This is a genomic window from Paenibacillus sp. J31P190 (assembly GCF_059692075.1).
Genome location: NZ_JCAUAS010000001.1, coordinates 749,728 through 807,398, shown reverse-complemented (window position 1 = coordinate 807,398; position 57,671 = coordinate 749,728). Strand labels below are relative to the sequence as shown.

Genomic DNA, 57,671 nt, shown 5'->3' with positions numbered 1-57,671 from the left:
ATAGTTTTACCGTCTCCAATCTTAGAGTCAACTATAGAAGAAATCCGCTTGGGATCGATGATTTATATCCCCGACTTAGCTGGCAAATCACTACGGAAGCCAGAGGTTTTATACAAACGGCTTATCAAATTCAAGTAGCATCCAAGCTTGACTTCACAGCAGGGATCGTATGGGATTCCGAAAAAGTTGAATCTGATCAAAATGTTCATATCGAATATCAAGGTGCTCCTTTATCTTCCCGTACACGTTATTATTTCAGGGTCCGGGTGTGGGACGGTCAGGGGGAAGGTTCGAAATGGAGCGAATCCGCCTACTGGGAAACCGCTTTGTTGTCAGCTGAGGAGTGGCAGGCAAGCTGGATTTCGGCGCAACCTCATAGCGTCGAGTCAGGCGACGAACCATGCGGTTATTTGCGTACAGAATTTATGCTTCCTGATAATGTAGTTTCAGCTCGCGTATATGCGACCTCTCTCGGCCTGTACCGGCTTTATATCAATGGCACCCAGGCCGATGACACGCTGTTTAACCCTGGCTGGACGAGCTATACCAAACGGCTTCAATACCAAACCTATGATGTGACCTCCTTACTCGCCAAGGGGGAGAATGCAATTGGCTGTATTCTAGGTAACGGCTGGTATAAAGGATATTTAGCCTGGGAAGGTAAGAAAGAGTTTTACGGTTCCAAACGGACCGTCCTTATTCAACTGCATGTGACGTTGTCCGATGGATCTGAAAGAATCATTGCTTCCGATGGCAGCTGGCGTTCTTCGTCAGGTCCAATCCTGATGTCGGAGCTGTACCACGGTGAAACCTACGATGCTCGTCTAGAAATGGATGGGTGGGCTTCACCCGGGCTTGCAGATGAGAATTGGGTAGAGGCATTGATTACGAATGCTCCGCCATCTACCTTGGTTGCCCAAGAAAATGAACCGACACGAATTATTGAAACGGTCAAACCTATAACAGTCATGACGACACCAAATGGCGAGACTGTTCTGGATATGGGACAGAATATGGTCGGTTGGGTTAAGTTCGAGGTCTGTGCTGAAGCAGGTAATGAAATTACTTTACAGCACGCAGAGGTGCTAGATCGGGACGGAAATTTCTATACCGGAAATCTTCGTTCTGCAAAGCAGACGAATACGTATATTTGTCGAGGCGGCGGGACGGAAACCTATGAACCGTACTTGACGTTTCAAGGATTTCGCTATGTCAAAGTGACAGGAGTTCCGCAGGATCAACTCATCGATCACTTCATTGGCTGTGTCATTCATTCGGATTTGGAGCAAACTGGCAGCTTCCGATGCTCGGATGAAATGGTGAATCAGCTTCAGCACAACATTTTATGGGGGCAAAAGGGTAATTTCTTGGATATTCCGACAGACTGCCCGCAGCGGGATGAAAGATTAGGATGGACGGGAGATGCTCAAGTATTTATTCGCACCGCCGCCTTTAATATGAACGTCGTTCCATTCTTTGAAAAATGGCTAAAGGACTTGGCAGCGGACCAAGAATCTGACGGAAGAGTTCCGCACGTTATTCCTGATATCCCTACTGCGGGATATGGTTCTTCGGCTTGGGGGGACGCTGCCGTCATCTGTCCTTGGACACTCTACCAATGCTATGGGGACATTCGTGTTCTGGATAGACAGTATTCCAGCATGAAGGCTTGGGTTGAGTATATGCGTTCGCAAGGCGATGACGAGTTCCTTTGGAATACAGGCTTTCACTTTGGGGATTGGCTTGGTCTGGATGCTAAAGAAAACAGCTATATCGGGGCAACGCCCGCAGATTTGATCGCCACCGCATTTTACGCTTATTCAACAGAATTGCTTTTCAAAACAGCAGTGGTACTTGGCAATGAGGAAGATGCAAAAAAATATGAAGTATTGCATAAACGCATTGTATTGGCATTCCGTTCGGAGTTCGTTACACCGAGAGGACGAGTGGCATCCCCTACACAAACGGCGTATGTGCTTGCTCTTATGTTTGATTTACTGGAGGAGAAGGATCGTCCTCGAACGGCCAAAATGCTTGCTGAACATATCGAACAGAATAAGATCCACTTAACGACGGGGTTTGTAGGCACGCCTTACCTATGTTTGGTACTTACACGATTCGGGTATACCAAGCTGGCTTATCAACTGCTTCTACAGAAGGAATACCCTTCATGGTTGTTTTCTGTGATTCAAGGGGCAACCACGATTTGGGAGCATTGGGACGGCATTAAACAAGACGGCTCATTTTGGAGTGATGATATGAACTCCTATAATCATTACGCTTACGGCGCCATCGGGGACTGGCTCTATCGGGTTGTCGGGGGAATCGATTTGATTGAGCCGGGGTACAAAAAAATCAGAATTCAGCCGCAGATCGGTGAACAGCTCTCTTGGGCGGAAGCTTCTATCAACTCAATGCACGGAAGCATTCGAGCAGCTTGGAGTAAACAGGATAATGGTAAAGTGGGACTGGACGTGGTCATTCCTCCGAATACGACAGCTGAAGTCATCCTGCCAACGAACCAAACCGGCGGTATTCAGGAGAACGGGAAGCCGTTGGAGCAAATGACAGGCTTACTGGGATTGGAACAAAGCCCCGTTAGTCAGAAGATTCTCATTGGTTCGGGTAAATATTCATTTACATTTGGTTGGGGGCTATGAATCATTCGCTTCGATTCTCCCTGCTATTAGCCTTATATTCTGCTTTAGGATCCTTTAGCTTCGACATGTATCTGCCATCATTTCCTCAAATGATGACTTTCTTTGGGACAGATGCATCTATGATCCAAGCCAGTTTAACCTCGTGCCTGTTAGGTTTAGGCGTAGGTCAGATCGTATTGGGTGCTCTAAGTGATGTATATGGCAGACGCAAGCCTTTATTGATTGCTATGATATTGTATGTCATTTCCTCCTTCGGCTGTGCTTTTGCGCCCAATATTATCATTTTTATTGCATTACGATTCATTCAAGGATTTGCTATAGCTGTTGGTACGATTTGCAGTGCAATCGTTCGTGACACCTATAGCGGGGTTGAATTAACGAAGTTTTATACGCTCATCGCCATGATTGGCAGCGTCGCTCCGCTACTTGCGCCGATTGCAGGGAGTATTGTTGTTTCTTTCACTTCATGGGTTGGAGTATTTCTATTTTTAGGGTTTTTAGGAATGTTTTTAACAGGTATAACCAAATGGCGTCTAAAGGAAACCTTGCCACCGGAGAAGCGCATCCCAGGTAACTTTAAGGAGATATTGCGAAATTTTAAAACCTTGCTGCAAAACCGCATATTTATGGGTTATGCCCTAATTCAGGGGAGTATAGTCGCAGGTGTCTTTGCCTACATCTCAGGAACGCCGTTTATTTATCAAAAGATCTATGGTGTGACACCCCAAGTTTTTTCGATGCTATTTGCGTTGAATGGTATCAGCTTGATCTTAGGTTCTCAGTTGGTTAAACAATTGGCAGGGCGAATGACAGGACGGCGTATTCTTCAGATAGGGATGTTTTTAGCTGTAATTAGCAGCATTTCGGTTCTGGTAGTAGTCCTTTCTCAAGGCCCATTAATTGCACTGGTTATTCCGCTCTTCTTTTTTATTGCCTCGACTGGAATCACAGGTTCGGCTATTTTTCCATTAGCGATGGAGTCACAAGGACACATAGCGGGTAGTGCTTCCGCCATGTTGGGAGTCATACCGTTTTTATTTGGCTCTATTACTGCTCCCCTAGTTGGGGTCGCGGGAGAGTACTCTGCTGCACCGCTAGCAATCATTTTAATTGTAGCTTGCTCGTTGTCTGTTATTACTTATGTAGGACTGGTTCGATTTCGTTCGGCCGACTTCGAATCGTCAGCATGTTCCACAGACATGAATCAATCGAAATGAAATAGTGGATATAAATTTTGACCAAGTCGATACAGACCGGTGCAGAAACCAAGAAGGTTTATGTAATACTTTAAATTCGTATTTGGAGGTTGTTATTAATGCTTCAACATCCATTTGCTGTACCGGAAAATAAAAAAATCCGTTTGATTATCAATACAGATGCCAAAAATGAGGCTGATGACCAATATGCCATCGTTCATGCATTGTTGACGCCTCTCTTTCAAGTCAAAGGGATTATTGGAGCCCATTTCGGAGAAAACAGGACGAAAACTTCGATGCTGGAAAGCTACGATGAGGTTGTGAAGGTGCTGGAGTTGATGCAGTTAAAGGACGAAATCCCAGCTTTTAAAGGAGCGGAAAGAGCGATACCGAATGAGCAAACTCCTGCCATGTCAGAAGGGGCGGAGTTCATCATCCGTGAAGCACTTTCGGATGATTCTACGCCGCTCTTTGTCATTTTCTTGGGTCCGATCACGGATTTAGCAACCGCTTATCTAAAAGAACCCTCGATCGCAGGGAAAATAACTGCAGTTTGGGTTGGCTGCGGTGTGTGGCCACACGGGAACATGGAATTTAATTTATCCAACGATATTCATGCGGCTAACGTGGTTTTACGCTCGGATATTCCCCTGTGGATTATTCCACAGAACGTATATGGAGCACCTCGGGTCAGCATATCGGAGCTGGCTGTCAAAGTGAAGCCTTATGGAGAAATAGGACACTATTTATACCAGCAACTGATAGATTTTAATCTTATGATGAACAAGAGGTCGGACTGGACAAACGGAGAGAGTTGGTCCATGGGCGATTCTACGGCGGTTAGTGTGCTAATGGATTCTCACATGTTCGGTTATGAATGGAAACCTGCACCACGTATAACTGAAGATATGCGGTTCGTGCATTATCAGCAGGAGCGATTGGTACGTTGGTATCACTATATCGACCCGCGTTTTACACTAGAGGACATGTTTGCCAAGCTCCAACTTTATTACGGGAAGAATAACAAATAGTTTAAAGGAGAATGAACATGACATATAACAGCATAAGACCTGGACAGACTTGGTTAGATACGGAAGGGAAACGTATTCAGGCACACGGAGGGTCCATTATTACCGTAGGGGACACCTTTTATTGGTACGGAGAAAATAAAGAAAAAACAAAACCTGGAAGCGGCATCTGGCATTGGGGAGTAAGATGCTATGCATCAAAAGACTTGTACAATTGGGAAGATAAAGGGATTATTATTCCCCCAAATGAGTTTGATGAATCTTCACCAATGCATCCTGCGCAGTATGTGGACAGACCACATATCATCTTCAATCAACAAACGGGGAAGTTTATATGCTGGATTAAAGTGATGCAAAAAGATAAGACTCAACAGTCAACCGTTTTGATTGCAGACCATATTCTGGGTCCATACACGATGGTCCAAAGTGATCTTAGACCCTTAAATATGAGTGCGGGAGATTTCGATTTGGTTGTGAGTCCGGATGGCAAAGCCTATTATTATTTCGAAAGAGTCCACAGTGAGCTAATATGTGCTGATTTGACGGAGGATTATACGGATGTAACCGGATATTACTCGACGCATTTTCCAAATGTTCAGCCGCCATACGTACGTGAGGCACCTGCGTATTTCTTTAGAAAAGGACTGCATTACTTGTTCACATCGGGCACAACGGGATATCATCCAAACCCGTCAGAAGTCGCTTGTGCGAAAGCCTACCATGGTCCATGGACAGTCTTGGGGAATCCCCACCCGGAGGATACCTCCTGTACATCGTATAATTCTCAGATTACGTCCGTATTTAAGCACCCGTTTAAGAAGGACTTGTATATTGCATTAGCCGACAGATGGATGCCGAATCTTCTGGATTTGGCGGGTGAAGATCACGCAATAGGAAAAGGATATCAGAAAACTGCGGACATTTATAAGGCTATTTTTGAACCGGATACGGACTATGTCATGGAAGAAGTCCATTATTCCTGTACTTTGGATATCGATACTTCAGTTGCAGATTATGTATGGCTTCCTATACGTTTCGATGGAGAAATGGCTTACCTGGATTGGAACGATGAATGGAAAGTGGAGGATTTCGTATGAAATATTTAGATCCAGAACTATCTTCAGAGGAAAGAGCGAATGATCTCCTCCAACGTATGAGTATAGAGGAAAAAATGGGGCAGATCGTTTGCTACTTCCCTAGAAAGTTATCGGAATATGAAGAATTAGAAAAAGATTATTCACATGGAGTTGGTCAGGTTAGTGCCCTTGAGATGAGGGCGCTAGGCACACTAGAAGATGCCGCAAGGTTTCAGCGTGAAATACAGGAAAAAGTCATGGCGCAAAGTGAGCATCACATTCCGGCAATTTTCCATATGGAAGGTCTTTGTGGTGCGTATGTACAAGGGGCAGCCAGCTTTCCTTCTGGGATTGGAAGAGGATCTTCGTGGAATCCTGATTTAGAGAAAGAAATCGGGAAAATTGTTGGCAGGCAGGAGAGGGCGATTGGTATCTCTCAGGTCTTTGCACCAGTATTAGATATTTCAAGGGACTCTCGTTTTGGCAGACAAGGGGAGACCTATGGTGAAGACCCTACATTAGCATCTGCAATGGGAGTTGCCTATACCAAAGGAATCCAATCAGAAAAAACAGGTAATCTGCAATCTGAATGTGTTGCTAAGCATTTTTTTGGCTTTCATGGTTCTGATGGCGGAATCCATGGAGCCCACTGTGATATTCCGCCCAGATCATTGCAGGAAATCTATGGGAAGCCATTTCAGGCTGCTATTTCGGAAGCTGGCTTAAGGGGTATAATGCCTTGTTATGCTTCCATCAATGGAGAACCGATTTCCGCATCAAAAGAAATATTGACAGGATTATTGCGAGACGAGATGGGCTTTGACGGAATCACTGTATCCGATTATTGTGCTGTTATGAATATTCATCAAGTTCAAAAGGTGTCTGAAAGTTATACGGAAGCAGGACTTCGTGCATTAAGTGCTGGCATGGATATGGAGCTTCACTTTAAGAAATGCTTTAATGACGAGTTAGCGGAATGGTTTGCTACTGGAAAAGCAGATATTGATATTTTGAACACGGCTGTAAGGCGAATCTTGGCTACTAAATTTAGAATGGGGCTTTTTGAGAATCCATATGCTTTATCTGGTGAAGAGTTGACAAAGTCTTTTCATGGCTCCAAGGATGAAGACGTCATGCTGCAGTCTGCTAGAGAATCGCTAGTGCTCTTAAAAAATGATGGTACTCTGCCTATTCAAAAGAGTGTGAAAAAAATTGCTGTAATAGGTTGCCATGCTTCAGACGCTCGAATTTTCTATGGAGGCTATACCCATTTTAGTATGGCTGAAGGACTGTTAGCTGCTATTTCTACTATGGCAGGTCTGGAAACAAAGGCAGACGAAAAGAAATCTGTGATGAGGACAATCCCTGGAACTCCTATACAGGTGGATGATGATCCAGCTTTTGAGGCACTATTACACAAACAAAAGCCAGGAATCAAGAATTTGCTGGAGCAATTAAAGGAAAGTCTCCCTCAGACTGAAATTGCATATTCCTATGGATATCCAGTTGCAGGAAATGATATGTCTGGCCATGAAGAGGCTTTAGCAATAACCCTGGAGGCCGATCTGGTTATCCTTACCTTAGGTGGCAAGCATGGCACAAGCTCCATTGCCTCCATGGGAGAAGGCATTGATAGTACGGATATTAATTTGCCGATCTGTCAGGAACTTTTTCTGGAAAAATTGTCCAAAATAAACAAATCGGTAGTAGCCGTACATTTTAATGGTCGTCCCATCTCCAGTGATGCAGCAGACCAGTATGCGAATGCGATTCTAGAGGCTTGGAATCCGGCGGAAAAAGGTGCTGAGGCTATTACGGATGTATTACTTGGTAACTATAATCCAAGCGGAAAACTTCCACTATCTGTAGTACGTTCCGCTGGGCAGACTCCAGTTTATTACAATCATCCGAATGGATCCAGTTACCATCAGGGTGAAAGCATAGGTTTTTCCAATTACGTGGATATGTCTCATGCACCAAGATATTACTTCGGATATGGACTTTCTTATACTAGTTTTGGGTATTCCAATCTGAAATTAAGTAGTACGGAAATAGAACCAAACAGCGTAATCACGATTAGTTTTGATATTGAAAATACTGGTGAAATGCAGGGTACAGAGGTAGTTCAGCTTTATTTAAAGGATCGTTATGCTAGTATGACTAGACCTGTTATGGAATTGGCGGGGTTCAAACGTATTGATTTAAAACCTGGAGAAAAGCAAACAGTCAATTTCCAGGTTGAGCCTAGCCAAACGGCATTCTTGGATCATGACATGAAGTGGCTAATTGAAGCTGGAGATATAGATGTTAAAATCGGCAGCTCCTCTCAGGATATCAGACTGGAGGGTAGTTTTAGAATTATATCTAATTTGTTTATTGAAGGTAAAAATAGGAGGTTTTATTCAATCTAAATAATTATTGGTACCTACTTGGAATCTGGAAGGGTAGCCTTAGGAGGATTAATCTATGATCTACGATAAGTATAGTTACACTGTACCCAGCCAAAAAATGATTCGAGTAATTATGGATACAGATGCAAAAAACGAAGCGGACGATCAATATGCGATAGTTCATGCTCTGCTAAGTCCAAAATTCGATAACAAAGGGATTATCGCGGCTCATTTTGGGCAATGGAGATCCCAAACCAGCATGAATGACAGTTATGATGAAATCATTAAGATTCTGGAACTCATGAAAATAAAAAATGATAATTTGGTATTCAAAGGTGCTCCCCAGGCGCTTTCGGATGAATTGACACCAGTTCCCTCTGCAGGAGCAGAGCTTATCATAAAAGAAGCGATGTCCGAAGATCCGAGGCCTTTGTTTGTTACTTTTTTAGGACCTCTTACAGATATGGCTTCCGCACTATTAATAGAGCCTCAAATCGCTGATAGATTAACTGTGATCTGGATCGGCGGAGGTGCATATCCAAATGGTGAAACAGAATATAACTTGTGGAACGATATTCATGCGGCAAACGTCGTATTTAAGTCCAAGGTCCCATTGTGGCAGGTACCCAAAAATGTTTATCAGCGTGTCATGGTTTCGATGGCCGAGTTGGAGTACCGTGTCAAGCCGCATGGTGAATTGGGGGAATATCTTTTTGAACAGCTTGTCGAATTTGGACATACTGAGGCCGCAATCAATACCACAATTCGAACAGGCGAATGCTGGTGCTTGGGTGATTCTCCTACTGTAGGACTGTTGCTTTGTGACCATGAATACCATTATGATTGGTTACCGGCGCCGGAGTTCACACAGGATATGAGGTATATACACGAACGAAATAACCGACCGATTCGTGTTTATAAAGATGTTAACAGCAGATTTATCCTGGAAGATTTTTATGTTAAACTGGCGATGTTTATTGAAAAACAAAAAATACGGTGAGTGAAATAAATGGAGCTGAATGAGTAGGGAGAGACGTTTTAGTCTGCCCTTTTTATGTTGGGGAGCTAGGTTAAGTATGAGCAAAATTAGGAGACAATAACAAAGGAAGTTTCCATCCGGATCAAAGAAAAACTAAAGTTATTGTAGATTTTCTTAATACATGCTTGACTCCTATACTTTTATAATAAGGATTAGAAAGCGCGCGCATTCAAAATAAAAAGTAGCGGGAGGGTCTAACATGGCATTTGCTAAGAAATCAAGCATTGTTCTGAGCCTTACAGTATGTTTAGCACTATTGGTAAGCGCTTGCGGCAGTCAAACGAACAGTTCCTCAACATCAACCGGGGCTTCCAAAGAAGGAAATAGCGCCTCTGCAGGCAAGAAGACGAAGCTCACGCTGATGATCGCCTGGCCGGGAGATGAGATCGGGAAAAAGGAAGAAGATTTGGTGGCCAAGCATTTCGCCGATAAATATGACATCACCTTTAAACCCGTCGCTGACCCTGAAAAGACAATTAAAACAACGATCGCTTCAGGCGAACCGATTGATCTCGCATTCTATTGGACCGGCGGCATGGATACCTTCGTGAATGCCAATATGGCGCTGGATCTTACGCCTTATTTGAATGCCAATGGCGGCGAATGGAAGAATTCATTCATAGATGGCACCTTGGATAAGGGAATCTACAACGGTAAGACATACGCGCTCCCGATCACCCCTGTATATTTCATGATGTTGGCGAATAAAGACCTTCTGGATAAAGCCGGCGTAACCTTATCGGACCAACCGACATGGGATGAATTCAAGAATGCGATGGCTACTGTTAAAGAAAAACTGGGGATTACACCTTTTGGGAGTAGTTGGGTGGATTGGATGCACAGAGGACTGCTTTTCTCGGTTTGGCCGGATGATGCCAAATTGCAGCAGTTTACTAAAGGTCAAATTCCTTTTACCGATCCATTGGTTGTGAAAGCTTTTGATGAAACAAAGGCGATTTACGATAAGGAATATGCGTATCCTGGCAAAGGTGCGCTTACCGTTACCCAGGACCAAGTTTTAACTGCGTTCAAGTCCGAGAAGATCGCGATTATGGCTTACATCAATTATCAAGCAGGTAAAGCGCTCAAGGATTCCGGACTGAAGAATGTACAGGTTTTAAGCTGGCCGCATATGGGCTCACGTACAAAAGTGCCGGGTGATGCCAACGGATACATGATTCCGGCTAACGTGAAACATCCGGAAGCATCGATCGAGATCATGAAATATTTGACGAGTCCGGAAGTTGCTCAATACAGGGTTGATAGCGGTGCACCGGTCTCTGTCAAAGGTGTAAAAATAGCCGATCCTAATGTTGCACTATTTGCAAAGGATGCCGGTAATCTCTATACCGAGAAAGAAATCAATGCTCTTTCTCCGAAAATTGGCGAATACCTCACGACTAAAATGCCGGCCAACTACATTTTCGACCAAAAGAAAACGCTGGAAGATCTCGAAAAACTGAGATTGGAAGCCATTCAGCAGCAAAAATAACAAGTAAAATTGAATAATTACGATCATGGGCATAAGAGACTTGTCTTATGCCCGTGATTGTTCCAAGCAAAAGGAGGACATAAGGTGTCACGACTAGCGAAAGGTCAGTCCTTGCATGCTAAGACGCGAATGTTGGGAATTGCGATACTAATTCCGGCCGCTTTTTTTATCACATTTACGATGATCGTCCCGATTGGGTGGAATTTTGTTTTATCTTTTGCAAAATGGAGTCCACTATCAAGCATGCAAATGGTCGGTCTGGATAATTATATTCATCTATTTCAGGATTCCACGACCCTTAAAGGGTTCAAATATTCCATTATGATTGCGATTGCATCTTCCCTGATAGCTCTTTTTTTAGGGCTGTTGCTGGCATTATTGGTATATAGGACCGGCAACAAGGAGGGATCAATTTTACGGCTGATCTTTTTTGCTCCAAATATGATGCCTTTTATCGTCATCGGACTTTTGTTTGCCTTTATCCTAAGTCCCGATCAGGGACTTATCAATCAGTTTTTCCGGTTGATCGGTATGCATAGTCTTGAGCGTGCCTGGCTTTCCGAACCTGGGCTTGTACTGTGGACCATATCTGTTGTAAACGGCTGGAAAGGTTGCGGAGGCGTGATGATGCTGATCTATACGGCCATTCTTGGGATTCCGACTTCCATGTTTGAAGCTGCCCGGCTTGAAGGGGCAAGCTACTTCCGCCAAATCCGTATCATTATCTTACCGCTTATTATGCCAACCATCAGTTTGGTCTCGATGTTAGTGCTCATTGGTTCATTTAAAGCCTATGATATCGTCTATACCATGACTAAGGGTGGCCCTGGCGATTACTCGAAAATCGTTCCAATCCAGATGCTGGATACAGGATTCTTTTACAATGATTTTGGAAGTGCAGCAGGGATCGGAGTCTTGTTTACCATCCTTGTTGCCGTCATTATTTACATTTCGCGTAAAATCGCAAGAGGGGATGTTTATGAGTATTAATAGATGGAATTCAACCTTAATCATACGTCTGATCCTGATTGTATTTGCCGCAGTAAACATATACCCGGTTCTCTTCGCGGTTTTCACCTCATTAAAGACAACCGAGGAGTTTTATTCAAATTTATGGTCGTTTCCGAGTCGATTTCATTTTGAAAATTATATAGAAGCATTTAAGGTTGGGCGTTTAGGTGATAATTTATTTAACAGCATTGTGATTGTGACTGTGACTCTTTTAGTCACAACAGTTTTTGCGATATTCGCGGCGTATTCGCTGGCAAGATTGCAGGTTCCTTTCGCAGGGGCCATCGTTGGCATTTTATTCATCTTGATGATATTACCTGCCGAGTCCATGATTATTCCACTTTACATGATGATGTCAAAGTTGAAGTTGTTACAAGTTGTCTATTTTCCTATTATTTTCGTATATGTAGGCTGGCTTCTACCAGGGACTATTGTTATTCTTCGCAATTTTTTCCTTTCCATTCCGAGTGAATTACTGGAGTCGGCTAGAATCGACGGCTGCAGTGAGCTCAGCACGATGTTCAGGATCGTCTTTCCGCTTTCGGGGGCAGCCGTCGCTACATGTACCGTATTTAATTTCGGATTCGCATGGGGGGAATTGATGTGGGCGAAAGTTGCCACATTGACGACAGATACAGGGATCCCGATCTCTGTTGGCCTCCTAAATTTTCAAGGACAATACACGACGAACTGGCCCTTAATGACAGCGGGCATGTGTATGGTTCTACTCCCTCTTATCTTACTTTTCATCTTTTTGCAAAAGTATTTCGTTCAAGGGTTAACTGCCGGTGCGGTAAAAGGATAATCTGGCCAGGGAAAGGTATCGGTCGAATGACTCCCGCTTGAGCTGACTACCCTTCTGTAGACGCCGTTCAAGCCACGGAGCGATTGGCTCTTATTATCCGGCGTAATTAAAGGGTAAAATAGATACAAGCAGAGCGGCTTCATCTGAATGATGCCGTTCTATTCTTCTATTCACATAAATGGACACCTGGGGTGTGGTCAAGAAATGTTGAAGTTTAAGGACTTACCTTTAATCATTAAATTATATTTATGCATAGCGGTTTTGATTATCGTTCCCTTAATCGTCATGGGGTTTTATTTAAACAGCCAATTTGCTGCTTTAACACTAAATAAATCAAGTGAAATTGCTCTCCAAACGCTAAAGCAAACGAGACAAAATTTTGAATCTTTGTTCACGGATACTAACGATATTTCGACCCGTATCTTATCCAATGAGCTCGTTCAAGAGTTTGCCAAAGGCGAATACAACAAAGAGTTGGACTATGACAAAATATATTGGAATGTGAACTCTTGGTTGGATGATGTAGTAGGATCCAAAAAATATTATCGTTCGATATACCTGTACTCAGGCAAGGAAGTTATTTATCAAAAAGGAATTCTGGCTCCGGATTTGGATCAGTCTGCGATGGAGCTTGCGTTGCAGGAGCAAGGAAGGGGCATTTGGTTAACTGGTCCTGGAGATATCACCTATTATAGGGGAATTATGGATTTTGGGAAATTGGGAAGAATGGTTGCTGTAGAAAGACTTGATATTAACGAAGAAATTCTCTATGAATATTACAAAAACATCAATTCTTATGAGGGATCTCAAATTTATCTTTTGGATTCTAACGGCTTCATCTTATCTTCAACGGAAAGAAACAAGATTGGGGACAAGATTGACATCGATTATGTTCAAAAAAACCTTCCAATTAAAAATGGTTATTTTACCACCGATATTGAAAATGCGAGACATATTGTGCTCTTTTATACGATCGAGGAAACCAACTGGACGCTGGTTCAGATCATCCCGGAAAAGTCATTTACATTGTTAAAATCAACAATAAATACAGTTTTGCTGATTGTTATTCTGCTATGCATCATTTTTGGTATATTATTCTCATTCATTCTGCACAAATACATGCTTCGGCCCTTACTGCAATTGCGTAAAGAAATGATGAAGCTTAAGACCGGCAATTTCAACATTGCTCTGAGGATCGATTCCAAAGATGAAATCGGTGAAATCAGCAACGGATTTTTGCGAATGGTAGAGCAGCTGAAAGAAACGATCAACGACGTTTATTTGACCAAAATTAAGCAAAGAGAAGCCGAAATCAAGGCGCTGGAATCGCAAATTAACCCTCATTTTTTATATAATACCTTAGATTCGATTCATTGGCTCGCGATTAAACAGAAAAATTACGATGTCAGCGAGCAAATTGAAGCTCTTGCAGAAATATTCAGGCACGTTCTGAATAAGGGAGAGCCTTTTGTCACAATCGGGCAAGAGGTTGATTTTTTGGAAAATTATATGTTTATTCAAAAACGGAAGTATGGAGAACGTATTAAACTTCATATCGATGCCGCACCGTACCTTATGAACTATAAGATGCCTAAATTAGTTCTGCAGCCTTTGGTTGAAAATGCGATCTTTCATGGGTTGGAACAGGTCGTCGAGGGAGGCATTATTGAAGTCAAAATAACCAGAGCGGACCATGGGATTCGGTTAATGGTAACGGATAACGGTATGGGGACCGATGAAACCAAAATCCATAAAATGATGAGCAGTATCGAAGAAGCGAAACACGTATTTGCCTTAAAAAATATCGATGACAGAATTAAAACTAGTTATGGAGAACCTTTTGGTCTCTATTTTACAAGCAAGGTCGGGGTTGGTACGAAAGTTGAGGTGCTCATTCCCCTTATCGTTTAATGGAAAGGCGGGTGAGTAGGAATGAAACTGTTAATCGCAGACGATGATGAACAGATCAGATCGGGCATTGAGCAAGGGATCGATTGGTCCGCTTTGGACATCAAGCAGGTCATTACAGCTTCCAATGGCCTTGAGGCATTTCAACGATTTACCGAACTACAGCCGGAGATCGTGATCACGGATGTGAGAATGCCCGGAATAGACGGATTGGAACTTTTGGAGAAAATAAAGGAGATCAATCCTAGAACGAGGGTCATCATCTTAAGCGGATATAACGATTTCGAGTATCTTAAGAAGGCGATTCAACTGGATGCCGTAGATTATGAAATGAAGCCCATTCGTGCACGAAGTTTAATTGCTTTGATCCAAAAGGTTAAGGATGACATTATTCGGGAACGGGTCTCGGAGCAAGAGTTTCAAAAATATCTCGAGTCCTTTAAGAGCAATTTTGGAGAAGAACTTCTAAATGGCAGCATTACGGACCGTTTGATCATTCTGGAAGGCTTGCAGCAGTACTATGGTTTCGATGTAACGCAATCACTCATCTGTATAACAGCAATCCTTGATGGTGACTGGAAAAAGCATTTGGATCAAACGAAGATCGCCGCGGATACTATTTACAGTCTTTTTGCATCTAGTGATTTAGCTTCGCGTGGGATTAGTTTAAGGTCAAAAGAAGGGAAAATGGTTTTCTTAGTGACGCTAGAAACAAAGTCCTACTTATTCTATCGCCAATATGCGAATGAATTGGTGAATCGATTGCGGTCTTGGAATCGCGAGACGAGGTCCCTATGTCAAATGTCGTTTTCGGCCGGAATCAGCAGCCCGGGTAATGTTTCGGAATTCGTAAAGCTGTATCAGGAAGCTAACCAGGCGTTGTCTATGAGGTTATACGAGGGCAGTGGCTCGATCCAAGTCTATAATAAAACTACTGAATTAAGCGATAAAACAATTGTCGGTTTGCTGGAAAACGCAGAATTTATCTTGCAATTGTCCCGCGGGGACATTGCTTCCGCTACGACGATGGTGAATAACGAATTTGAGCATATGAAGAAAGGACGTGAATATAGCAGAAAAAGTGTGGCCGCCTATTTGCGAAATTTGCTCCACTTTTTTACGGTCACGAATAGAAACGTTCTTGCTGATCGGAGCGAACAGATTCAAAGCAAAATTGATTTCATTGAAGGAAATGCGGATTACCTATCGATCGAAGAATTCAGGGAAATCGTTGTCTCTGTTTTCGAGGAGACAGGCACGCACTTCTCCAAAGATCTCAGTCCGGTGATGATCCGTGCGGACGAGTTTATCCGCAAAAACTTTATGCGCCAACTTACGGTAGAGATGCTCTCGCAGCATGTGGGTAAAACACCAAACTATTTCAGCCATTTGTTCAAGCGCGAATTTGGAATCTCCTTCAAGGAATATGTCACCCACTTAAGGATAGCAAAGGCGAAAGAGCTCATTCTCAATACGAATGACCTTATCTATGAAATCAGTGAAAAGGTCGGATTTTCCGATTACACGTATTTTACCCAGGTCTTCAAAAAAATGGAGGGACACCCACCAGCTCTATTGAGAAAGAATAATTCGGGAATTGCATTTGAGTTAGGGGAGAACTAGCGTTAAAGATAGGGGCTTGGTTTTACTGATCCAGTCTTTGAGTGTTCTGATCCGTTGGTCAACCAGCTGCAGAAGAATATCGTATGGGCCAGCAAGGAAACTACCTCGATGTACCACCCGACTGTCCGCAGCGTAGTGAGCGACTAGGGTGGACTGCCGATGCACTTACTAAAAACTTGTCTTTCGCAGCAATTATCTGAAGAAGGAAGAGGCATTTCAGAAGAAAGGGTTCAAGCACTGCTGAAGGAATTGAATCCTAGCGTATATAGCTAAGTCGAAAGCCGCCATGATAAATGGCGGCTTTTGTTGTACGACGAGCACTCGTAAGTACCAAACCACATATCCAAGATGTCGCTATATTGCTAATGAATACGTCGGCAGCGTGCTACTTACTTTTAGAATATCTAGTTTATGATAGATCTGTAGAACACAAATTGACTGAAGATCATGGAGGGAACCTGCATATGGAACAATTGAGTGCGGCTGCCGTAACAGTTGCATTGAGCAAGAAAAAGAAAAATATCTATCGAAAGTATTGGCCGCTACTCGCAATGATGACACCGGGATTAATCTATGTATTCTTCAACAATTATTTACCCATGGCTGGAATCGCAATCGCATTTAAGAAAATTAATTTCACCAAGGGAATTTGGAACAGTGATTGGGTTGGCTTCGCAAATTTTGAATATCTGTTCAAAACCTCAGATGCTTTCTTAATTACGAGAAATACGATTCTCTACAACGTTTTGTTTATTGTTGTGGGTACGGTGTTGTCCCTTGCTACCGCGATCCTGCTAAACGAAATCCGACATCAGAAACTGTTGAAAGCCATCCAAAGTATAATTACTCTACCTCATTTAATCTCCATGGTTATCGTCAGTTATTTGGTGTATGCGTTGCTAGGTCAACAAACAGGGTTTATGAACAATACGGTATTACCTTGGTTTGGGATCGAAGAAGGCATTGCCTGGTACAGTGAGGAGAAGTACTGGCCAGTGATTCTAGGCTTGGTTCATTTTTGGAAGAGCATCGGTTATAGCAGCATCATCTACTTTGCTGCACTTCTAGGGATTGATGAGGAGTATTACGAAGCAGCACGTCTCGATGGAGCCAGCCGACTGAGGCAAATTCTTCATATCACTTTGCCGATTCTGACGCCAACCATCACTATGCTTACTCTGCTCAATGTGGGTCGGATTTTCTATTCCGATTTTGGATTGTTCTATCAAGTGCCGATGGACTCAGGGGCTTTATTCAATACAACTGCTACGATCGACACGTATGTATTTCGTGGACTGATGGGGAATGGCGACATCGGAATGTCCACCGCAGCAGGGGTATACCAATCATTAGTTGGTTTCATTTTGGTGTTATTGGCGAATTATGCAGTAAGACTATACAACAAAGATAATGCATTGTTCTAGGAGGTGAACCCGTGAAAAATGACAGCAGAGGTTTAACCATATTCAGTTACTCGGTCATGATATTATTTGCCGTCTTATGCATAATTCCCTTCGTTCTGCTGATATCTGCCTCCTTGACGGATCAAGATGCCATTATAACACATGGCTATTCCTTTATCCCATCCAAGTTTAGTACGGATGCATACACATATCTGATAGAAAGGGGAGCAGATATCGGACGGGCTTATCTAATTACAATATTCGTAACGATCGTTGGAACCGTCGCAGGAGTAGCTATAACGACGCTCACGGCTTATCCGTTATCAAGAAGCGTAACTCCTCACCGTAATCTAATTATGTTTCTTATTTTCTTCACCATGCTTTTTCATGGAGGAATGGTTCCGTCATACTTGGTCTACACTCAGCTGTTCCATATTAAGAATACAATTTGGGCCTTAATCGTGCCTGGTCTGCTGACCAATGGCTTTTACATTATGATGATGCGAACATTCTTCAAAACGACGATCCCCTCCGCTTTAATCGAGTCCGGTGAGATTGATGGAGCTGGAGAATTCCGGATTTTGTGGAATGTGGTGCTTCCACTTTCAGTGCCGATCCTCGCCACAATTGGATTGTTTGAGTGCATCATGTACTGGAATGACTGGACGCTAGGAATGTTGTATATCACAGATCAAAATCTTTACAGTATTCAAAATCTGCTTAACCGGATTATGCAAGATGTACAGTTTATTAATAATAATCTTGGTTCATCAGCTATGAACACCCAAGAGATGCCCACGGACTCTGTCAAGATGGCAATTGCCGTGATTGGGGTACTTCCTATCTTGGTAGCGTATCCTTTCTTTCAGAAGTATTTCATCAAGGGGATTATGATTGGAGCCGTTAAAGGGTAGAGATTAGTATTGGAGGAAGTCATATGCTCTATAAGGATAGCAGTCAACCTACTGCCAACCGGGTTGAAGATTTGATTCAAAGAATGAATTTACAAGAAAAAGTCGCACAGCTACATTGTTCTGTAACCATTGGTGGGGCTGAGAATACGGATTCTTTCAAAGAAATCTTGGCAAATGGAATCGGTACATTAAGTTACTTAAATAGTTCCTTGACCGGTAATAATTCAAAAGACAGGGAAACATTAAAAAAACTACAGAAATTCCTTATTGAAGAGACCCGGTTAGGTATTCCTGCACTTGTTCATAACGAAGGTATTGCAGGGGCACAAATCCCTGGGGCAACCACATTTCCTCAGTCTATCAATGTTGCTGCCACGTGGGAACCGGAATATGCCTATAAGATTGGGGAAGTCGTAAAAAAACAATTAATGGCTTATGGCATACGGGCCGTTCATTCTCCGCTGCTCGATTTAGCTAGGGACCCTAGGTGGGGAAGAGTTGGGGAAACTTACGGAGAAGATCCATATTTAGTCGCGCAAATGGGAGTCGCCTACATCCAAGGAGCACAAGGCAATCAAGAATTAATGGCAGCACCGAAGCATTTCGTCGGGTATGGCAATTCGGAAGGAGGTAGAAACGGAGGAGAACTGCAGATCGCCGAGAGACGACTACTAGATACCTATTGTTTTCCCTTTGAAGCCGCGATTCATGAGGCCAGACCGATGGGAATGATGAATAGTTATGGAATTCTAAATGACCAGGCTATTTCTACATCTAAATGGCTTCTTACAGATGTTTTGAGAGAAAAACTGGGGTTTGTGGGGTTAGTTGTTGCGGACTATGGCAGTGTCAGCCATGCCCATATCAGGTACCGGATGGCCGATGATTTAAAACAAGCTGCTGTTCTGGCTTTGAAGGCGGGAATGGACGTAGAACAACCCAATAATACATGCTACAAGTATCTGGTCGAGGCCGTACAGTCGGGTGAGATAGACGAGGAAATTATCGATCGTTCGGTAAGAAGGGTTCTCGAAACCAAAATTAAGTTGGGTTTATTTGAAAACCCTTACGAAGTAGGAGATTTCGAAGAGGAAATTAGCAACACGGAGAATTTAGAGCTTTCTCTTGAAGTTGCAGAGAAATCAATTGTGATGGTGAAAAATGCCGATAACATCCTACCGCTGCGAAACAGCATTAAGATCGCACTCATTGGACCATCTGCAGACAACAAAACGAATTTCTTTGGAGGGTACTCTTCAGTAGGCTCAGCAATAACTACGAGTGCAGATTTTGATCGGTCTCAGGACGATCATTTTCTAAAAACCGCTTACAATTCAATGATTACACAGTACAAAGATGTATTAGCAAAAAGAGGTATTGTTTTTGATGAAAAGCCATCTCCGGAACAAAAAGAACTCATCATAGAATCTCTTAAAAAGAGTATTTCATCAACCAACAAAGAGTATTCGACTACAGAAGAGTTTGTAGAGAAATTCTATCCTCAATGTAAGTCCGTAAAAGAACTCCTTGAGGAACATTTTGGCAGTGACAATGTTATCTATGTGAAGGGATGTAATCTAAATAAGCCCATCCCTGGAGGTATCGATGCGGTCAAACAAGCTGTAAGCCAAGCGGATTTGGTAATTGCTGTTCTTGGTGGGAAAGAGAGCATGAAACATCCGGAAGCAACCGAGGGTGAAAATAAGGATAATTGTAACATTGATCTGGAGAAACCACAGCTCGAATTAATGGAAGAAATCTTTAAACTGAGTAAGCCTGTGGTTTCGATCATTGTTGACGGCAGGCCTTTAGCAGCGCCACTAGTAAACGGTAAAAGCCATGCGGTTCTATATGCGGGGCTACCTGCTCAAGCCGGGGCCACGGCTATAGTGAACATTCTTACCGGGAAATGTAACCCGAGTGGTAAACTACCTGTGACGGTACTAAAGGATAAAGGTCAGATTCCCATGTACCATAGTCGCCTTCCTTTCTTCGTGGAGATTGAGGATTGGTCCGAATACATTGATGCAGACAAAAATAAACCTTTATATCCATTCGGGCACGGGTTAAGCTACACCCAGTTTGCGTACAGTGATTTGCAAGCAGATCCTATTGTTCAATCGGATGGGGTGCTGAGCTTTCACTTTATGGTTAGGAACACGGGGGCTGTGAAGGGTGATGAGGTTGTTCAGATCTATATCAGAGATAAAGTGAGCAGCATCGTAAGGCCAGTGAAGCAGTTGGTCGCATTTACTAGAGTGGGGCTGAATGCTGGTGAGACCAAAGAAGTGCACTGCGAAGTAGATATGCGACAGCTTGCTTTCCACGATTTGAACATGCAACAAGTTGTCGAGCCAGGAGACATGGAGTTGTTCGTAGGTGCTTCTTCCCAAGATATTCGATTACAAAGAACCTTTGAGATTGTTGGCGAAAAGCTGATTATCGATAGAAAGGTATTCAGTTCAAAAATTAACGTGAAGTTTACGTGAAAATTTAGGAGGAGTTTTGATGAGAAAAACAATACTAATAAATGAAGATTGGAAATTTGTAAAAGAAAATGTTGGAGCAGCGGAAGTATTAACAGCACCAGGTGAGAAGGTTAATATTCCTCATACATGGAATGCCATCGATGGACAAGATGGAGGTAATGATTATTACAGGGGTACCTGCTGGTATGGTAAGACTTTTTCGAGGCCAGAATTAGATAGTTGCGAACAGGTATATCTAGAATTTAGAGGCGCAAACTCTACAGCAGAGGTTTGGGTGAATAATCATAAACTATGCACTCATGACGGAGGTTACTCTACCTTTAGAGTAAACATAACTGAGGCCTTGAAAGATGATAATGAGTTGGTAGTTTCTGTTGATAATGGACCTAATGATAGGGTATACCCTCAGATGGCTGATTTTACCTTTTACGGCGGGATATATCGTGATGTTTACATGGTAATTGTATCTGATAGTCATTTTGATATGGATTGTTTTGGAGGTAGTGGTCATCAAATAACTTCCGAGATAGATGAAAATAAAGCAGTTGTAGCTTTAAAATCATATATTACAGGGGAAGCTGATGCTGTTCGTTATACAATCGATGGCGTAGGTAATATAGAAGTACCAGTTATTGATGGCGTTGCTTCAGGTAGTATGATAATTTCAGAAGTTCATTTATGGGATGGGGTGGAAGATCCATACTTATATGAAGCAACAGCTGAACTTGTCAAAAATGGTAAGGTTATTGATCAGTTTAAAAGCCGTTTTGGTTGTAGAACATTTTCCTTTGATAAGGATGAAGGATTTTTCTTAAATGGCAGACCTTATCCTCTCAGAGGTGTGTCTCGTCACCAAGATAGAATAGGTGTTGGAAACGCCATTAGTAAAGAAATGATGCTAGAGGATATGGAACTGATAAAGGAAATAGGTGCAAATACGATACGTCTAGCACATTATCAGCATGACCAGTACTTCTATGACTTATGTGACGAATATGGAATGGTAGTTTGGGCCGAAATTCCTTATATTTCTGAACACATGCCAGATGGTAGAGATAATACGATTAGTCAATTGACTGAATTAATATTACAGAATTATAACCATCCTTCTATTATTTGTTGGGGATTATCAAATGAGATATCCGTTACGGGTGTAACAGATGATTTAATGGATAACCACAAGATATTAAATGATTTGGCACATAAATTGGACAATACTAGACCTACGTCAATGGCTCATGCCTTTATGCTTGAAATCGATGAACCTTTGGTATTCTTACCCGATCTAATGTCTTACAATCTTTATTATGGGTGGTATCTAGGAGATGTAACGGATAATGATAAATTTTTCGATGACTTCCATAAAAAATATCCAGATACAATTATTGGTTTAGCTGAGTATGGTGCAGATGCAAATCCTAATTTGCAAACTGCAATGCCCGAGAAAGGTGATTATACCGAACAATATCAGTGTGTTTATCATGAGCATTTGATTAAAATGATTGAAAAACGTCCATATCTTTGGTCAACTCATGTTTGGAATATGTTTGACTTTGCTGCAGACGGTCGTGATGAGGGCGGCAAGAATGGAATAAATCAAAAGGGGCTTGTTACTTTTGATAGAAAGTATAAGAAGGATGCGTTCTATCTCTATAAGGCAAATTGGAGTAAAGTACCCTTTGTACATGTATGCGGAAGAAATTATGTAGAGCGTCATGAAGAAGAAACTGAAGTTAAGGTATATTCAAACTATGACACTGTTGAACTTTATCATAATGGAGAGCTTGTAGAAAAGCAGAGTGGAGATAAAGTATTTATATTCAAACTGAAACTTCAGGAAAAGCATAAAATTGAGGTAAAAGCAGGTAATTGTTCAGATGAGATTACCATTTGTAAAGTGCCAGAAGCAAATAAGGCATATCAATTAGAAGGAAGAGAAGTTATAAATTGGTTTGATCAGCCAGATATGAACTGCCCTGAAGGTTATTATTCTATTAAGAATGTCATGGCAGATATACGAAATGCTCCTGAAGGTGCGAAGATTATCGACGATATGATAAATTATGCAAGATCCAAGCGTGGAGATGTTGCCAAAAAAGTAAAACCATCTGCAGCCATGACTAGAGCAATGGATGGTATGACTGTTGAAGCATTGATCAAACAAGCAGGTGGATCTATTCCTAAGTCAATGGTTGTTGAAGTTAACAAAGCTTTAAATCGAATCAAGCAAGTAAGCAGTATAATTGTTGAGCGCCTGTAAAGCATAAAGTCTGAAAAATGCTAATGATAAGATCGGTATAGTGCTACTTGGTATGTACCATCTAGGTATAGTATTAAGCTGTAATCTAATTTCTAAATATGGGGGTTAAGGTATGACAAGTAAAGGGAAGATTAACTTACTGCTAGTCCCAGTCATCATGTCACTTTTAGTTTCAGCATGTTCCTCTAACAGTAATTCGAAAAACACGACGGATATTGAAAATAAGTCGACTGAAGCTACCGCAAGTACTTCCTCGTTGACTCCTTACGAATTAACAATGGCCATTCCAATGATTGGATCTATTCCTAAGGAAATGGTTGACATTCAAAATGAAATAAACAAAATTACGCAGAAGAAAATTAATACTACAGTTAAAATACTGCCAATCAACGCCGGCAATTTCGTACAGCAGATGAACGTCATGTTCTCCAGCCGCGAAAAATTGGATCTTGCATTTATGTTTACTACCGGCGGCCTCTATAATACTGGTGCTGCTGCGGGGAAATATTATCCCCTAGATGATCTTCTGAAAAAGTATGGACAAGGAATTATTGATGCTGTAAGCGAACCCTTTGTAAAGGTACCTACAGTTAATGGGAAGTTATATGGTGTTCCATCTATTGGGGCTTATGCCAAAGGTACTGGATTCTATATGCGAAAAGACCTCGTTGACAAGTATCAGATAAACGTCGATTCAATTAAAACTTATGATGATGTTGAAAATGTATTGAAAAAGATAAAAGAGAATGAACCAAAGTTGATCCCTTTAGCCGTATCAAAGGACGTTGGACCTGTCGCTACCAGATTTGATAATGATGATCTAGGAGATCAAACAGCGGGAGTACTGCCTATTGAAGATAATGGAATGAAGGTGATTAACAAGGTCGAAAGTCCGCAGTATCTGGAGAACCTGAAGCGAGTGAATAGTTGGTATAAGGCTGGTTATATCAATAAGGACGCTGCAACAACCAATATTATTCCTATTGATCAAATCAAAGCGGGGACAGCATTCAGTGTCTTTAATCCAAGTCAGCCCTCGACGATATCTACATTGAAGACCAAATCAGGTTATGATATGGTCGGAGTAGATGTAGCTCCACCAATTGCTACTACCAATACTGTAATGACTGGAGCTTGGACTATAGCCAATCATTCGGAGAATCCAGAACGTGCCATGATGCTCCTGAATTTAATGTATTCGGATAAAGACATTGAAAATCTTTTAGTATGGGGAATTGAAGGCAAGCATTATGTTAAAGTAAACGATGCTCAAGTCGATTTTCCTGAAGGTAAGACTCAAACTACCGTGGGTTATACAATGAGGTCATCTGATTACATCATGGGAAATTACAGACTCGCCTATCTCTTCAAGACTGACGATCTCAAGAGGTACGAGCGTGATAAAGAATTCGTTAGTAAGAGTCAAAAATCCAAGGCACTTGGCTTTGTATTTAACGTTGATCCAGTTATCAATGTACAATCCGCAATAGCTAATGTAAACAGTCAATACAGAGCTGGGCTAGAAACGGGAACGATCAGCCCTGAATCCAAGCTACAAGAATACGTGAATAAACTTAAAGACGCAGGAATTGATAAATATATTACTGAAAAACAAAAGCAGCTGGACGCTTGGTTCAAAAAATAGTTTATTTTAGTTACTTTGAAAGGAATAACCGCCCGCACTCTAGGATTAGAGGTAGTGGGTGGTTTTTTCTATAAATTGTATATACTATTATAAATGGAAGATAAACTGCTAAAAGCTTTAAGGATGTGATAGGTTTGCTCAAAATAAAGTTTACTTCATTTAATTCCCTAAAAGTTAAATTAATAATCGGAGTCCTTTGTCTTACCATGCCCTTAATTGCAATATTTATTATGTGGAGCCAATATGCAATGGGAATTGTACGCGAGCAAGTCAGTGATTCTTATCGCAATTTGACAACACTTTATATGAGACAAGTGGATGATTCTCTGGAAAGAGTCGATAACTATCTATACGACTTAGTTGGAGCGAGTAAAGAACTGGTTGCAGCTGACAGAGCTTCGAATGAGGAAGATTACTATACGGCGAAAATTCTTCTTAACAACAAGTTAGGAAGCGAGATTACACGATATCCTGTCATCAATGCTTTTTACATGTACTCCCCAAAGCATAGCGATTTTCTTCCTGTGTCTAGACTACAGATATCAGTAGAGGAGTTAAGGGGAATACAGGAATATATTACACATCTTATTGATTCAACTTCCGATGTAAGCAAATTTTATAAGGATACCTGGCAAGTTCATAAAATCGACGGGGAGTATTATATTATTCATATTTTGAAATCTGGTGATCTGTATGTCGGCGCATGGCAAAAGGCAAATGAGCTTATGATACCACTCCATTTTATAAACTTTGGGAATAATGGTGGGTCCCTATTTGCGACAGCTAGCGGTGAGCCCATGACAGATTTTGAATTAATAAAGAATGATCCATCGATCCGCTTTGAGACTAGTGAGGGTACTGTATTATCAGGACAGAAGAGAAAGTATCTAATCGTTGGGGAACCCTCCCGAAACGGAAAGTTCAGCTTGGTAGCCGTTATACCGGATGATCAAATTTTGGGGAATTTACCAACATTCAAGAAATTGGCATCCATAGCTCCCTTGGCCACCTTATTGATCATACCCATTGGTCTTTATGCATTGCGTAGAATCATACTTGTGCCTATTTATAGGCTGCTTCAGGCAATGAAACGTATACAACAAGGCAATTTGAACGCACGGATTGATGAAAGGCCAACATCAGATGAGTTTGAAATTGTAATCCAGACCTTTAATAGTATGATGGGCCAGATTCAAACGCTAACGGTCAACGTCTATGAAGAGAGATTAAACAAACAACGAGAGGAGCTTCAGCGGCTTCAGCTTCAAATCAACCCGCATTTTTTTCTGAATTCCTTAAACATCATCTATCATTTGGCTAAAATTAAGGACTATGAACTTATCAAGGAAATGACACAGTGCCTGACTCGGTATTTCCGATTTATGTTTCGCAGTAATCTGGTTGCCGTTCATGTAAAGGAAGAATTGGATCATGTCCAGAATTACCTTCGTATTCAAGAGCTTCGGTTTCCTGGACATTTGAAAACTTTTATTGATGTTCCGGAATATATGCTTGGTGAGCAGATACCACCGTTAATGATTCAAACGTTTGTCGAAAATGCGGTGAAGCATGCTCTTGCATTAAAACCGATTGAACTGTTTATTCGGGGAGATATCATAGAACGCGATCAGAATCCGTTTTTACAGTTTATAATTGAGGATACAGGAACTGGATTCAACGAGGAAACTCTAAAGAAGCTACAGGACACTCAACCGCTTATGAACGAACAAGGCGAACATATCGGAATATGGAATGTTCAACGAAGATTACGGTTATTGTATGGTGAGCAAGCATTTGTTGATTTTTCAAATGGGAATCCGCATGGTGCAATTATTCGATTATTAATGCCGATTCGATGCTAAGCAAGAACTAGACTAGAGAGGAAAGTTGACATGTTTAATTTATTAATTGTGGATGACGAAATCCTTGTAGTCAAAGGAATACTGACCGATTTGAATGTAGAAAAGCTGGAGTTGTCGGAGGTATTTACAGCGTATAATATCATTCAGGCTCAGGAAATATTGATGCAGAATAAAATAGATATATTGCTTTGCGATATTGAGATGCCGCAAGGATCCGGGTTGGAACTGTTGGAATGGATCAATCGGCATGCTCTTAATGTACAGACGATCTTCTTTACTAGTCATGCTGATTTTCGATATGCTACTCAGGCTATGAAGCTTGGAGGAGTCGAATATTTGCTGAAGCCAGTACCGGATCAAGACCTAGAAGAGGCGATTGTGAAGGCGAAATCCAGACTAAATGAAACACAAAGTGTTTCCAAATTAAAACAATTATGGAGTGCTAATCAACCAGCTATCATGGAGCACTTTTGGATGGAATTACTGGATCAAAAAATTGCTTCTAATAAAGAATCTGTGCAGCGAATAATGGAAGGCAGAAACATATCTTTTCCAAAGGGAACGACATTTTTGCCTGTTCTAATCTCTATAAGTCGGTGGCTCAAACTACTCACCATGCGGGAAGAAAAGATAATGGAATATGCTCTGAAAAATGCGGCTAAGGACTTAATATTTAAGGAACAAATGGACGGTCAAATCTTAACGATTGACAGAGGAGTGCTGCTCTTTATTATTCCGTTTGTACCTCATGCTACTGAGCAAAATAACGGTGAGAATCTTTTTGATAACTGTGAATCCTATATAGAGTCATGCCAGCGTTATTTCTTTTGTGATCTGACATGCTATATTGGCCACATCGTAGAAATCCATCAAATGGCTGCAGCATTATCGAAATTGCGTGCGTTCGAACGAAATAATGTAGCTTATGAAAATAAAGTCTTCCTTCTTACTGGTTCTTCGACCGTAGAGGAAATCAATGTTCCAATACCTGATATGAAACCTTGGGCAATTATGTTGCAAAAAGGTTTCAAGGAACAAGTGATCGCGGAAATCAAGGTTTACTTTGAAGAGAAGATGGAGTTATCCCAGATCCATGTAAAATTGCTGAATCAGTTCCATCAAAACTTTCTTCAAACGGTCTATTTCATTCTATTGGCTAAAGGGAAGAAAGCCCATGAACTTTTTAGTGACTCCATCTCGATGGAATTATCCAAAAACGCTCAAAAATCTGTGGTGGATTTAATGACCTGGGTGGAATATACGGTGAACAAGGCTCTGTCCAATGGTGAGGAATCTCAGCCCCCGCATCAGGTTGTAGAGAACGTGAAGCAATTTATAGCCGCACATCTAGATGAGAGTGATCTGTCACGGGAGGAAATTGCGAGGCATGCTTATCTGAATCCAGACCACTTAAACAGAATTTTCAAGAAAGAGACAGGTTTGTCCATAATGGAGTATCTTACACACGAGAGATTGAATTTAGCTAAGGAACTGCTTCTAAAAACGAATTTATCCATCGGCGATATTGTTGATGCTGTTGGATACAGCCACTTTTCCTACTTCTCAAGAACATTTAAAAAACTGACAGGTTTAAATCCTAATGAATATAGGCATTTCAACGAGCAGTAAGGCTATCAATCCCCAGAAAAACGGAACGCTCCTAAACAATGGAACGTTCCGTTTTTTCGTCAAAGTTACGAAAAATAACTCGCTATAGTGTTATCACAATAGTCGCTATAGTGTTAATTTACATCTAACGTTGGAGATATGATTAAAGTATAAAGTTTGAAGAAGAAGGCCACAAGGAGGATGGATTTTGGAAAGGAAGAACATTGACAAGGCTTGGGAGTTTGTCTCCGGCAAACCTACATCCCGACCGATTCCGGGGATGGTTTTGCAAACCAAAACTGTTAACCTACCGCATGATTTCATGATTGAGACGGATACTTCTCCAGATGCACCTGCAGGAGCACTATCAGGTTACTACAAGGGAGGAATCGGTACTTACACCAAAATACTAAATATCCCTGAGGAATATAAAGATAAGCGGTTACTCGTGGAGTTCGACGGTTCGTATATGAACACGACCGTTGTTTTGAATGGGCATACCGTGACTAGACACCATTATGGGTACTCACCGTTCCATGCTGACTTGACTCCTTATATGAAAGTCGGGAAGCCGAATCGGTTAGCGGTGACTGTAAATAATGAGGCACAGCCCAACGCCCGCTGGTATAGCGGTTCTGGTTTGTATAGGCACGTCGATCTACTCTGCGGACCGAAGGTACACATCGCACCTTGGGGGATCTTCGCAAAGACGTCTCATATCGTCAATGGTACGGCGTACATCTTGGTAGAAACTAATATTGAGAACCATTCGGGAGAAACTGTAGATGTTTGGGTAGATCTTCAATTTGAGAAAGAGGCCTGCGGGACCATTGCGGGAAAAGGTGTGGTCAAAGTTCATGTTCCCTCTAGTGAGCAAGGTTTTGGACGCGTAATGATTGCTGTTAAAGAAGCTGAGATGTGGGACATCGATTCTCCCAAGCTATATCGTATTACTGCCAAGCTGTCGGATGGGGAAGCCGTCACAGATACGGAATGTACCATGTTCGGAATTCGGACGATCACCGTGGATGTTCATAATGGTTTCATGCTAAACGGGAGAACTGTAAAATTGAAAGGCGGCTGCGTTCATCATGACAATGGCATACTAGGTGCTGCCTCATTTAAGGACAGTGAATACCGTAAGATGAAAATTCATAAGGACAATGGATATAACGCTATACGCTTCTCTCATAACCCCATGTCCCGGGATTTGCTAGAAGCATGCGATCGCTTAGGACTTTTGGTCATCAATGAAGCATTTGATGTATGGACGATGGAAAAGAACGCTCACGATTACAGCCAATACTTCGAGCAAGACTGGAGGAAGGATTTGGATGCCTTTATTCTTCGTGACCGAAACAGTCCTTGTGTAATCATGTGGTCGGTCGGTAATGAAGTTCCAGAGAGGGGCGGATTGTCTCGGGGATATCTATGGTCCGCGAAACTGGCGGCCAGGGTGCGCGAGCTTGACCCAACACGACCGGTCACCAACGCCGTCTGCTCATTTTTTAGCGGGTTGGACGATGAAGATCAGGTGAAGTTCTACCAAGAGTTACTTGAAAAATCGAAACGTGGCGGAGATTTGATTAATTTGGATACGGAGTTCGGCAGAAGAATCTGGGGAGATTACACAGAGGCACTGAATGCCCCGATGGATGTGGTGGGCTACAATTATTTGAACTACCATTATGAAGAGGCTCTCCACAAGTACCCAAATCGGGTCATTTGTTCCACGGAAAGTAAACCAATGGAGATGGCGGCGTACTGGGCTGATGTTGAACGTTTCCCCCAAGTGATCGGGGATTTCAACTGGACCAGTCATGATTATATTGGGGAAGCTGGACTTGGCAAAGTGGAGCATCTGGCTCCCGAATTAGCTGTTGGAGCATCGACGAAAATACACCAGTCCCCATTTCCTTGGCGAACCGCGAATGACTCCGACTTTGATTTGTGTGGATTTGAACGGCCGCAACTGGCGTACAGACGAATCATTTGGGGTTCCCAAGAAACCTATATTACCTCAAGCCATCCGAGAAATCATGGTTTGGTGGAGATTGTGGCCCGCTGGGGCTGGCCCGATGTTGAGCATGCATGGAGCTTTGACGGCTATGAAGGAAAGCCGGTTCAAGTGGCAGTTTATTCTGCAGCGGAAGAAGTAGAATTGCTTCTAAACGGAAGGAGCCTTGGCAGACAGCCTGCAGGGAAGATGAATCGGTTTACGGCTACATTCGAGCTGATGTACGAACCTGGTACTATTCAGGCGATTAGTTATACAGGCGATAAACAGATTTCGTTTGACTGTGTAGTTTCTACAGGTGCCCCTGCTAGGCTACGCCTGATCCCGGATCGTACTGAGCTGTCTGCAGATGGACAATCCCTTTCTTTCGTTGTTGTAGAAATTGTGGACGAGGAGGGACGCTTGGTAACTAACGCTGAATATTTGGCAACGGCGACCGTAGAAGGCGCAGCTACGTTGGCAGCCTTCGGTACTGGTCGGGCACAGACTACCGAGAATTATACAAAGGGGACGTTCACTGCTTATAAAGGTAGATGGCTTGCTGTGGTCCGCAGTGGGTATGAGTCGGGGATTTCAGAGTTGTCAGTTCGTGTGGAAGGTTTTGATTCTAAAGCAGTTAAGATACAAGTAAATTAACTAGTTTAGTGAGAGGATGGGCGGACTATGGGACGTATGAACGGAAAGACTGCAATCGTTACAGGCGCTGGTAGCGGCATAGGAAGAGCCAGTGCTGTTCTGTTGGCCAGAGAAGGTGCCAAGGTTATCTTAACGGACGTTCAAAGTGACAAACTCGTTGAAGTGACAGAAGAAATCGAAGCCTTTAAGGGGGAAGCCCTGGCCATTACATTAAATGTTGCAAGCGAACAGGAATGGACTTCGGTCATGGAGAAAGCACAGAAAACTTACGGTTTAATAAATGTTCTTGTAAATAGCGCGGGTATCAGCAGCAGAACAAGTGTGATAGAGGATTGGGACAAGGTCTTACAAATAAATTTAACCGGAACTTTCCTTGGTATGAAGCATGTAATTCCGATCATGAGCCAAGCCGGAGGAGGCTCTATTGTAAACATCGCCTCCCTCGCGGCTCTAACAGGCGGAGGATTTAACGGGTATTCTGCCTCCAAAGGAGGCGTTCGTGCTCTTTCCAGAGCAGCAGCGGTTGATCATGCCAAGAATAATATCCGCGTGAATTCGATTTATCCGGGTATGATTATAACGCCGATGACGGAAGGAATCCTTCAGCATGAATCGCTTAAGAACCAATTCGAGGAAAAAACACCATTGCCACGGTTTGGTGTGGCAGATGATATAGCGTATGGTGTGTTGTACTTGTCTTCTGATGAGTCCTCTTTCGTAACGGGGGCAGAACTTGTCATCGACGGGGGCAGATTCGCGTCTTAATCTGGAGTAGGGATTCTAGGGTCCAGACATGCTGAGAGATGATTTAATTCACGTTATATTTAGGTTCACTAGGTATAGCCAATTGCCGTAATATTTGCAAGAGGCTATACCTTTTTATGGAGGTAAAAAAATTGGCGTTCATTTAGATAAAGGAATTTATAGTTTTTATAGAATGTTAAACTAGGAAGATTTTAAATTTATAGACCTCTTGAATTTAATAGTGGTGAAGGATGGAGAGCATCCCTTGCAATAGGCTTTGCGTTCCAGAAGAAATTGTTTTGCGCTCCCTGGGTAGAGCCACATGGAATTGAATACATATTGAGTGAATATAGCAGGAAATATTTAAAGATACTTCAAGAAGCAGGAGGGGCAATAATTCTGCCTGTAAGTAACGAGAAGTATGTAGCCAGAATTGCTGATGAAGTAGTCCACCTTAAAGAATCGTTCCTTACTCATTGACTATAGAATTATGCAACCATTGTGACTAACTAACGGATAACTATAGTTTAATCATGACTTGATGGCAGCTGACAAACGATCGGCTACCTTTTCCCCGCTAACGATCAAGATTAGATGGAAAATATTTGACCCGATTTTGTTTTCAATACCAGAGGCGTTTGAAAGTAGACGTTTACTTATTCGTGCTCCAATTTTAGATGATGGAATCAAAGTAAATGAAGCGATAAGAGAAAGTATGGATGAATTAATTCCTTGGATGCCATGGGCACAAACCATGCCTACACTAGAAGAATCAGAGGCAAACATACGAAAAGCGAGATTAAAATTCTTAGAACGCTCCGATATGAGATTACTCATATTGTTAAAGGAAACTGGGGAATTAATCGGCAGTAGTGGGCTTCACAATATTGGAAGGTACGAAGATTTGAGATTGGTTACTGGGTTCGTTCATCTTTTGGAGGGAAAGGATATATAACTGAAGCCGTAGAGGCTATTTTGAATTTCGCGATTCAAGAGTTACAAGCTAACCGTGTAGAAATTCGATGTGACTCAAAAAATATAAGAAGCTATAGAGTAGCCGAGCGGTTAGGCTTTACTTTAGAAGGAATAATACGAAATGATGATCTTTCTGTTGATGGTTCATTGCGTGATACAATGGTGTTTTCTAAAGTTCGCGGTGTGGAGTTTTAGCAATCCTGTGTCAACGAAGCATTTAACATTTCGTAATTAATCTAACTGGGAACTATAGTTTAATCACGACATGACGGCAGCCGGCATACATTGCGCTGCTGTTGTTCGTTGAAAGGGCAGTAGAGGTGGAACGACGAATTATCATTATCATCGCTCCCTTTGTGATACGGGTCACAGTAATGTATCTAAACACAAAGTACAGTTTGACTACAAAATATATATCAGCATTTAAAGACAAAACCACTCCTGCCATGATATGGACCCTCTGTCAAGGACACTTTTAAAAAAACTAGTTATAGCTAGGCAGCTAACAATAGATAATAGATCATTCCTGTATTGCACAGGGGTCATCTTTTTTAATCCCCAATGATATCGATTATTGTTGTGGGGTTGATCAACATAAAAATATCTAAAAACAATATATTATTTTGATTAAAAATATTAAATTTAGATAATACTAGTGATAGATTCGTAGAGAGGGGAATTTTATATGGAAAAATCAGCACCAAAGGATTTAAAAATTAGTTATGCAAAGGTGACGCCAAAAGGAATCTTATTCTTGGGTATTAGATTTTCATGTATTCGGGCTGTTAAAGAGCAATGGTTTGAGAAAGCGATGACAGAGAAAGGATGGCGGATTAAAGTTTACTATTATGTAGATAATGTATCTAATATTTTTATACTAAATACGGAGGAGGAATCCTTGGATGTTTGTAATACACTTAGAGCGAGTGATTTCCCCGGAAGCAAGCTTGAACGATATTTCCAAAGCATTCAATCATTGAAAGCTTTACGAAAGCAAAGCAAGCGCAGAACTACAAAAAGTATAAATGAAACCAAATGGAGGGGAGCACAGGGCGAAAGTATTAAACAATAGGACTAGAAATAATACGGTAGGGGGATTTCAAACTGGAAGAACTTTTAGAAGAGGTAGAAAAGATAATAAAAGCTTGTCATGTAAACATAGAAAGAAATAAGAAGCATCATGACTACCCTTTTACGCAAAACTGCGATCATTACTATAAATTAATTCTATTGCAGCATAATTTTGAGGTTTGGAAGCAGTGTAAAAGTTTAATAGAAAAGTATAAGAAGACCAGGATGAGGCCCTTAATGATTAGAAGAAGTGGGGATTTCAAAAGAAAAATTGATGTAGAGAAAAAGGGGGTTCCTGGTTTTATTACAAAGACAACGGAAGAAGGTATGCTGGAATACACTAGAATGCTTGAATGGAGAATTGAAGAACTTGAAGGACAACTCTGCAGCTTCAGCACAAAGGAAAATCTAATACATAATAATTATTCTAAATATCGAGAATACGAAGAATAATATAACATTTGAAGTGGTTTGAAATATTCACACCGCAAAATTACAACATATTGTTATGCTTAACTTTTAATGATACAATATATAGTATATTGATATACACCACGAGGCGCAGAATGTAATTCATTTTGCGTCTTTTTGTGTTGGGAGAGGTGAAATTGTAATGGAAAGAATTATTAAGAAATCTAATCTGAATAGATTAAAAGATGGAAGGGGTCAAGGTTGCGGTAAAGAGTATGTGCCATTTATACAGGCTCATGACAACAAGGTAGCCTCGGAGGGCTGGCTAACAAGAACGCTAGGTTGGAAATCAGATAGAATCCACCACACACTATCCAAACACGAATACCAATACCTATTAGTCCAAGATTGGGCTGATAATGTTTCGGATATAAGAGAACAATATCCGCTTACCCCGATTGAGTTAACAATGGATATTGCAAAAAAATTAAATATAACTCATCCCCATTTAAATGGAGAAAATGTCATAATGACCACTGATTTTAATCTGACTATTTCTGATAAAACAAAAGGATGTTCTGATTCAATAAGAACAATTAAACCTGTAAATAAACTGACCAAAAGAACGCTAGAATTATTTGAAATTGAAAGAAGATACTTTAAAGAATTAGGGCTTGACTGGAGGATTATATTTGATGTGGGGAAACCTATCAATTTGATAAAAAACATTGACTGGATGTATGATGCAAAGTATTTAGGAACTAGGACTGGTATTGACCAAGAGGTGGTGAACATGGTAGAAGAAAAATTGTTTTGGTTACTCTCTCAATATGGTAGAAAAGATTCATTAAGTAAGACATGTTTAAAGTGTGATATTAAACTTGGATTAGAGGCAGGAAGTTCATTATATATAGTCCAACACATGTTATGCAATAAAGTTTGGGTAACCGACATGAATCAACTCATCAGAGAAAGTAAACCCTTATCGCTTGAATTAGGAAAAGTACAGAGTGATCGTATTATTCAATACGCATAGGAGGTAAATTGAAAAATGCATATTTTTGAAAATACGATTATAGGATTCAATGACATTTCAACTGATGAAGTAATTCTTGAACGAGTTTTATGGATATCGCTAGATAAAAGCCAAGTAGTTCTTATAAATATAAGTAATAAAGATGATATGAAGTTCCCTTATTTCCGGGCATATTCAGATCTTATTCAACAAATTGAAGATGAGCATGCAAGGACATTCATTATTGAACCCGACTTAAGGTTATTGGCACCTAATGAGGAGTATTTAAAAAAGTATGAAAAAAATCGCGATGAAAAGTGGCATATTATAAAGTCGATTGTGTCTAAAGAACCAGAAGCATACCTTCCAGAATATCGAGGGCAATTAATTAAAGAGGCAATGGATAGGACAGGGAAGTCTGCAAAGGTAATATATCATTTAATGAAAAAATACTGGTTTTATGGTAAATCGATTAACAGTTTGTTGAATAATTATTTTGATTGCGGAGTTCCGAGTGAAGCAAGGACATATAACAACAAACCAGGTCCGAAATCAGAAGACGGAAATACTTACATTATTACAGATTCAGATAAGGAGAAGTTCAGAAAAGCTATAAAAAAGTATCATGTCACTGAAGAGAAAACTATTAGGGAAACATTCAAGTCTTTGTTGGAAGAAAGCTATAACGAAGGCTATTTTCGAAAGTACGGCGTGATGGTACCGATAATTGTCATGGAAAACTGCCCCAGTGAGCGACAATTTAGGTATTGGTATAGTAAGGAATACGATTCAAAGCAAAAGTACGGTGCAAAGTACGGAAACCGTAAAGCAGAAATGAATGCAAGAGCATTAATGGGAACACCGGCTGAGGACATACAGGGACCTGGGGCATTGTTTGAGATTGACTCGACTCCTGCCGATGTCATGCTGATGTCGCTTGATAGGCAGACAGTAATTGGTCGAGCGCATGTATACTTTGTAAAAGATGTGATGTCTCGAACCATCGCAGGTGCGCATGTATGTACCAATCCATCATGGGAAGAAGAGATGGTTGCTTTGGAAAACGCAGCAACTGATAAAGTAGAATATTGTGCAAAACATGAAATTGATATTACAGAAGAAGATTGGCCGTGTCATCATCTACCTAAATTTATTATTGGAGATCGCGGGGAACATAAAAGCAAGAACTCAAATAACTTAGTCAATATTCGTGTGCGTGTGGCCAATGCTCCCTCATACAGAGGGGATTTAAAGCCTTACATAGAACAGCAATTCAGAAAATTTTGTATGCGAATGCGAGAGTTGAGTCCTGGAGCAGTTCGGAAGGAACATCGGGTAAGGGGAGATAAAAATCCTGCAGATGAAGCAATGTATACAATAGAAGCCTTCACCAAGCTTGTTATTTTATTTGTTATCGAATTTAATAAAAGTGCATTGAGTGGAGGATATTTTGTAACGAAAGAATTGTTTGAGGAGAAGGTTGAATTAACGCCGCTTTCGGTATGGAACTGGGGCTTGAAACGAAACTTACTTCATGAAATGCCGCGTGATTTATTACGTTATTCGTTATTACCTAAAGGAAATGCCATGGTGACTAGGGGCGGTATTGCATTTAGCAAAGTATGTTATACCTGTGACCGAGGAATTAGAGAAGCATGGTTTGAAAATGAGCAGTTTGAAGGAAAGAAACATATTGAGATAAGTTATGATCCTAGAAATTGCAGCAGTATTTTTATTAAATCTAAGGATGGTTCATTAATTCCTTGTTATCTTACGACAAAGTTTAAGGACTATGAAGGGCTTCACTTTGACGATTTGAAAGTAATACTAACTTACAAAAAGAACCAACTTAAGAAACAAAATAAGGGGAAAATTCAGTTAGAAGCAGAAATGGATGCGTATGCTGGAAACCTAACCAACTCCGAAACCGAAAAGACTAAGAAGGCTTTGCAGGGGAAATCTAAAGCATCAAAACATAGAAATAAACGATTAGTTCGGAAAATGGATAAACGTTCAATATCTAGTCGTAATGCCTGGACTACAGTTCCACATCATGTTGAAGAAGAAACTCCACTATTACCTAAAGGAGAGGTCTTGCCATTCGAGCGGCCCGAACCAAAGATATCCCTATCAAAGTTGGATCAAATGCAATTATTTTTAATGTCAAAGAATAAGGAGAGAAGAATAAACCGTGAGCGAGAACACTGATCGTTTTGTTTATCTAAAGGGTTATCAAGTAATAGCTGAATATAAGGATCAGTTTGTTCCAGAATATCAGGGGAATCCTCATATAGAGGCTCTGCCAGATCGTTTATCTAGAGATGAAATTTATGACCTATTGTCTTCAATACCGCGATTTAATGGAAATCTTAATCGATTGGATGATGAAGAACGCTTAGAACTTATTCAACAAATAAAGCCTAGCTTTTGGTTACCGCTATCAGCTCATTTTAATAAATATCGTAATTTGTATACGATGCTGAAGATAGGCTATCAGTCAAGAAATCCGATGACACCAATCTATCAGAGGCAACTTGCTGTAGGATATGACAAAATATTGGAACATGGACTTAATAAAGATGGGACTAATCTCGTTGGTCATATTCAAACAGCTCAACAATGTGCAGAGATTGGACTAAGCGGTATGGGGAAGTCAAAGACTTATGACAAATTACTTTCCCTATTCCCACAAGTGATTCATCATACGAATTTTAGAGGTAAGCCATGGCCTTGTAAGCAAGTCGTATGGTTAAAAATTGAGTGCCCAAGCAATAAGTCAGTTGGAGCGCTTTGTAGAAATTTTTATAGAGCGGTGGATGACCTATTAGGGACAACTTATTATGAAGATCTAGCTGAGAAAGATGGGAGGATTGAAGTTTTAGCAAAAAGGATGGCCAAAGTAGCAGGACTAATTAATTTAGGTGTTCTTGTTATTGATGAGATACAACGTGTCAACCGTGCTCAATCTGGCGGCGATGCAAAAATGATTGATTTTATTACAGAATTGACTAATTCTATTGGGATCCCGATTATAATTATAGGCACTTTTAAAGCCATGTATCTTTTTAAAACATGCTTAGCAAATTGTCGTAGGGGAATCCCGGATGGTTATTCAGAAAACATAACGGATCGAATGAAAGATGATTGGGAATGGGAACAACTTATAGAAAGTCTATGGGATCAACAGTACACCCATGCTTTCACTGAACTAACACCAGAACTAAAAGCAGTTATGTATTATCATACAATTGGTATCCCTGACTTCGCTGTTAAATTATTTATGCACGTTCAATCACATGCGATTTTATATAGTGATAACGAGAAGATCACTGTTGAGATGATCGAAGAAGTTGCTAATAAAACGTTTCGATTAGTACAGCCCATTTTTGAACGTATTCGCAGTGGAGACGATGTTAACCCAGAAGAATATGATGATCTCCAGCCAGATTGGGTATCTTTTAATCAATATTTAATGGAAGCAAGACATAATGTTCAAATTGATGGTCAAATGTCGGAAGAGCATCAACGAATCTTGATTCAAAGGAATAGAAAACTACTTATAGATAAGCTCATAGGTTTTGCAATGAAGATGGGCTGCAGTCAGGAAGAAGCAGATAGATATGCGCAAAATATAGAGCATGAGAATAGGGAAGTAGATGATACAGAGCATCTATATTCAGAGTTGGCGATGTTAATACTCTCAAAAAGACAAAGTAAAACTCCAAATGTACATATGGAAAAGCCCGTGAAAACAGCTGGGAAAATTCAAAAGAAAAAGAAAGGCGAATTCGATGAAGAAGATCTTCGATATATTGTTTTACAAGGAACTAAAGAAAGTAAAACGGTAGATGAGGCGCTTAGGGCGGCTAGTCTTGTTGGTGAATATGATGAATTTGTATCTTGGGGTTGAGGAGGTGAATGTATGGGGAAAATCGTGTCCTTTCCAACTCCATATCTAGATGAAGACTATCGAAGCATAGTGCATCGATATCATTTGAGGTCTCCATATACTTCTTATATTCAGAGTAGAAAGGAGCTTTTTGGAAAAAACTTAAAAAATACGATGTTTCCAGTGAACTTGTCTCGTTTAGTTGATCAGTTGGGTATCGAAAATGAATTCTGTTTTCAACTTTTACAAAATCATACATTTTACCCGTTATTTCGTCCCTTTCTATCAGTGGAACTAAATTCTGAATATATAAGTAGGATGATGGGTAGTTCAATGGAATCCTCTAAACCTGCTTTGTTAGATAAAAATGGTAGTAAAGGATTGATATCAGAGCACGTATGGTACTGTCCACATTGTTTGGAATACGATTATCAAACATTTGGAGAGAGTTACGTGCATCGTATTCATCAACTTTCATTTTTAAATGTATGCCCAACACATCGTGTGCAACTTCTTAATCGTTGCTTAACCTGCAGTAAACCATTTGCTAATGATCTTACAAGTATCATGTTGATTGGGCCGCGATGCTATTGCGGTGTCAGAGTATTAAGTTATGGAGAACCAGTACAAGTTGAAAGTCTTAGTTTAAATCTCTTAATTGATCTACAGTACTTATTAAGTAATGAGTTTATAACTTCTGATACCGTACATCGAAGGTTAATTACACTGACTGGATGTAGAGGGTATATTCACTTCAGAGGAGATTTTATTTATAAAAAAAATTGCTAATTGATTTTGTTGAGTTCTATGGAGAGGGGAACTTGTCACGTCTGGGATTTACCGTAAATGAACTTCTTGGCGAAAAATTCATGGTTAAATTTTTAGAAGAGGATTGCCTTCGTAAAAATATACTTTTATATGTGCTGCTAATGCGTTTTCTGGCAGGATCAGCTGAATCATTTTTTAATAATAGTGAGTCATATGCAATAGCTCTTCCCTTTGGTCATGGTCCATGGGCCTGTGTAAATCCCATCTGCCTTTATCACAATAAAAAAATCATTACTAAATGCAGACGAAAAGTTCATGAGTGGGTAACTGGTATCTTTACTTGCCCAGAATGTGGAATGATATTTACTAGAAAAGGTCTTCCAAAAGAAGAAGATGAGAGCTTATTTTCAGTCGATACTCAGGGATTCTTATTTATGAATACAGCTCTTCAGTACTATCAAAATGGATACCTAATACAAGAGATCGCAGACCTTTTACAATCTAATAAAACAACTGTCAGTAAATACTTGAGGCCTTACAGGACAGATGTAAGGGCAGGGACGAAAGCTATCGATTTAGAGACGGCTAGGAAGGCAATAGAGTTTGGCTTTCATGAAGCGGCAGCTACTTCAACTTCCAAAATTGAAACTTGTAAAGAGACTATAATGGAAGCAATTGAGGCGCTAGGTAATGATGCAACAAGACCAGAAATAAGGAAATATAATATTCATAGGTATGATTGGGTCATGAAGAATGAACCAAGTTGGATGGAGGGAATACTCCCTCCTAAAAAGAAATTACCTAAGATATTAAATCAAGATACTTTAGATGATGAATTGTATTCATTTGTAGTTGATGCCGTACAAAAGGTATGGATATCTCCACCAGATTACCGAGTAACGAAACAAGAAATATATCGACATTTACCTAGCTATGTAAGAAGTAGAGTAAAAAGATTCACGGAAAAGATACCAAAAACGATTGAGCTAATAGAAGAAAGTGTTGAAAGCCAAGATCAATTTTTAGTAAGGAAGTTCCCCAAAATAATTGAATGGTTCATGGAATCTAGATACCATCGATGTTCTTTGAAATTATTACAATCCAGATTTACAGCATTAAAAGGTTGCTCTGATGAAGTGCAAGAATGGATGAGTGAACAAATTAAAGGAATAACGAAAATTACCAATACAATTTATGGAGATTGAACTATATGCACTTTTTCCCACCGCCATTCCCAGACGAGTTATTATATAGCGTGTTCGCTAGATATCACTCTTACTCCGGAAATGTAAGCTGTAAGAAATCGATGAGGGATTTATTTGGATCCATGAATATTTGTGCAGTTACAGATTTTCCATGTCATCTCAAAGAACTCAGTAGTAGAATCCCAGGGTTTTCTATCTCTGCAGAGCAGTTACTGTTTGATCATACCTTGTTACCCTATTACATGCCATTTTTTCCTAAAGAGCGAATAGAGAAAGTCATTAACGAAATGCTATATTGCGATGGGAAATCATTACATATGAAAATGGGTCTGCCTGCTAGTGGAATTAAAAATCCTGCTAAGTTAATGTATTGCCCAGTATGTGTTGTCAATGATCAAGAGCAATTCGGAGCTGCTTATTGGCATAGGTCGCATCAGCTGCCCTTTGTTAGAGTATGCCATAGGCATCATGTTTTGTTATTCAAGTCAGTAGTGAATTTTGCATCAAGAAGAAATAAACACGAGTTTATCGCTATAGAGTCTGTAATTAATAATACAAACGCTGAAACGCAAGGGGGTTTTATATATGATATTAAAATTGCAAAAACATCACATCAGATCTTAAATATGAAAAATACAAATTTGGGATCTCGGTATTTACATGCTTTATATCTTAACCAATTAAAAAAGTTGGGAGAGATTACGTGGAACGGTAGCATAAAATTTAATAGAATCCTCCCTACATTTATTAGATTTTATGGTGAGGAGGTTTTAAGTGATGCTGGGAGTCATGTTGGTAAAACTTATGACTCATGGCTTCATAAAGTTTTGAGAGACCCAGAATATGTTTGTCACCCACTGCGTCATATTCTGCTGCACATCTTTTTTGGGATAAATGTATCTTTTAGTCTAAATCAAAGTATATCTGACGTAGTATCAAATCCATTTGGTGAAGGGCCATGGCCTTGTTTAAATTTAGCTGCTCAGCATCATCGGGAATTAATAATAACGTCATGTGTAGTAACGCAGTGTACAGATACAGGGAGACCAGTTGGAACATTTACATGCAGCTGCGGCTTTATATATTCTCGAAGAGGTCCTGATGGATCCGAAACTGATATTTGGAAAATTGGACGCATCAAACAATTTGGTGAAGTTTGGAGGGCAAAGCTTCAAGAGTTGTCACAAGATCCGTCTCTTTCACTTAGGGCAAAAGCAAGGTTTCTTGGTGTAGATCCGAAGACAATTAAAAGTCAGTACGAACAGAAGGATAAAGAGTCAAAGCAGTGCTTTATCTCAGCTAATAAAGAAAGTAAGCCTCTCGTACTTGAAAAACGAAACCAATGGTTGGAAATGAATGAGTTAAAGTATTTGTCTAAAGCTAATGATTCTTATCGTACGTTATACTCTTGGCTATACAAAAATGATAAGGATTGGCTATGGCTAAATAAGCCAATAACGAGAAGGTTATCACGAAAAAGAAATCGTGTGGATTGGTTACAACGAGATAAAGAGATGACATTGCAGGTAATACAAGCGGCAACTCGTTTAAAAGCTGTACGTAAATTGAGGGTGTCTAAGTCGGAGATTGGTAGGCAGATCGGAGCACTTTCACTAATTAGTAATAGGTTGGAGAACATGCCACAAACTCAGAAGGAGTTAGACAAGGTAGTAGAGTCGACAGAACAGTATCAACTTCGTAGAGTTGATCTGTCTGTTCAGGAATTAAAAAAGAGATTTCACATAGTAAAGGGATGGAAAGTTGCTAAAGTCGCGGGTTTAAGGAAAGTGGATTATGAGCGATTAAAAGAGGAGATAAGAGATCGAACCAGTAAGGTTGTTTAGGTTAAAATACAGGCCAAGCCAATAATATTCTTGCAATGTTAATGGTGAAACGAAATTGTAAAAAAATAGGGGATTAGAAGGAAGAATACGGAAGTATGTCGAAATTAATATTTGAAGAAAATTCGTATATATAGTTAATATTGATTAACTCACACTAATCCGCAACAGTAGCAGTATTTCGTTAACTAGAGAATGTTGATAAATACACATTAAAGATCTAAGGAGATGTAAGATGCGCGGCAGAAATTTAGCAAACCCTGTTCTAAATGAAGCAATCAATAAAAGTTTTTCTTTTTCAGATAAAAGTCCGGTTTGTATTTTTCTTTCACATATTAGTGATGATAAGGAAGCTGTAATTAAGATTGGTGAATACATCGAAGAAGCAGGAATTGATATATATTTGGACATATACGATGATAAATTGCGGAGAGCTGTTGATAATGGGGACCCTACTGCTATAACTAAAAACATAGAAGCAGGAATACAAAGGTGTACGCACATGATGTGTATTGTATCAGAAGATACAGTTAACTCATGGTGGGTTCCTTATGAAATAGGTTTTGGAAAAAAGTCGCAGAAGCAACTTTCTACTTTGACATTAAAAAACACGGTTTCAATTCCACCATTTCTTGAGATCACACATCTTGTTCGGGGGACAGGAAGCTTAAATTCTTACCTCAAACAATTAGGTGTAAATAGTGTAAATAAATCCCTCTCAGAGTCTACATATAAACACGTTGAATCGAACCCAGCGAGCCAGACAAAACATTCGCTTGATCCTTATCTTGATTGGCAAAAATAGTAAGAGGGGTGAAAACATAATGTTTCATGGTAATCAATTAACTAAACATAAGACATTTATTAGTTATTATCATAAGGAAGACCAGGCCTACAAAGATGCTTTTGGGAAATTGTTTTCTCATATCTTTACGAATAAATCAGTTAATGACGGGGATATCGATACCGATCTGAGTACTGAATATATTAAAAGATTAATTCAGAAAGACTACATGACGGATACCTCTGTTCAAATTGTTCTCGTTGGCCCTAAAACATATTGTAGAAAACATGTTGATTGGGAGATATCGGCTGCATTAAATAAGAAGGTAGGGGGATATTCTGGACTGGTAGGGATTCTGCTACCCACATATCCCCTTAAGGATAATAAATATAGTTACGAGGATATCCCTCCCAGACTAGCAGATAACATAAAAAGTGGTTATGCGAAAATGTACGCATGGAATAGTACATGTTCTAGTGATGCAAACATTATTGAAGCTATTAGAGATGCATTTGATGCTCGTATTTCAAGATCAAAGTTAATCAATAATTCTAGACTTCAGTATGGAAAAAATCGATGTGAGTAGTAACTAGGAGGGCAAGTTTTGGCGAATTTAAATTTAAGATATAAACCAACTTTAGTATTACATATTATTTGGCACCCTTCATTTTCTAAGGGACAGGACTTTGCTGATCAGATATATAATCACTATTCTCGAGACCTTAGTCAAGATATTATATATCGGAAGCCTGGTTTACCGGTGTTTTTTAATACAGAATGGAAGGACATACATAACGTAGAGTCTCTATTCCATCTTCAAGATTCGAAATATAATGCCATTATAGTTCTTGTTGATGACAACATGGTAGCAAGTTCAGATTGGAACAGTGCAGTAGAACATTTATGGAATAAAGTACAGGAATGTCCAAGTACAAGGATGTTTCCAGTTTCTTTTACTAAAGCTGCATTTCAAATGGATGGGATTAGTGGTATTAACTTTATTAGGTTACATCAGGAAAAGGATCAGTTTTTACAGGAAAAGAAGCTTTTAGGAAGCCTCTCCCATGAATTTTGCCGCATTCTTTTAGGGCGTCCAAGAGTTTCGGAAGCAAATCATTTAAGTCCCGCACCCATAACCCTTTTTCTAAGTCATTCGAAACAAGATGGCGAAAAAATTTCATCTAAAATAAGGAATTATATCCATTCAGAAACAGCATTGAAGTCATTTTTTGATGCAAATGATATCGCTCCTGGTCATGAATTCGAAAATGAAATTGAGGGGCAGATGCAAGAAACAGCCTTGCTGGTAATTCATACAGATTCGTATGCATCACGGGAGTGGTGTCGGAAAGAAGTAATTAAAGCAAAGTTAGCAAAAATACCGATTGTAGTAGTTAATGTAGTTGCTAAAGGAGAGGGAAGAAGTTTTCCGTATCTGGGTAATGTTCCTACAATTCGATGGAATGCCTCCAAAAATAAGATCAGTGAAATTATTGACATTGCTTTATTGGAGATTTTAAGGGACGTTTATACTCGTGAGCATTTAACCGATTTGCTTGGGATGTACGGTTTGGAGGATGATCTAGTAGTTATTTCTAATCACCCAGAATTATTTAATTTCGTAAATATTATCAAGGAGACCAAGGGAAACAATAATGCAGTCATACTTTACCCGGAACCACCAATTGGTTATGAGGAATTACATGTGCTAAGTGGTGTTCAAGCAGGATACACCTTTTTGACACCAACAATACTTCCACTTATTCAGAAACGCAAATTAAATCAATCCAATGAGGTTCTTAGTTTATTTAATAATTTAAAAGTTGGTATCTCCATTTCTAATAGTTCTGATATATCTAATTATGGATTAAGTAAAAAACATTTAGAGGATGTAATTACAGAGTTCGCTCGATATTTACTTGTTAATGGAACAACCTTATGTTATGGAGGAGACTTGCGACCGGGTGGATTTACGAATTTATTGTTGGAACTGGTAAAGACGTATTTTCCGGAGAAAGTACAATCATCACATCGTATACATAATTTTTCAGCATGGCCGTTATATTTGAACTTTACAAAAGAACAATTAGCTGGACTACGTAGGGTTGCTGATTTTCATCTAGTAGACCCACCTAGTGGTTTAAAGGAGCAGTTTATCAAATCCCCTTTGTTTGAAAGTCCGAATGAGCAAGTAATATTAGCACGTAGCTTTTCAAAAATGCGTGAAGAAATGAATGATTTTATTGATATTAGGCTTGCACTAGGAGGACCTGTCCAAGGGTTTAAAGGAAAATACCCTGGAATTTTAGAAGAAGTACTTCTTGCCATACAGAATAAGAAACCTACTTATTTATTAGGTGGATATGGGGGTTGTACAAAAGCAATTATTGATGCTATTTGTGGTGTTCAGCCTAATGTACTGAGTACTGATTTTCAGTTGAAAGACGAGCAATATAGAAAAGTGTATGAGGCTCATAATAACGATGAAACTAACGGTGAAAGTATTAATTACGAGCAAGCAATAAATTATTTAAATAATGTTGGGATTGAAGGACTTAGAAATGGTCTTTCAATAGAGGAAAATCATATTCTATTCCAAACCCCACATATACCTGAGATGATTTCACTTGTTCTAAAAGGGTTGTCAGCTTTATAAATTAAAGGATTATTACGAAAGTTAAAAGTTTTATATGTCACCAATAATAACGGAGGCATCCGATTTCGTGTTTGGTAGTATTGACGTAATTAAGTGAACTAATTAATACTTTATAACTCTTTAAGCAAGCAAAATGATTAATAGAGGCATTTTTTTTGAAAATGTACCTCTCTAGAATAGAGGGATATAAGTTGAAAAAATATTTTTCCAAAATTAACCCAATTGTTGTATTAATCGTACTTAGTCTTATTGGCGTACTTTACTGTGTAATATGGATCGATCTGAGTAAACTAACCGAGCATCGCCCCTGGAAAAATATAACCATGATTTCGACAATGCTTTTTGGTGTGCTACCTTTGCTACTTATAGTTTTAGTAGGTATAGGGCTACTCACAAACAAGTGGGCTTTTAAGATTGAAAAGCTTAACCTAGGAGGATTCAACCTATTATTTGACAATCCCGATAAATTGTATAGGAGATCAGTTCATTCTTTTCTGGACACGAAGAGAACATTATTTGAAATTGATACGGAGAGAGACAATTTTGATGAAACGTTGACCTCCTATTACAAAACATATGAATTTTTTAGAATCGAAATGAAAATTCTCGATAATGAACGTGAGAAGGGACGATGGAGCAATAAAAAAGAACAGCGGCAATTATACAATGTTACAAATGAGATTATTCAGAGACTCAATGAGTTTCTAACATCGCATCAAAATAATTTCAGAAGATGGTACAAGTTCGTTTCCGAGAAAGATATAGTGAAGCGTATGGATGGTGGTGGGGAGCCACTTGACTTTCATTTGACTCCGATATCTGAAATTCAAAAGCAGTATTATCGTTATGATGAAATTTGCAAAGGATTCGAAGAAATTAATATTTTCTTCAAAACAGAGGTTAACAAATATTTTGATGTCAACTTGGAGAAATGGAAGCGTAGCGATTAAATAATTGCAAATGATCATGTTTAGAGGAATCAAATTATTCGATTGAGATAATTGAATAAATAAGTTATTGTATAACGGAATTTGACCTCTCTTGGCATTGAAAAGCGCTTAAGATAGATTAGGAAGAATGATGATTCATGGCATAAACTGCCTGAATCGTTTTTTTAGTTTACTTGATGTCTCTACTAATGATAAATATTAATTAAATATTAAAGTAGAAATCTTCCTAGAGCCCCTCACTAAAGGCTAATAATCTACAACGTACTGGATAATAGATTGGGTGATAAATTGGAATTCATACTTAATGAAATATTCATTTTAAACTGAAACAAATTACTATCTTTTGGGTTCGATCATTAAATTGTTCAACGTAAAGTAAAGTGAAAAAGTAGTATGCAATTTGCATATTGAAAATAAATGTTTTCAATTTACGTTTTTAAAGTAAAACATACCATAGTGGGAAGTGCAAAGATGAAATGTCTTATTATAGGCGGTCTTACTAATGAGCAGCTCACAGAAAGTGGCGAAAAAGAGCGGTTTGAAGAAATTTGTTTAAATATCGGAAAGTGTCTAGCTAGTTCTGGACATTCTTTGTCTGTGTGTAGTCCGTTTAATGACAGTGCAGATTATTGGGTATTCAAAGGGTATATTGATGGCCAGTTACAGGAAGGTCAAGTTATTGAGTATTATTTTGTAGATTCGTTACATGTACGAAGAGAAATCGAGGGTCTGCAAAAAGAAGCTAAATCCAAAAATATAAATATAATGGCATATCCTGTACCACTTTTTGATAATCAGGAATCAAAAAGCTACTCATGGTTGCTATGTCAACTTCAGGCACTAGAGGCATGTCATGTCGTTATTGCAATTGGAGGTAAACTTGATGGCGCTGCAAATATGCTTTTATTGCTAGCGGAGTCGAAGAATAAAATGATATTACCTTTAGCATTTATGGGTGGAGCTGCTGGACAAGCTTTTCAACGAAAAAGGTATGAACTTTTAGATAAATTAGGACCTGATTATCTACTATTACAAGATGAAAATAAAATAAATATATCCGTAGGTTTCTTAACGAAGATGTCTAATTCCCAAAATCATGAACAAATGAAAGAATACAAGTCAGCCAGCTTTTTTATTAGTTATCCCCGAGCAAGACCAAATGAGGCTGATTTTATTGAGACATTGTTACGTCGTCGTAACAACAAAGTATTTAGAGATGATTCTGAATTTGGGGCTGGGCATGATATTCTATCTCAAATAAGAGAAGCGATTTTCTCAGCAGATGTTTTTATTGCCACATGGTGCAAAGAATATGCATGCAGTCCATGGTGTTTTGATGAATTAGAGTTAGCCTTAGATCGTTTAGATTCTGGAAATATGGAAGTTTGGATTTTCTGTGTTGATGACACACGAATGGTTCCTAAAAGAGCTCGTGATCGTGTTATATATAGAGTGAATAAAAGAGAAGAAATTGAAGGGCAATTATTAAATCTTTTGAGAAATTAAATTTTTAATGTTGAAATTAAATGATATTTTAGGAGATTTAAGAATATGAACACTAGTAAACGAGTGAAGCTAATTATAGAAATTGCTGAATCTCTTTCTACAGAAGAAGATTGGCAAGTCATAGATTTAATTTTAGATCAATTTAGCTTGCCTACAAGTAATGGATGGAATAATGGAAACAAAAAAGAATACATCATGAAAATGATTGAGAAAGTACCTAACGAGCAATTATTGCAATTAGGAATGCACCTTTCACTTATACCTGACTCATTGGATATTATGTATTCTTCATCACAACAAGATACCTTTCCTTCTTGTTGGGAAGCTAATCATTTTAGAGTGTTCCTTAGTCATCTATCATCGGATAAGGAATTAGCAGTTAAGATACAACAAATACTATTATTATATCAAATTTCGGGTTTTGTGGCTCATAAAGATATTGAACCAACAAGAGAATGGCAGGAGGAAATCGAGCTTGCTTTGCATTCTTGTGATGCACTTGTGGCACTAATGACTGAAAATTTCCATAATAGTAATTGGACTGATCAAGAAATTGGAATTGCTCTAGGCAGAAACGTTCTTGTTGTTCCGGTTCGAGTTGAATCTGACCCTTATGGGTTTATAGGTAAATATCAAGCAATAGAAGGGACGCAGAGAGATGCTCTAAAAATTGCAAAAGATATTTTCTTAGCCTTGTATAAACATCCTTCAACCAAACGCCAGATGACTGATATTCTAATTAGTAAACTGGAGAAGGTTGAAAGCATTACTGATTTTCAAAATATATTAGGCTTACTGGAATATTCTAAATCCAAAGACCCAGATATGACGAAAAGGATTGAAGAGACTGAAGGTAGAATAAAGGAAGCCGTTAGAAGGGAATACCGAAAGAAAACTGAAGCACTAGTAAGTAAATTCGAAAACTCCGAGAGTTTTTCAGAGGCGAAACATACACTAACCATGATTGAAGAAAATACAGAGTACATGGATTCTGATCTCTTGAAAAGAATGGAAGTAGCTATTAAAAGCAACAGTCAAGTAAGTGATGCTTTTGGTGTTCCTGAGAGGGTTAAGCACTTATTGCGTCGATTAAAGTGAATTTAATAAATGGTTGAAAACGAAGATGTAAAAGGATGAGTCGAAATATGTACTAAAATGGTTCTATAAAAAAAAGAGCACGTTCCATCAAGTATTTCAACATTATTTTCATATCACTCATGGGACTATCAAGCTGCATACCACAGGAATAATAGATTGCTGAGTCATCAGCGTAAATAATAATTTAATATCGTTGTATTAAACATTAAATAAATGTTAGAGGAGATCAATTAACTTGTCTATTTTTGTTAGTTTTGCTGAGGAAGATAGGGATTTTGCTGAAAGTCTATGTAGTGCTTTAACGAAACAACGCATTCATGTGTTCATTGATCGTTGGCACATTTCGGTTGGAAGTGAATTGAACGAGAAAATCGTTAATGAACTTAATGAAGCGGAGTTTATCATTATCGTTTTATCCGAATCCTCTAGTAATAGCCTTAAAACTAAGGAAATTAGATGGTTTACAAAAGAATATGAGATCGCAATTAGAAGAGAGAAAATTGAAAAACGAAAAATCATCCTACCTGTTCTTATTGATAAATGTACATTACCGAAAGAAATTGAAAACAAGCTATTTGCTGATTTTACAAACAAAACTTTTAAAAAAGCTTTCTCCAGTTTGATGATTCCTTTGTCGCAGTTGCTGAATGAGAAGTCGGGGAGGTTTTCCCTTGAAAGAGAGTTTTTTACAGATTTTTCGATTGATTGGGGAACTGATTCTAGGCGGAAACAATTTATTATCAGACTTAATTTTATTGAATTCTCAAGGGAGTTCGAATGGTCGGTTTTAACTCTTGTGACAATTACGGCACGTGAACATTATTTTTCATCCTTTTTACAAGATCTTGTAGAAGGGAAGGATGACAAATTAGTTAATGGGATAATTGAAGAATGTGCAAAATCATTCGAGAAACGGAATGATTCTACAGTTTTGATAAATATAAAGGGTGCTGTAACTAAGAATTATAGCCTCCAACAATCTACGATTAAGGTTCAGGTAACCAGCAGAAAAATGGGGAACGATACAGGGTATGATTATTATATCCATCTTTCGAAATATTTTCGACAGATCCACAATTTTCGGCTGAACCGAAATGAAAACGTAAAACATAATGAAGGAGTGAATACATGGTGCAACATATAGAACCACAAATAGGTGATATATTTATTGTTAGATTCACCAAAACTAAAAGACCTGTAATTATCCTGAGTGACACTGGTAATTCATTTATTGTTGCACCCCTTTCAAAATCAGAAAGTAAGCGATTGGATCAGATGTATGGAATTAAGATCAATCCAAATGATTCAACAAATGAGTATGTTGATATTAGTAAGCTTACAGCTGTAAGTAAAATACGATTGATCGAAAAAATCGGAGAAATTGAAAAAGTGGACCTCTTGAACATTACTGCTCTAATTAAGAATTTCTTTGATAGCGGATTCAATTCTATGGACTTAAAAGATTATACTGAGAAAGAACTTGAGAAAAGCGGTCAAACCATTTCGAGCATTCTTACAGATAGTCATTCGAAACCTGATAATGCAAAGTTTGATATCTTTCTGTCGCATAGCTCATTAGACAAAATTGAAATAGCAGGACTTGCCGCGTACTTTCAGAACTTTAATTATGAAGTTTATGTGGATTCCATTCGTGATCCACATCTGAAACCAAAAAATGCGACTAGAGAAACTGCACAAACGATGCGAAATAGAATGAGAAATTCGAAGACATTGCTTTTTGTGTTTTCCAAAAATTCTCATAGATCGATTTGGATGCCTTGGGAATTAGGATACTTTGATGGAATGGAAAAAAATATCGCTATTATGACTATTGAAAGAGTTCCTTTTTTTAAGAGAAAATTTAAAGGTCAAGAATATTTAGATTTATATGATTACATTGAGCAAGGCAATTTGGAAATGAACGATGAATCACTGCATGTTTTCACTCCAGACAAAATAAGTATTCCGTTTCGGGATTGGATTGGATTAGCAAATTAGATGTCAATGAGGATAATTAAGAGAGCGATACACACTTGGATATAAATGTAATTTACCAACTATAATGTCAATAAGAATAACGAGTGTTAGTTCGCTTACCAACTATAATGTAACTAGATTTTATTTAAAAAAACGGGAAACCCTTGATTTATAAGGATTTCCCGTTTACCAACTTTAATGTCACTGAACAGTAGACAGCAATTTAAGTCTCCACCTATCTCACAAAGTATCCCTCTGAGCACTTAAAGTTTGCCACTCAGCCGAGCGAATTTCAGGCATTTCCCTGACATTCGCTCGGCTTCTTCTTTTTCCCAGGCTGACTCTCAACCATTCCACTCATCCCTTCCCAATCATTCCTCCTGCCTTTCCTCCTGCTTTTGAAACAGCAAACCCATGCCCCGCCTGCCTTTCACCCAATCATTCTCTCTGCTTTTTCTGTCCTTCCCGCTCACTTCCTCAATCGCTTTTCTCAATTATGAAGTTCCGCCGCTGGATCTTCCCATGCTATTTCCTCATGCTCTCACGTCAAACTTTAATTGCTTTTTTTCTCGGATTTTCTCTGATTTTTTTGCTTTTCTCGTATGGTTTTCTCATGCTTTACGTCAATCTTTTAGTTATTTAAAGGAGTAAAGAGTGAGAGTGGAAAAGTGGGTTGAAGCCTTGCTGGGAGCGGGTTTGGAGCGGGTGAGAGATTGGGTGGGGGAGTGGCAGACTTTAAGACAAATGGACAGCTTCTTCTTCTTGTCTGGTGATAAAAAAGTCATGAACCAGTAAAAAGAGTTGTGAACCAATAAAAAAGTCGTGAACCTCTAAGTCAGTCCCGGTGTATTTTCATCGGGACTATTTTTTTTAAGGAATGATACATATCGAAACAATAGGCAGCTGTATTAAATTAATTAGAAAGATGAATACGATTAATCAAGTTGATTTCTCTAATCGAATTGGAATATCGCAGGCTACGTGATGTCGAGTTATTCGAGGTGGATGTTGAGTGGATTCTTTTGGGATTGAAAAGGTCAATGATAAAGAGGCTAACTTACTGTTGCATTTTGATAATTTAAAGGCTACCGATCAGGATGAAATTATTGAGTTTATAAAATTGAAAATGAGCCGAAATTAATGTTTTTATAATTCTACTCCTATTCCTCATTGCTCCTCGGTGGGGACTTTTTGATGTTTACTGAGAAGTTCGCAGCAAGTTGATAAAGTCTGGACGGAGATGTGGGGCTGGTAAGAGACGTACAGGATAGCATGGAAAAGTAAAAAGAGGCTCCAGATGAGATACACGGGGAGTGAATTCTGCCCCTGAAAAATAAAAGCCATGATATTCAATGAAGGTTGAATTTCATGGCTTGTTAGAATCCGTTTATCTTCTAGCGTTGAAGCCGACAAAAGCTTTTGTGTTGAAATCGAACACAGCCGTTAACGGTCCAAGAAGTTCATCTTGGTCTGTGTTGTAAGTAATCGTCACGAAATTGCCGTGCGCAGCTTGAATATCTGCGAGCAATTTCTTCTGCTCGTCTGTGGAAGCCAATACGCCTACTTCGTTAGAGGAAACGATTTGAACAGCTGCTTCGTCTTGTTTCGTTGTAATATGAGTCGCTTGCTCCTTCACTTGCGCCCATGCCAAGTTGCGGTATTCCTGCGCTGTCTCTGGCGACATTTTCGGAGTGCCGATTACAGGCGATTGAGCCTGAACAACGAGTAGGAACAAAGGGCTTTGCGGAGGTAGGCTTTTCGTTTCAAATGGACCATAGTAAGCTTTTACTTTCGTACCAGCTTTCAGGTCCTCCCAATTCACGGATTCACCTTGGGACGTCATGACGCGAGTTTCTTTGCCGCCGTTAAGTACCAAGTTGTCACCTAATTGAACCTGCCAGCCATCATTTGTATGATTCACTGCTTTGATTGTATCTTCTTTGACCGAGCGGTCTGCGTGAACGTTGATGTTTACAGCTTGTGCTTGGCCTGGATAGCTCATCGCCATTGCTGGACCGAACGCGGCATCGATTTGAGTACCGGCTTTAAGATCGGCTGCAGTTAGTGTTTTACCGTCTAAGCTCTTGATGGTAGTCGATTTGTCCACGTTTAAAATGACCCATGTGCTGCCAAGCAGCTCGATGCGAGTATTACTACCGTCTTCCTTGGCCTGTACGCTTACGATCACACCAGTTGAACGCATGAGGTCAGCCGCCTCGTCCAACTCGATCTCTTTGTTCGCTTCATCGTAATTCACCGTATATCCAAGCTGAGTCGCAGCGTCGCGTACTGGGAGGTACGCTTTTCCATCGATGTAAACAGGCGTTAGCGCACTGTCTTGTCCGTTAACAAGAATCTTTACATCTTTTTGTAAGTAACCTGTAACCTTCTCTACCAAATCCTCAGCTCCGACCGCGGCTGTTGTGCCGAGTATCCCAGCCAAAGTTAATATGACAGTTAGTTTCTTCTTCATAGTATAATGCTCCTTCCGATGTTCGAAATGTAGCGTCAATCATGTTGACAATCCATCAGACGGAGGTCGATTCCAATATGTTGCAGTTATCCTAAACTATTTTGTAAGATTTAGGAACTTTGGAAGCTGTAAGGCTGCACATCTCTCTTTTCCATCCCTATAATCCTCGCCTGACCCCTCAATCAATAGTTCGATTCTAATGATTGTCTTTATACTTTGATGAAGAAGCTAGCAAACTATAAAGTTTGATAGTTTCTTGCATTTGCACTTCAAAACTTAATTGTTCCCCAACAGTATGAACTATCTATCCCTCAAAAAGATGTAATGAGAATCTATAACTACATGATGAAATAGCTCCTTTTTTACATTGTGATATAAGGAACATTGGTTTCTCAAGGTGACATGCATGTAACCTTTGAAATGTAATTTAAATAGTTACTTGTGCTCTTTGGGTGTGTGTGATACATTGTAACCTACATAATATATTTAGAATGTTACGAACAGCCGATATGGGGAGGATAGGAGCTGAATTAGAATTAAAAAAAGAAACTGATTGCTGAATTTATTGGTTCTTATCTTTTAGTATTTGTGGGTACCGTACCCGTAGCAATTAACTAGATTACACAAAGCCTTACGCATACTAGGATTGCAATTACATTTGGTTTGTTAGTTATGACACTTATCTATACCCTCGGACATAATTCTGGATCTTGTTACCATTGCTCTCTTGGTAAGAGGCGGACTTGTTGGTTTAATGGTCATTTCTGCAGGTTCTATTTGTAAGGGATCTATGAACCCTGCCCATTCCTTTGGTCCTGACTAAAAAAATAATCATTGTGATTCTTCTCGTTATACTAGCGGCTGGATCTTTCTATGAAGTTACTTGTTTTTTGAACAACTAAGAGTGCTGAAATGGAGACGAAAAACAAAATGAAATTCAAGAAAAGTAAAATAGTTGTATTATCCAGTGTCCTATTAGTTTTTATTGTTTACGCTATTTCCTTTTACATTTCGTTTCATATAAAAGAAAAAGTGAATGTGCAACAGCTTTTAACTCCAGTTAATGAAACTTCGAGCACACCTTTCGAAACCGCAATTTTTGCTGGTGGTTGTTTCTGGCATATGGAAGAAGCTTTTGAGAAGCTTGATGGTGTATTGCGTGTTGAAAGTGGTTATACGGGAGGACAAAAGGAATATCCGACCTATGAGGAAGTGGGTTCTGGAACTACAGGACATCTCGAATCGGTGGAAGTTCGTTTCAACCCAAATCTGATTACGTATGATAACCTCCTTCAAGTTTTCTGGCGAAATATTGATCCTACCGATGCAGACGGTCAATTTGCTGATCGTGGCAATGATGTCCTTTCTGCCATATTTTATAATAATATTGAACAGAAAGAGTTGGCTGAAGCTTCCAAAGATGCATTAGTAGTATCAAATAGGTTTGATAAGCCGATTGTAACTAAAATTTCATCTGCATCAACGTTTTATAAAGCCGAAGTAGAGCATCAGGATTATTACAAAAAAAAACCAATCCGTTATAAAATAACTGAGCACGGATCTGGTCGCGATAAATTTTTGAATAAAATTTGGGGCGAGAATCGAGAAGTAAAAATTACAGCGAAAACAGGTTTTGATAGAGAATTTAATAAAGAGGAAAAGCTGAAAATGCTGACTCAACGCCAATATAATGTAACGCAAAATGGTACAGATGAGCCGCCATTTAGTAATGAGTATTGGAATAACAAAGAAGAAGGCATTTACGTGGATATTGTTTCAGGTGAGCCTTTGTTTAGCTCAAAGGATAAATATGATGCAGGTACGGGCTGGCCTAGTTTCACAAAGCCTTTGGAGTTAAGCAATGTTGTGCTTAAACGTAAATTATTTTTTGGGACGGAAGTTAGAAGCCGTTATGCGGATTCATTTCTAGGCGATGTATTCAATGACGGACCCCAACCAACAGGACTTCGATACTGTATGAACTCTGCAGCCATGGAGTTTATTCCGAAAGCTGAACTAAATGAAAGAGGATATGGCTCCTATGCGGAGCAATTTAGTTAGCTGGAGGAGATATAAAATGAGAGATGAATTGGTATTGCGTATATTTGACAAACACATTAATCAATTGATTAATGTGTTCAATCAATGTCCGCTGGATAAACGCAGTGTTAGCTTTGCAGACTTTTTCGCTTACGGTTCGAAGCCTACGGATTGGAAACAAGAACCGCCTGATTTGGAAACATCGCCAAACCGGACGCAGAGAAAAGTGGATTCCAGTTGAAAAGCTTCGAGCGTACGTTTAATGTGAAAAGCAACGTTGCTGGAGAATTATACATTATAATAGGCACGGATTCCGGATACGAAGGGATGCTGACGCTCTATTTCACTAACATCGACTTGACAATCAGTTCTAAGAGCTAAACAATCTTCCTCCAAACAATTAAGAAGATCGTTCTACCACCGTAACAGCTGGTTAGAACGATCTTCTTGCGTTCAATTGGTCATAAAACAAGAAACAAGGAAGCAGAACAACACATTTCAGCTACTAAAGGAAGCTTTAGGCGTTTGTTCGGTGAAAATAAAATATTAGATTGGAAATAGAGTTGTAGGCTGAGAAAATAAACTATTAAGCTCCATGCGGCAGCACTCAACTAACGGGAGTTTTTCAGCATAATCGCATGCGCTCTATTATGATACGGTTCTCAGTGTTGTCTGTAACGGATAGTTGCAGGTGTGTAACCATTAAAATTATATTTAGATTGTTACTTGTAATTATCTCATGAGCGTGATATAGTACTATCTGTAACTAACTAAATATAATTAACTAGTTACATATGTGTGAGAGAATCGTATGAATCGAGTGGGAATTTTTTCATTTTCTATAGTAAGTTCCAATTGTACAATAGCGTCGGTGACCTGTAAGTAACTCATCACCAGACGAAGTACTTGACGATATCACGCTCATTCCCGGAGAGATCAAATAGGCCGCGCGGAGATGGGCTGAGCGTAGATGATCAAAAGCTAATCGATTTAGACGAGGTTAACTCGATCACATACAAACTCAAAAATCAAAAGGAGACAAAAAAATGACACAAACAACTACAGAAAAAAATGCCATTCGCCCGTTTCATGTGAATGTTCCCGAAGAAGAGCTTATCGATTTACGCAATCGTATCAATGCGACAAGATGGCCTGAGAAAGAAACAGTTTCGGACCAATCGCAAGGCACGCAGCTCGCAACGATTC

General features: G+C 39.6%; 42 protein-coding genes and 2 pseudogenes (2 of these 44 only partly in view). 43 read left to right on the top strand and 1 reads right to left on the bottom strand.

Annotation, left to right across the window (positions count from 1 at the left end; all coding sequences use genetic code 11):
- The 40 genes and pseudogenes from AC58U0_RS03385 to AC58U0_RS03190 form a co-directional block, all read left to right on the top strand.
- Nucleotides 1-2,660 carry the 3' portion of a family 78 glycoside hydrolase catalytic domain gene (locus tag AC58U0_RS03385; RefSeq protein ID WP_497377650.1) on the top strand. 4 nt of this gene lie to the left of the window's left edge, so the window shows 2,660 of its 2,664 coding nt (coding positions 5-2,664); its start codon lies off the left edge, out of view; its stop codon occupies nt 2,658-2,660.
- The gene (locus AC58U0_RS03380) at nt 2,657-3,877 is read left to right on the top strand and encodes a multidrug effflux MFS transporter (RefSeq protein ID WP_497377649.1); all 1,221 of its coding nucleotides are present in this window, start codon (nt 2,657-2,659) and stop codon (nt 3,875-3,877) included. Before AC58U0_RS03385 ends, AC58U0_RS03380 begins: the two co-directional genes overlap by 4 nt.
- Before the next feature lie 98 nt (nt 3,878-3,975).
- Nucleotides 3,976-4,887 (top strand): nucleoside hydrolase, encoded by a 912-nt coding sequence (locus AC58U0_RS03375; protein WP_497377648.1) that lies wholly within the window; start codon nt 3,976-3,978, stop codon nt 4,885-4,887.
- Between the two features lie 17 nt (nt 4,888-4,904).
- Nucleotides 4,905-5,981, top strand: a complete 1,077-nt coding sequence (locus AC58U0_RS03370; RefSeq protein ID WP_497377647.1) for a family 43 glycosylhydrolase — start codon at nt 4,905-4,907, stop codon at nt 5,979-5,981.
- Nucleotides 5,978-8,371, top strand: coding sequence for a glycoside hydrolase family 3 N-terminal domain-containing protein (locus AC58U0_RS03365; protein ID WP_497377646.1), 2,394 nt, complete (start codon nt 5,978-5,980; stop codon nt 8,369-8,371). The genes AC58U0_RS03370 and AC58U0_RS03365 overlap by 4 nt, the downstream gene beginning before the upstream one ends.
- Nucleotides 8,372-8,426: 55 nt before the next feature.
- Nucleotides 8,427-9,350, top strand: a complete 924-nt coding sequence (locus AC58U0_RS03360; protein ID WP_497377645.1) for a nucleoside hydrolase — start codon at nt 8,427-8,429, stop codon at nt 9,348-9,350.
- 238 nt (nt 9,351-9,588) lie between these two features.
- Nucleotides 9,589-10,881, top strand: a complete 1,293-nt coding sequence (locus tag AC58U0_RS03355; RefSeq protein ID WP_497377644.1) for an ABC transporter substrate-binding protein — start codon at nt 9,589-9,591, stop codon at nt 10,879-10,881.
- Nucleotides 10,882-10,965: 84 nt separating this feature from the next.
- Nucleotides 10,966-11,871 (top strand): carbohydrate ABC transporter permease, encoded by a 906-nt coding sequence (locus tag AC58U0_RS03350; RefSeq protein ID WP_497377643.1) that lies wholly within the window; start codon nt 10,966-10,968, stop codon nt 11,869-11,871.
- Nucleotides 11,861-12,697 carry a carbohydrate ABC transporter permease gene (locus tag AC58U0_RS03345; protein WP_497377642.1) on the top strand — a complete coding sequence of 279 codons (837 nt, stop codon included), beginning with the start codon at nt 11,861-11,863 and terminating at the stop codon, nt 12,695-12,697. The genes AC58U0_RS03350 and AC58U0_RS03345 overlap by 11 nt, the downstream gene beginning before the upstream one ends.
- A gap of 204 nt (nt 12,698-12,901) precedes the next feature.
- Nucleotides 12,902-14,608: a sensor histidine kinase gene (locus AC58U0_RS03340; protein ID WP_497377641.1), complete on the top strand. Its 1,707-nt coding sequence runs from the start codon at nt 12,902-12,904 to the stop codon at nt 14,606-14,608.
- Nucleotides 14,609-14,629: 21 nt separating this feature from the next.
- Entirely contained in the window at nt 14,630-16,228 is a 1,599-nt protein-coding gene (locus tag AC58U0_RS03335; protein ID WP_497377640.1) for a response regulator, read from the top strand.
- A gap of 36 nt (nt 16,229-16,264) precedes the next feature.
- Nucleotides 16,265-16,392, top strand: a pseudogene (locus AC58U0_RS03330) (alpha-L-rhamnosidase-related protein); the annotation flags it as partial.
- A 300-nt stretch (nt 16,393-16,692) separates the two neighbouring features.
- Entirely contained in the window at nt 16,693-17,652 is a 960-nt protein-coding gene (locus AC58U0_RS03325; protein WP_497377639.1) for an ABC transporter permease, read from the top strand.
- 11 nt (nt 17,653-17,663) lie between these two features.
- The gene (locus AC58U0_RS03320) at nt 17,664-18,545 is read left to right on the top strand and encodes a carbohydrate ABC transporter permease (RefSeq protein WP_497377638.1); all 882 of its coding nucleotides are present in this window, start codon (nt 17,664-17,666) and stop codon (nt 18,543-18,545) included.
- 23 nt (nt 18,546-18,568) lie between these two features.
- Nucleotides 18,569-21,034 carry a glycoside hydrolase family 3 N-terminal domain-containing protein gene (locus tag AC58U0_RS03315; RefSeq protein ID WP_497377637.1) on the top strand — a complete coding sequence of 822 codons (2,466 nt, stop codon included), beginning with the start codon at nt 18,569-18,571 and terminating at the stop codon, nt 21,032-21,034.
- Nucleotides 21,035-21,053: 19 nt separating this feature from the next.
- On the top strand, nt 21,054-23,294 hold the full coding sequence (locus tag AC58U0_RS03310; protein ID WP_497377636.1) for a glycoside hydrolase family 2 protein: 2,241 nt from the start codon (nt 21,054-21,056) through the stop codon (nt 23,292-23,294).
- A 112-nt stretch (nt 23,295-23,406) separates the two neighbouring features.
- On the top strand, nt 23,407-24,939 hold the full coding sequence (locus AC58U0_RS03305; protein WP_497377635.1) for an ABC transporter substrate-binding protein: 1,533 nt from the start codon (nt 23,407-23,409) through the stop codon (nt 24,937-24,939).
- Between the two features lie 248 nt (nt 24,940-25,187).
- A complete protein-coding gene (locus tag AC58U0_RS03300; protein WP_497377634.1) occupies nt 25,188-26,801 on the top strand; it encodes a sensor histidine kinase in 1,614 nt (537 codons plus the stop codon).
- Nucleotides 26,802-26,831: 30 nt separating this feature from the next.
- Complete coding sequence (locus AC58U0_RS03295) at nt 26,832-28,430, top strand: response regulator transcription factor (RefSeq protein WP_497377633.1); 1,599 nt, start codon at nt 26,832-26,834, stop codon at nt 28,428-28,430.
- Between the two features lie 187 nt (nt 28,431-28,617).
- Nucleotides 28,618-31,062, top strand: a complete 2,445-nt coding sequence (locus AC58U0_RS03290) for a glycoside hydrolase family 2 TIM barrel-domain containing protein (protein ID WP_497377632.1) — start codon at nt 28,618-28,620, stop codon at nt 31,060-31,062.
- Between the two features lie 27 nt (nt 31,063-31,089).
- Nucleotides 31,090-31,827, top strand: a complete 738-nt coding sequence (locus AC58U0_RS03285; protein WP_497377631.1) for an SDR family NAD(P)-dependent oxidoreductase — start codon at nt 31,090-31,092, stop codon at nt 31,825-31,827.
- Nucleotides 31,828-32,395: 568 nt separating this feature from the next.
- A pseudogene (locus AC58U0_RS03280) lies at nt 32,396-32,976 on the top strand (GNAT family N-acetyltransferase).
- A 490-nt stretch (nt 32,977-33,466) separates the two neighbouring features.
- On the top strand, nt 33,467-33,853 hold the full coding sequence (locus AC58U0_RS03275; protein ID WP_497377630.1) for a hypothetical protein: 387 nt from the start codon (nt 33,467-33,469) through the stop codon (nt 33,851-33,853).
- A 236-nt stretch (nt 33,854-34,089) separates the two neighbouring features.
- Nucleotides 34,090-34,305, top strand: coding sequence for a hypothetical protein (locus AC58U0_RS03270; protein ID WP_497377629.1), 216 nt, complete (start codon nt 34,090-34,092; stop codon nt 34,303-34,305).
- Between the two features lie 160 nt (nt 34,306-34,465).
- Entirely contained in the window at nt 34,466-35,299 is an 834-nt protein-coding gene (locus AC58U0_RS03265; RefSeq protein ID WP_497377628.1) for a TnsA endonuclease N-terminal domain-containing protein, read from the top strand.
- Between the two features lie 15 nt (nt 35,300-35,314).
- Complete coding sequence (locus AC58U0_RS03260) at nt 35,315-37,486, top strand: TnsB C-terminal domain-containing protein (protein WP_497377627.1); 2,172 nt, start codon at nt 35,315-35,317, stop codon at nt 37,484-37,486.
- Nucleotides 37,470-39,188, top strand: coding sequence for an ATP-binding protein (locus AC58U0_RS03255; RefSeq protein ID WP_497377626.1), 1,719 nt, complete (start codon nt 37,470-37,472; stop codon nt 39,186-39,188). The genes AC58U0_RS03260 and AC58U0_RS03255 overlap by 17 nt, the downstream gene beginning before the upstream one ends.
- A 12-nt stretch (nt 39,189-39,200) precedes the next feature.
- A complete protein-coding gene (locus tag AC58U0_RS03250) occupies nt 39,201-39,956 on the top strand; it encodes a TniQ family protein (protein WP_497377625.1) in 756 nt (251 codons plus the stop codon).
- On the top strand, nt 39,950-41,140 hold the full coding sequence (locus AC58U0_RS03245; protein ID WP_497377624.1) for a TnsD family Tn7-like transposition protein: 1,191 nt from the start codon (nt 39,950-39,952) through the stop codon (nt 41,138-41,140). The genes AC58U0_RS03250 and AC58U0_RS03245 overlap by 7 nt, the downstream gene beginning before the upstream one ends.
- Nucleotides 41,141-41,145: 5 nt before the next feature.
- Complete coding sequence (locus AC58U0_RS03240) at nt 41,146-42,984, top strand: TnsD family Tn7-like transposition protein (protein WP_497377623.1); 1,839 nt, start codon at nt 41,146-41,148, stop codon at nt 42,982-42,984.
- A gap of 232 nt (nt 42,985-43,216) precedes the next feature.
- Nucleotides 43,217-43,786: a toll/interleukin-1 receptor domain-containing protein gene (locus tag AC58U0_RS03235; RefSeq protein WP_497377622.1), complete on the top strand. Its 570-nt coding sequence runs from the start codon at nt 43,217-43,219 to the stop codon at nt 43,784-43,786.
- 19 nt (nt 43,787-43,805) lie between these two features.
- Nucleotides 43,806-44,351 carry a TIR domain-containing protein gene (locus AC58U0_RS03230; protein WP_497377621.1) on the top strand — a complete coding sequence of 182 codons (546 nt, stop codon included), beginning with the start codon at nt 43,806-43,808 and terminating at the stop codon, nt 44,349-44,351.
- Between the two features lie 18 nt (nt 44,352-44,369).
- Nucleotides 44,370-46,421: a TIR domain-containing protein gene (locus AC58U0_RS03225; protein WP_497377620.1), complete on the top strand. Its 2,052-nt coding sequence runs from the start codon at nt 44,370-44,372 to the stop codon at nt 46,419-46,421.
- A 191-nt stretch (nt 46,422-46,612) separates the two neighbouring features.
- Nucleotides 46,613-47,371, top strand: a complete 759-nt coding sequence (locus AC58U0_RS03220) for a hypothetical protein (RefSeq protein ID WP_497377619.1) — start codon at nt 46,613-46,615, stop codon at nt 47,369-47,371.
- Nucleotides 47,372-47,842: 471 nt separating this feature from the next.
- A complete protein-coding gene (locus AC58U0_RS03215) occupies nt 47,843-48,877 on the top strand; it encodes a toll/interleukin-1 receptor domain-containing protein (protein ID WP_497377618.1) in 1,035 nt (344 codons plus the stop codon).
- 45 nt (nt 48,878-48,922) lie between these two features.
- A complete protein-coding gene (locus AC58U0_RS03210; protein ID WP_497377617.1) occupies nt 48,923-49,975 on the top strand; it encodes a toll/interleukin-1 receptor domain-containing protein in 1,053 nt (350 codons plus the stop codon).
- A gap of 235 nt (nt 49,976-50,210) precedes the next feature.
- Nucleotides 50,211-51,119, top strand: a complete 909-nt coding sequence (locus AC58U0_RS03205; protein WP_497377616.1) for a toll/interleukin-1 receptor domain-containing protein — start codon at nt 50,211-50,213, stop codon at nt 51,117-51,119.
- Nucleotides 51,104-51,973, top strand: a complete 870-nt coding sequence (locus AC58U0_RS03200) for a type II toxin-antitoxin system PemK/MazF family toxin (protein ID WP_497377615.1) — start codon at nt 51,104-51,106, stop codon at nt 51,971-51,973. Before AC58U0_RS03205 ends, AC58U0_RS03200 begins: the two co-directional genes overlap by 16 nt.
- Before the next feature lie 639 nt (nt 51,974-52,612).
- Complete coding sequence (locus AC58U0_RS03195) at nt 52,613-52,747, top strand: hypothetical protein (RefSeq protein ID WP_497377614.1); 135 nt, start codon at nt 52,613-52,615, stop codon at nt 52,745-52,747.
- Nucleotides 52,748-52,964: 217 nt separating this feature from the next.
- Nucleotides 52,965-53,093: a hypothetical protein gene (locus tag AC58U0_RS03190; RefSeq protein WP_497377613.1), complete on the top strand. Its 129-nt coding sequence runs from the start codon at nt 52,965-52,967 to the stop codon at nt 53,091-53,093.
- A 246-nt stretch (nt 53,094-53,339) separates the two neighbouring features.
- Here AC58U0_RS03190 and AC58U0_RS03185 read toward each other — a convergent pair whose 3' ends face one another.
- Nucleotides 53,340-54,425: a stalk domain-containing protein gene (locus AC58U0_RS03185; RefSeq protein WP_497377612.1), complete on the bottom strand. Its 1,086-nt coding sequence runs from the start codon at nt 54,423-54,425 to the stop codon at nt 53,340-53,342.
- Between the two features lie 930 nt (nt 54,426-55,355).
- Here AC58U0_RS03185 and msrA point away from each other — a divergent pair.
- The 3 genes from msrA to AC58U0_RS03170 all read left to right on the top strand — a co-directional run.
- Nucleotides 55,356-56,486, top strand: coding sequence for a peptide-methionine (S)-S-oxide reductase MsrA (msrA, locus tag AC58U0_RS03180; protein WP_497377611.1), 1,131 nt, complete (start codon nt 55,356-55,358; stop codon nt 56,484-56,486).
- Nucleotides 56,487-56,502: 16 nt separating this feature from the next.
- Nucleotides 56,503-56,706, top strand: coding sequence for a hypothetical protein (locus AC58U0_RS03175; protein ID WP_497377610.1), 204 nt, complete (start codon nt 56,503-56,505; stop codon nt 56,704-56,706).
- Nucleotides 56,707-57,511: 805 nt separating this feature from the next.
- Nucleotides 57,512-57,671 carry the start of an epoxide hydrolase family protein gene (locus tag AC58U0_RS03170; RefSeq protein WP_497377609.1) on the top strand. 1,028 nt of this gene lie beyond the right edge of the window, so the window shows 160 of its 1,188 coding nt (coding positions 1-160); the start codon lies at nt 57,512-57,514; its stop codon lies beyond the right edge, outside the window.

What these genes read in the sequence shown, in the direction of transcription:
- AC58U0_RS03250 (WP_497377625.1), top strand. Translation starts at nt 39,201, where the DNA reads ATGGGGAAAATCGTGTCCTTTCCAACTCCATATCTAGATGAAGACTAT.
- AC58U0_RS03200 (WP_497377615.1), top strand. Translation starts at nt 51,104, where the DNA reads ATGGTGCAACATATAGAACCACAAATAGGTGATATATTTATTGTTAGA.
- AC58U0_RS03275 (WP_497377630.1), top strand. Translation starts at nt 33,467, where the DNA reads ATGGAAAAATCAGCACCAAAGGATTTAAAAATTAGTTATGCAAAGGTG.
- AC58U0_RS03185 (WP_497377612.1), bottom strand. Translation starts at nt 54,425, where the DNA reads ATGAAGAAGAAACTAACTGTCATATTAACTTTGGCTGGGATACTCGGC.
- AC58U0_RS03325 (WP_497377639.1), top strand. Translation starts at nt 16,693, where the DNA reads ATGGAACAATTGAGTGCGGCTGCCGTAACAGTTGCATTGAGCAAGAAA.
- AC58U0_RS03175 (WP_497377610.1), top strand. Translation starts at nt 56,503, where the DNA reads ATGAGAGATGAATTGGTATTGCGTATATTTGACAAACACATTAATCAA.
- msrA (WP_497377611.1), top strand. Translation starts at nt 55,356, where the DNA reads ATGAAATTCAAGAAAAGTAAAATAGTTGTATTATCCAGTGTCCTATTA.
- AC58U0_RS03380 (WP_497377649.1), top strand. Translation starts at nt 2,657, where the DNA reads ATGAATCATTCGCTTCGATTCTCCCTGCTATTAGCCTTATATTCTGCT.
- AC58U0_RS03340 (WP_497377641.1), top strand. Translation starts at nt 12,902, where the DNA reads ATGTTGAAGTTTAAGGACTTACCTTTAATCATTAAATTATATTTATGC.
- AC58U0_RS03295 (WP_497377633.1), top strand. Translation starts at nt 26,832, where the DNA reads ATGTTTAATTTATTAATTGTGGATGACGAAATCCTTGTAGTCAAAGGA.
- AC58U0_RS03260 (WP_497377627.1), top strand. Translation starts at nt 35,315, where the DNA reads ATGCATATTTTTGAAAATACGATTATAGGATTCAATGACATTTCAACT.
- AC58U0_RS03300 (WP_497377634.1), top strand. Translation starts at nt 25,188, where the DNA reads ATGGGAATTGTACGCGAGCAAGTCAGTGATTCTTATCGCAATTTGACA.
- AC58U0_RS03285 (WP_497377631.1), top strand. Translation starts at nt 31,090, where the DNA reads ATGGGACGTATGAACGGAAAGACTGCAATCGTTACAGGCGCTGGTAGC.
- AC58U0_RS03230 (WP_497377621.1), top strand. Translation starts at nt 43,806, where the DNA reads ATGTTTCATGGTAATCAATTAACTAAACATAAGACATTTATTAGTTAT.
- AC58U0_RS03360 (WP_497377645.1), top strand. Translation starts at nt 8,427, where the DNA reads ATGATCTACGATAAGTATAGTTACACTGTACCCAGCCAAAAAATGATT.
- AC58U0_RS03215 (WP_497377618.1), top strand. Translation starts at nt 47,843, where the DNA reads ATGAAATGTCTTATTATAGGCGGTCTTACTAATGAGCAGCTCACAGAA.
- AC58U0_RS03310 (WP_497377636.1), top strand. Translation starts at nt 21,054, where the DNA reads ATGAGAAAAACAATACTAATAAATGAAGATTGGAAATTTGTAAAAGAA.
- AC58U0_RS03235 (WP_497377622.1), top strand. Translation starts at nt 43,217, where the DNA reads ATGCGCGGCAGAAATTTAGCAAACCCTGTTCTAAATGAAGCAATCAAT.
- AC58U0_RS03265 (WP_497377628.1), top strand. Translation starts at nt 34,466, where the DNA reads ATGGAAAGAATTATTAAGAAATCTAATCTGAATAGATTAAAAGATGGA.
- AC58U0_RS03240 (WP_497377623.1), top strand. Translation starts at nt 41,146, where the DNA reads ATGCACTTTTTCCCACCGCCATTCCCAGACGAGTTATTATATAGCGTG.
- AC58U0_RS03305 (WP_497377635.1), top strand. Translation starts at nt 23,407, where the DNA reads ATGACAAGTAAAGGGAAGATTAACTTACTGCTAGTCCCAGTCATCATG.
- AC58U0_RS03370 (WP_497377647.1), top strand. Translation starts at nt 4,905, where the DNA reads ATGACATATAACAGCATAAGACCTGGACAGACTTGGTTAGATACGGAA.
- AC58U0_RS03345 (WP_497377642.1), top strand. Translation starts at nt 11,861, where the DNA reads ATGAGTATTAATAGATGGAATTCAACCTTAATCATACGTCTGATCCTG.
- AC58U0_RS03210 (WP_497377617.1), top strand. Translation starts at nt 48,923, where the DNA reads ATGAACACTAGTAAACGAGTGAAGCTAATTATAGAAATTGCTGAATCT.
- AC58U0_RS03365 (WP_497377646.1), top strand. Translation starts at nt 5,978, where the DNA reads ATGAAATATTTAGATCCAGAACTATCTTCAGAGGAAAGAGCGAATGAT.
- AC58U0_RS03355 (WP_497377644.1), top strand. Translation starts at nt 9,589, where the DNA reads ATGGCATTTGCTAAGAAATCAAGCATTGTTCTGAGCCTTACAGTATGT.
- AC58U0_RS03315 (WP_497377637.1), top strand. Translation starts at nt 18,569, where the DNA reads ATGCTCTATAAGGATAGCAGTCAACCTACTGCCAACCGGGTTGAAGAT.
- AC58U0_RS03335 (WP_497377640.1), top strand. Translation starts at nt 14,630, where the DNA reads ATGAAACTGTTAATCGCAGACGATGATGAACAGATCAGATCGGGCATT.
- AC58U0_RS03270 (WP_497377629.1), top strand. Translation starts at nt 34,090, where the DNA reads ATGATTAGAAGAAGTGGGGATTTCAAAAGAAAAATTGATGTAGAGAAA.
- AC58U0_RS03375 (WP_497377648.1), top strand. Translation starts at nt 3,976, where the DNA reads ATGCTTCAACATCCATTTGCTGTACCGGAAAATAAAAAAATCCGTTTG.